42 protein-coding genes (1 of these 42 running past the window's edge) are annotated in these 57671 nt (G+C 32.1%); 21 read left to right on the top strand and 21 right to left on the bottom strand.

Annotated features, from left to right (window positions below; translation table 11 throughout):
* The 5 genes from WC223_06755 to WC223_06735 form a co-directional block, all read right to left on the bottom strand.
* Positions 1 to 12, bottom strand: partial view of a hypothetical protein gene (locus WC223_06755; GenBank protein ID MFA6923938.1) — the start only. The gene continues 912 nt to the left of window position 1, outside the view; the window shows 12 of its 924 coding nt (coding positions 1–12); its start codon is at positions 10 to 12; the stop codon falls past the left edge of the window.
* Positions 13 to 417: 405 nt separating this feature from the next.
* The gene (locus WC223_06750) at positions 418 to 1236 is read right to left on the bottom strand and encodes a DUF4249 family protein (protein MFA6923937.1); all 819 of its coding nucleotides are present in this window, start codon (positions 1234 to 1236) and stop codon (positions 418 to 420) included.
* 75 nt (positions 1237 to 1311) lie between these two features.
* The gene (locus tag WC223_06745) at positions 1312 to 4125 is read right to left on the bottom strand and encodes a TonB-dependent receptor (protein ID MFA6923936.1); all 2814 of its coding nucleotides are present in this window, start codon (positions 4123 to 4125) and stop codon (positions 1312 to 1314) included.
* A 9-nt stretch (positions 4126 to 4134) separates the two neighbouring features.
* On the bottom strand, positions 4135 to 5163 hold the full coding sequence (locus WC223_06740; protein ID MFA6923935.1) for a FecR domain-containing protein: 1029 nt from the start codon (positions 5161 to 5163) through the stop codon (positions 4135 to 4137).
* A gap of 69 nt (positions 5164 to 5232) precedes the next feature.
* Positions 5233 to 5757 carry an RNA polymerase sigma-70 factor gene (locus WC223_06735; protein MFA6923934.1) on the bottom strand — a complete coding sequence of 175 codons (525 nt, stop codon included), beginning with the start codon at positions 5755 to 5757 and terminating at the stop codon, positions 5233 to 5235.
* A 219-nt stretch (positions 5758 to 5976) separates the two neighbouring features.
* Between WC223_06735 and WC223_06730 the strand changes: the two genes are divergently transcribed.
* The 6 genes from WC223_06730 to WC223_06705 all read left to right on the top strand — a co-directional run bounded on the left by WC223_06730 (position 5977) and on the right by WC223_06705 (position 10738).
* Positions 5977 to 7401 (top strand): MFS transporter, encoded by a 1425-nt coding sequence (locus tag WC223_06730; protein ID MFA6923933.1) that lies wholly within the window; start codon positions 5977 to 5979, stop codon positions 7399 to 7401.
* A gap of 212 nt (positions 7402 to 7613) precedes the next feature.
* Positions 7614 to 8558 (top strand): transcription antitermination protein NusB, encoded by a 945-nt coding sequence (locus WC223_06725; GenBank protein MFA6923932.1) that lies wholly within the window; start codon positions 7614 to 7616, stop codon positions 8556 to 8558.
* A gap of 43 nt (positions 8559 to 8601) precedes the next feature.
* A complete protein-coding gene (locus WC223_06720) occupies positions 8602 to 9054 on the top strand; it encodes a DUF1573 domain-containing protein (GenBank protein MFA6923931.1) in 453 nt (150 codons plus the stop codon).
* Between the two features lie 35 nt (positions 9055 to 9089).
* Positions 9090 to 9413: a preprotein translocase subunit YajC gene (gene yajC, locus WC223_06715; GenBank protein ID MFA6923930.1), complete on the top strand. Its 324-nt coding sequence runs from the start codon at positions 9090 to 9092 to the stop codon at positions 9411 to 9413.
* A gap of 135 nt (positions 9414 to 9548) precedes the next feature.
* Complete coding sequence (locus tag WC223_06710) at positions 9549 to 10004, top strand: MFS transporter (protein MFA6923929.1); 456 nt, start codon at positions 9549 to 9551, stop codon at positions 10002 to 10004.
* Positions 9968 to 10738 (top strand): MFS transporter, encoded by a 771-nt coding sequence (locus tag WC223_06705; protein MFA6923928.1) that lies wholly within the window; start codon positions 9968 to 9970, stop codon positions 10736 to 10738. The genes WC223_06710 and WC223_06705 overlap by 37 nt, the downstream gene beginning before the upstream one ends.
* Here WC223_06705 and WC223_06700 read toward each other — a convergent pair.
* Entirely contained in the window at positions 10722 to 11306 is a 585-nt protein-coding gene (locus WC223_06700; protein ID MFA6923927.1) for a sigma-70 family RNA polymerase sigma factor, read from the bottom strand. The two genes, WC223_06705 and WC223_06700, sit on opposite strands and share 17 nt — an antisense overlap.
* Before the next feature lie 416 nt (positions 11307 to 11722).
* On the opposite strand from WC223_06700, the gene uvrA reads away from it, so the two are divergent.
* The 3 genes from uvrA (at position 11723) to WC223_06685 (ending at position 16143) form a co-directional block, all read left to right on the top strand.
* Positions 11723 to 14545: an excinuclease ABC subunit UvrA gene (uvrA, locus tag WC223_06695; GenBank protein ID MFA6923926.1), complete on the top strand. Its 2823-nt coding sequence runs from the start codon at positions 11723 to 11725 to the stop codon at positions 14543 to 14545.
* 56 nt (positions 14546 to 14601) lie between these two features.
* Entirely contained in the window at positions 14602 to 15594 is a 993-nt protein-coding gene (locus tag WC223_06690) for a class II fructose-bisphosphate aldolase (protein ID MFA6923925.1), read from the top strand.
* Between the two features lie 84 nt (positions 15595 to 15678).
* Positions 15679 to 16143, top strand: coding sequence for an Lrp/AsnC ligand binding domain-containing protein (locus WC223_06685; protein MFA6923924.1), 465 nt, complete (start codon positions 15679 to 15681; stop codon positions 16141 to 16143).
* Between the two features lie 86 nt (positions 16144 to 16229).
* Here the strand turns inward: WC223_06685 and WC223_06680 are convergent, their stop codons facing one another.
* The gene (locus WC223_06680; GenBank protein MFA6923923.1) at positions 16230 to 17984 is read right to left on the bottom strand and encodes a hypothetical protein; all 1755 of its coding nucleotides are present in this window, start codon (positions 17982 to 17984) and stop codon (positions 16230 to 16232) included.
* Positions 17985 to 18219: 235 nt separating this feature from the next.
* Complete coding sequence (locus WC223_06675) at positions 18220 to 18792, bottom strand: superoxide dismutase (protein ID MFA6923922.1); 573 nt, start codon at positions 18790 to 18792, stop codon at positions 18220 to 18222.
* Between the two features lie 89 nt (positions 18793 to 18881).
* On the opposite strand from WC223_06675, the gene WC223_06670 reads away from it, so the two are divergent.
* From WC223_06670 to WC223_06655, 4 genes are all read left to right on the top strand, one after another.
* Positions 18882 to 19076, top strand: coding sequence for a hypothetical protein (locus tag WC223_06670; protein MFA6923921.1), 195 nt, complete (start codon positions 18882 to 18884; stop codon positions 19074 to 19076).
* 55 nt (positions 19077 to 19131) lie between these two features.
* The gene (locus WC223_06665) at positions 19132 to 20322 is read left to right on the top strand and encodes a saccharopine dehydrogenase family protein (GenBank protein ID MFA6923920.1); all 1191 of its coding nucleotides are present in this window, start codon (positions 19132 to 19134) and stop codon (positions 20320 to 20322) included.
* 436 nt (positions 20323 to 20758) lie between these two features.
* Positions 20759 to 21679: a quinolinate synthase NadA gene (gene nadA / locus WC223_06660; GenBank protein MFA6923919.1), complete on the top strand. Its 921-nt coding sequence runs from the start codon at positions 20759 to 20761 to the stop codon at positions 21677 to 21679.
* Entirely contained in the window at positions 21676 to 23214 is a 1539-nt protein-coding gene (locus tag WC223_06655) for a hypothetical protein (GenBank protein MFA6923918.1), read from the top strand. Before nadA ends, WC223_06655 begins: the two co-directional genes overlap by 4 nt.
* Positions 23215 to 23241: 27 nt before the next feature.
* On the opposite strand, the gene WC223_06650 is transcribed toward WC223_06655, so the two are convergent.
* On the bottom strand, positions 23242 to 24678 hold the full coding sequence (locus WC223_06650; GenBank protein MFA6923917.1) for a methylenetetrahydrofolate reductase C-terminal domain-containing protein: 1437 nt from the start codon (positions 24676 to 24678) through the stop codon (positions 23242 to 23244).
* Between the two features lie 136 nt (positions 24679 to 24814).
* On the opposite strand from WC223_06650, the gene ybeY reads away from it, so the two are divergent.
* The 4 genes from ybeY (at position 24815) to lptC (ending at position 31648) form a co-directional block, all read left to right on the top strand.
* A complete protein-coding gene (gene ybeY / locus WC223_06645; protein MFA6923916.1) occupies positions 24815 to 25255 on the top strand; it encodes an rRNA maturation RNase YbeY in 441 nt (146 codons plus the stop codon).
* On the top strand, positions 25252 to 27123 hold the full coding sequence (gene mnmG / locus WC223_06640; GenBank protein ID MFA6923915.1) for a tRNA uridine-5-carboxymethylaminomethyl(34) synthesis enzyme MnmG: 1872 nt from the start codon (positions 25252 to 25254) through the stop codon (positions 27121 to 27123). Before ybeY ends, mnmG begins: the two co-directional genes overlap by 4 nt.
* A 260-nt stretch (positions 27124 to 27383) precedes the next feature.
* On the top strand, positions 27384 to 31097 hold the full coding sequence (locus WC223_06635; GenBank protein ID MFA6923914.1) for a HAMP domain-containing sensor histidine kinase: 3714 nt from the start codon (positions 27384 to 27386) through the stop codon (positions 31095 to 31097).
* Positions 31094 to 31648, top strand: a complete 555-nt coding sequence (lptC, locus tag WC223_06630; GenBank protein MFA6923913.1) for an LPS export ABC transporter periplasmic protein LptC — start codon at positions 31094 to 31096, stop codon at positions 31646 to 31648. The genes WC223_06635 and lptC overlap by 4 nt, the downstream gene beginning before the upstream one ends.
* Positions 31649 to 31682: 34 nt before the next feature.
* Here the strand turns inward: lptC and WC223_06625 are convergent, their stop codons facing one another.
* From WC223_06625 to WC223_06570, 12 genes are all read right to left on the bottom strand, one after another.
* Entirely contained in the window at positions 31683 to 33419 is a 1737-nt protein-coding gene (locus tag WC223_06625; protein ID MFA6923912.1) for a PAS domain S-box protein, read from the bottom strand.
* Positions 33420 to 33453: 34 nt separating this feature from the next.
* Positions 33454 to 35163 carry a single-stranded-DNA-specific exonuclease RecJ gene (gene recJ / locus WC223_06620; protein MFA6923911.1) on the bottom strand — a complete coding sequence of 570 codons (1710 nt, stop codon included), beginning with the start codon at positions 35161 to 35163 and terminating at the stop codon, positions 33454 to 33456.
* Positions 35164 to 35255: 92 nt separating this feature from the next.
* Positions 35256 to 35819: an aminoacyl-tRNA hydrolase gene (pth, locus tag WC223_06615; GenBank protein MFA6923910.1), complete on the bottom strand. Its 564-nt coding sequence runs from the start codon at positions 35817 to 35819 to the stop codon at positions 35256 to 35258.
* Positions 35820 to 35823: 4 nt separating this feature from the next.
* Positions 35824 to 36204 (bottom strand): HEPN domain-containing protein, encoded by a 381-nt coding sequence (locus WC223_06610; protein MFA6923909.1) that lies wholly within the window; start codon positions 36202 to 36204, stop codon positions 35824 to 35826.
* Positions 36201 to 36518 carry a nucleotidyltransferase domain-containing protein gene (locus WC223_06605; GenBank protein MFA6923908.1) on the bottom strand — a complete coding sequence of 106 codons (318 nt, stop codon included), beginning with the start codon at positions 36516 to 36518 and terminating at the stop codon, positions 36201 to 36203. Before WC223_06605 ends, WC223_06610 begins: the two co-directional genes overlap by 4 nt.
* Before the next feature lie 63 nt (positions 36519 to 36581).
* Positions 36582 to 37313 (bottom strand): DUF4197 domain-containing protein, encoded by a 732-nt coding sequence (locus tag WC223_06600; protein MFA6923907.1) that lies wholly within the window; start codon positions 37311 to 37313, stop codon positions 36582 to 36584.
* An 8-nt stretch (positions 37314 to 37321) separates the two neighbouring features.
* Positions 37322 to 38086 (bottom strand): C1 family peptidase, encoded by a 765-nt coding sequence (locus WC223_06595; protein MFA6923906.1) that lies wholly within the window; start codon positions 38084 to 38086, stop codon positions 37322 to 37324.
* A 153-nt stretch (positions 38087 to 38239) separates the two neighbouring features.
* Complete coding sequence (locus WC223_06590) at positions 38240 to 39553, bottom strand: hypothetical protein (protein ID MFA6923905.1); 1314 nt, start codon at positions 39551 to 39553, stop codon at positions 38240 to 38242.
* 24 nt (positions 39554 to 39577) lie between these two features.
* Positions 39578 to 40060 carry a T9SS type A sorting domain-containing protein gene (locus WC223_06585; protein ID MFA6923904.1) on the bottom strand — a complete coding sequence of 161 codons (483 nt, stop codon included), beginning with the start codon at positions 40058 to 40060 and terminating at the stop codon, positions 39578 to 39580.
* Positions 40061 to 40219: 159 nt separating this feature from the next.
* Positions 40220 to 41311, bottom strand: a complete 1092-nt coding sequence (locus WC223_06580; GenBank protein ID MFA6923903.1) for a hypothetical protein — start codon at positions 41309 to 41311, stop codon at positions 40220 to 40222.
* Positions 41312 to 41405: 94 nt separating this feature from the next.
* Complete coding sequence (locus WC223_06575; GenBank protein ID MFA6923902.1) at positions 41406 to 41888, bottom strand: T9SS type A sorting domain-containing protein; 483 nt, start codon at positions 41886 to 41888, stop codon at positions 41406 to 41408.
* Positions 41889 to 42175: 287 nt separating this feature from the next.
* Entirely contained in the window at positions 42176 to 43600 is a 1425-nt protein-coding gene (locus WC223_06570; GenBank protein ID MFA6923901.1) for a hypothetical protein, read from the bottom strand.
* A gap of 446 nt (positions 43601 to 44046) precedes the next feature.
* Between WC223_06570 and WC223_06565 the strand changes: the two genes are divergently transcribed.
* From WC223_06565 to WC223_06550, 4 genes are all read left to right on the top strand, one after another.
* Positions 44047 to 45246, top strand: coding sequence for an ATP-binding protein (locus tag WC223_06565; protein ID MFA6923900.1), 1200 nt, complete (start codon positions 44047 to 44049; stop codon positions 45244 to 45246).
* A gap of 273 nt (positions 45247 to 45519) precedes the next feature.
* Positions 45520 to 47361, top strand: coding sequence for a tetratricopeptide repeat protein (locus WC223_06560; GenBank protein ID MFA6923899.1), 1842 nt, complete (start codon positions 45520 to 45522; stop codon positions 47359 to 47361).
* A 548-nt stretch (positions 47362 to 47909) separates the two neighbouring features.
* Positions 47910 to 54770 carry a gliding motility-associated C-terminal domain-containing protein gene (locus WC223_06555; GenBank protein ID MFA6923898.1) on the top strand — a complete coding sequence of 2287 codons (6861 nt, stop codon included), beginning with the start codon at positions 47910 to 47912 and terminating at the stop codon, positions 54768 to 54770.
* A 278-nt stretch (positions 54771 to 55048) separates the two neighbouring features.
* Positions 55049 to 57671: hypothetical protein (locus tag WC223_06550; GenBank protein ID MFA6923897.1), on the top strand; the 2623-nt coding region annotated here is incomplete at its 3' end.

The raw sequence follows: 57671 nt of genomic DNA, 5'->3' as shown, positions 1-57671 counted from the left end.
TTTTGTTTTCATGGTTTTGATTTTTTTAAGGTTTATAATTTATTTTATTTCTTATTTTTATTGCTTTTCGATAATAATACACTTCAAATTTATTTTACCCTGATGAGCTTATTATATTTTTTAAATATTATTTTAAAAATGTTGGAAGAATTATGCAAATCATGAACATTACGTAAATTATCCAGTAGATTTTTTCTTTTATTGTTTTCATGGTTTTTGGTTTTTAAGGTTTATAATTTTGTTTTTGTTCATTAATAATACACATAAAACAAAATACACCCTGAACAAACTAAAAAATATTTTACCGCAAAGGCACAAAATCGCAAAGTTTTGAAATAAACATTTCATTTGCGACTTTGCGATTTTGTGCCTTTGCGGTTTTAAAAAAGAAAATTCAGTTTTATACTTAATTTATTTTCAAGGCAGTACAGTAATTGACACGGAAGTAACAGCACATGCAGCGAAAAATCCTGTGGCGCCTTCACTTAAGTTCGTTGGTACATTTGAATGTGCGGAATCGAATAATCCACCACTCCATGTTGTTTCCGATAGTAAAGCTCTTAAAAATTCAACATGTTCGGGTGTTAAGGAATATCGTCTTTCAATGATTTTGGTGCCGGCAGGAAATGCTATTTTTCCCTTATCAGGCGAAAACACTTCACTTACATCTATTGTAGGCAAAGTATAATACATAAGTTTTGCTTTACATTTTTCGGGAACAGAATCTTTATACTCAGGCACATTTGACCAATCTAATGATAATTCCCACATAGCCGGCTGGTTGGGATTATAGGGACTACAAACTTTTTCGATATGATAAAATTTACTGTCACCATTTTTTGCATATACTAAAGGTACAAAACCACTGCCACTTACCATATATGTTTTTGCCGTATAAATTTTGCTGTTGTAATTTATCAATAAAGTATAATGCTTTTCCAATTGTGCTTTGAAAATATTAGCTGTTTTATAAATTCCCGAATTTGCGGGTTGTTCGGTTAAATTCCAAACAGAATCTTCGCTACTTATAATTACACTTGCACCCGCAACCGGTTGAGGTGTTTTATTCAATTCAGAAACAGAGTGAGTGATTTTTATTTCATGCGATTTTTGTTCATCTGTAATTATGCCGTCAACAACAATCAAATCGGTGTGTTTTTCTTTTAATTGCCAATCGGTTTTTTTTTCACAACTAAACAAGAACAATAAAATAATTATGTAAAATATTTTTTTCATTTTTTATAATATTTTTTCATAAACCTTAAAATAGATGCAAAATTTTTCATGCTTCTTACCTCATATTTCTATTTTTTAAAATTTAAAATTATATGATATTGATGGAATAACTCCCGCCACAGAAATAGTTGTCGGGATAATTTTATAATCACCGTTAAGGTTTGTTGGTAAAACAAACTTACCGTTATCTGTCATTATTTTATTAAAGTTTACTGAAAAAGGATTTGCTCTGCCATAAGCGTTATACAATGTGAAAACAAAACTGTGTTGATATTTTCTTTCCGGTTTGTTTATATTGTATGTTATGGAAATATCCCATCTGTGATAATCGGGAAGGCGAGCATTATTTTTTGAGTCATAAACAGGAACATTGTATCCGTTATAATAATAGAAACCTGTTGGAGTTGTTATGGCACCGCCGGTAGCATATATCCATCCTGCCGAAAATATCCAGTGTTTGACATTGTAAGATAAATTTATGCAAACATCATGAGGTCTGTCATAAGAAGCCGGATATTTTTCATTATTGTTTATTCCTTTAATTTGCTTAAATGTTCGCGAATAGGTATATCCAATCCAGCCGCTGAATTTACCTTCCATCTTTCTGAACATAAATTCCGTTCCATACGACCAAGCTTTTCCGAATCGTAGTTCTCCTTCGAGCAATGGATTGAAAAGCATATTGGCGTGGTCTTTATAATCAATCTGATTATAGAATATTTTGTAAAATGGTTCTACCGAAAATACAAGTTTTGATTTTAAAAGCCCTTGAAAGTAACCAACGGAGAATTGGTCTGCTTTCTGTGGTTTTATAGTTGGTCCGCTTGGAGCCCACACTTCAAGTGATGTAAACGGACTTATTGAATTTGATAATAATTGTATGAATTGTGTTGTTCTGCTGTAGTCGGCTTTTAATGATGAACTTTTATTTATGGAATATGTAATATTTATTCTTGGTTCAAAGCTGACAAAAGTTGAATATACGGTTTTACTATCAACTTTCTGCGTATCCATAACCTCATAATTTACATTATAATGATATACGGTTGTTTCTCCAAAATCCTTCCATGTAGGAATTCTAAAGCCATATCGTATTGAAATTTTTTCATTTATTTTATGGTCGTTGCTTAAATAAAAATCAAGTTCATGCGAATTGTATTTTGGAACAGTCGGTATTTGTTCTTGAATGGCTTTATCAGACAAGCTCATATTACCGGGATTTGAAATATGAGTTCCGAAATCTATTCCGGTTTTAATTGTGTTTTTGGGATTAGGGTAATAAGTAAAATCGGTTTTAATATTGAAATTTCCTATTGACGAATTCCAGTAATCTTTAAGTCCTCTGGAAATGTATAAATAATAATTATAATTACTTGTATATAATGTTGTATTTGAAAAAAGCTTATTACTAAAAATATGATTCCATCGTGTTGTAAATAAAAAATTAGTCCAACTTATTCCATTGGTATTTATTTTAGATGTACCTATCATGCTATATTCGTCTTTGCCTCCATAAATAGTGAAAAAAAGGCGGTTGTTATCATTAATCCTGAAATTAAGTTTTGTATTAAAATCTGAAAATCCGAATTTTAAATTATTAGTGGTTTTTGTTAATGGAATTATAAGCCATTCAAGATTTGAGCGCCTTAATGAAATATAAAAAGAGCTTTTATCTTTTTTAAAAGGTCCTTCAAATGAAAGATTTGAAGTAAATAATCCTATACTTCCGCCGAAACAAAGTTTCTTCATGTTTCCGTCTTTCGATTTAATGTCAATAACAGAAGATAATCTTCCGCCGTAGTTTGCGGGAAAATCGCCTTTGTATGCTTCAATGTCTTTTATTGCATCGGGGGCAAAAGCAGAAAAGAATCCGAATAAATGTGAAGGATTGTAAATAGGAGCTTCATCAAGTAAAATATAATTCTGGTCACTGTTTCCCCCGCGAACATAAAAAAGTGAAGAACCATCGCCATAAGATTTAATTCCGGGAACTGCCTGCAACGACTTTATTATATCAACCTCGCCAACAAAACCGGGCATTTTCGTGATTGTTCTCGGAGATAATTTCATATTGCCAAACTGATTTTCTCTTATCACTTCTTCAGGTTTCTCTTCTACTTTTATTTCAACAGCTTTAATTTCAATTTTTTCAACTTCCATATCCATCGAAATTTTCTGATTTGATTTCAACTCCAAATCCTGTACAATATTTTTATAACCGATAAATGAAGTCGCAAGTTTATAATTGCCTTCAGGCAAAGTCAATGAATAAAATCCATAAGCATTTGTATTATTTCCGGTAGTTGTTCCTTTTATGTAAACTGTTGCGCCAATCAGAATTTCGCCGGTGGTTTTATCTTTTACATATCCGCTTATTGTGTATTTAGGTTTTTCTTTTGGGACTTGTTTTTCCTCTTTGTTTTGAATATCTTCTTTTTTATGTGGCTTCAGAACTATTTGTTTTTCCACAACTATGTAGTCAATTCCATTCTTTGTGAAAATTTCATCGCAAATCTCTTTTATAGTTTTGTTTTTTGCTTTTATAGTTATTTTTTTATCGAGAGGTAGTAGCGATGGACTGTACGAAAAATTTACCTTACCCAAATCGCTTATTTCATTTATAATTTCACCGAGTGTTTTATCTTTTTCTTTAATTGTTATTTTATTTTCAATATTCTGCGAAAAAGAAAAATTAAAAGAGAATAATAAAAAAAAGAATATAAAGAATACCTTGAATATCTGAAAATTTGCTTTATCCCAAACCCTAAAGGGAGGCAAATTTTCAGATGTTTCACCCTTTAGGGTTGGGGCAAAAACATCTGAAAATTCAGTTCTTAGATGCACACTAAAAAAACCATACTCAATTTTTAGGGACTTCAATGCCAGCATAAATTTTGGTTATTTGCAACCGTTGCCGTTGATTTCAATTTTGGAACCGTTGGTTTTTATTTTTATATCAAGCGTTGATTTAAGAACATTTAAAACCGACTCCAGAGATTGGTTATCGAATGAAACATTTACCGTACAATCTGATAGCTTATTGTTTTTAATTATAATATCGGAATGATAAACTTTATTTAAGGTCTTTACAAGTTCTTTTAAAGATGTATTATTAAAAATAATTTTCTTTGTTTTAAATGCCATATAATTTTCATCATTGTTCACCGATTTCGTTATTGTTTCCTCTGTTTTTGAAATTTCGGCTTTCTCGCCTGATGCAAGAATTATTTTTTCAGAAATATTATTTTTGTAATAAATTGCTACTCTGCCTTCGGTAAGAACTACTTCAACCTTGCCGTTTGCACCGTTAGTATTTACATAAAATGATGTTCCCAAAACTTCAATATTTATATCATCTGTTGAAACAATAAAAGGTTTTGTTTTGTCATGTGTAACATTAAAGTATGCTTCACCTTTAAGTTTTATAACTCTTTTATTTCCTGCGAATTTTTTAGGATATTCAATAGTGGAATTTGCATTCAGTGTTATTTCACTGCCATCGGGTAATTTGTTTTTTATGGTTTCAACCTGTGCAATGAGTGTTTCGTATTTAGGTTTGTTAAGATAATTGTAAATAAAATAAGTTGAAACACAGAGCAGCAAAATTACAGCTGCTATTCTCAAAACTTTCACGAAAATGTTCTTGCTCTGTGCTTCAACAGGTGCAAGGCGGTAAACAGGAGTTTCTTCTTTTGTTTCCTTGCTTATTTTGGATTTAACTTTTAGCCATTCATCTTCTACATCAAGCTTTGTTTCGATTTTATTCTTTTCAATAGCAAACCATGTTTTCTGATATTCCTCAAATGTTTTTTTATTATTAACATCGGAATTCAACCAGTCGGAAAGCAGAAGCATTTCTTCGGTGTTTGCTTCACCGGAGAAGTACTTTGCTAACAAATCTGTATAATATGTCTGGTTGTTTTCCATTTTTTATTTCTGTTTTTCGACTATAATACACATAAAATTATTCATACCCTTATGAAGTTTAAAAAAAAGTTAAAATTTATTCATAAACAAAATTTCCGATATAATTATTAACAAAGCATTTATATACTCTGCAAGCCGCTCTCTCATGTGCTGCAATGCTTTAGACATTTGTGTTTCAACGGTTTTAATTGAAATCTGCAATGTATCGGCAATTTGCTGGTATTTCAAATTTTCATAACGGCTTAAAATAAACACTTCTCTGCATTTTTCGGGAAGTTCACTTATAGCATCATTTATCTTATTTTTTAATTCTTTTTCACCGAGTTTGTTATCGGCTTGCTCGGCTTCAATATGAATGCTTTCTATATTCAATATTTCTTTATTAAATTTTTTGTTATCTCTCAGGTAATTTAAACAGCGGTTGCGGATGGTTGTGGTAAGGTATGTTTTAACCGGTTTCGACAAATCTATTGTATCTCTTTTTTCCCAAAGCGTAATAAACGAATCCTGAACAAGCTCCTTTGCGGTTTCGTAATCCTTAACATAAGTAACAGCAAAAAAACATAATCCTTTAAAATTGCTCCTGAAAAGCAGTTCAAAGGTTTTTTCATCAAGGGTTTTTATGCTATCTGATATTTCTTGTTCCAGAAAAATTTATCTTTTCGTTTGACTTTGCAAAGATAGTTGAAGTTTAATTATTAATAAAAATATCTTTGAAATTATAAGTTGGTAAAATTCATAAAGTTCAAATTTTGTTATCTTTGCTGAAAATAAAATCCATTTTCACAAGCCAATTAGCTATTTCAGGAAAAAATGCAAATCAAACAATCACAAAACAATACTTCAGCATTTGCAACAATTATAAGCATTTTCTTTTTCTGGGGATTTGTTGCAGCAAGCAATGATATTTTAATTCCTGTATTTAAAGAACATTTGAAATTAGAGCAATGGCAGGCACAAATGATTTCATTTGCTTTTTATGTTGCTTATACTGTTGGTTCGTTAATTTATTATTTTATTTCAAAATTTTCGGGTGGAGACATTTTAAACCGAATGGGTTATAAAAATGGAATTGCTCTCGGACTTGTCATTTCTGCCATAGGAACATGGTTGTTTTATCCAGCTGCTCAAACATCATCTTTCCTCTTAATGATTACAGGATTATTTATTGTTGGTTTGGGATTTTCTTTGCAGCAAACTGCTGCCAATCCTTTGACAATTATAATGGGTGCTCCCGAAAAAGGTTCACAAAGATTAAGCATGGCAGGAGGAATAAATAATTTGGGAACTACAATTGGTCCACTATTGGTGAGCTTTGCAATTTTCGGAAGCTTCAAAGTCGGAAGCATTTCTGTAGCAAATATGGAAAGTGTAAAAATTCCATATCTTATTCTTGGTGCAGCATTTCTTGTTTTCGCATTGATTTTTAAATTTTCAAATATTCCGAATAAAATACATTCTGTTACAGATGACGCTCAAAGCAATATTCCTGTTGTTGCCGAAAGAAAAAGCGCATTGAAATATCCGCAGCTTGTTTTGGGAATGCTCGCCATATTTGTTTATGTTGGAGTTGAAGTTTCAACAGCAGGCAATTTGCCTGAATTTATGCGTCAGCATATACATTTAACAAACGATAGAATTGCTCCTTTCGTTTCGCTTTTTTGGGCGAGTTTAATGATTGGTCGTTGGACTTCATCCGTTGGAGCTTTTGATTTTAAAATGGGAACGAAAAGAATTTTAGGGTTTCTGATGCCATACGTTGCGTTTGCAGTTTTTCTGATTGTAAATAAAATCGCAAATCACGACATTACTCCGTTTTATATTTATGCTTTTGTAATTATTTTTTTAATAGTTGCCGATATTTTAAGCAAAGGAAATCCCGCAAAACAACTTTTACTTTTTTCTCTTATTGGTATTGCGGCATTATTAATCGGAATATTGTCAAGCGGAATGGTTAGTGTTTTTGCATTCATTAGCGTTGGATTGTTTTGCAGTACTCTTTGGCCTTGTATTTTTACATTAGCAATTTCGGGACTCGGAAAACACACAAGCGAGGGCTCAAGTTTTTTAATAATGATGATTATGGGAGGTGGATTTATCAGTTTGCTCCAAGGATATTTAGCTTCCGATAATTTACTTGGAATACAATGGAGCTATATGGTTGGAGTGGCTTGTTTTGCCTACCTTGCCTTTTACGGATGGAAAGTAAAACATATTTTTAAAAAACAAGGAATATAATAAAAAAACACTGCTTCGGCATGCTGATGTTCAAATTATGATGTATGAATTGCAGGTTGCGAAAAAAATCAGAAAATTTATTTTTTAACTAATGACTATTGACTCAATGACTATTGGCTATCTGTAAACAAAAAAATCTGAAACTATAAATATTCTTTCTTTGATTTTAATAAATATAATCTATTTTTGCAGAAATTTGCTTAGTTGTTTAAATGTTAAACCGAAGGTATTTAAGAATAAAGGTATTTCTTGCATTGTATGCTTTTTTTCAATCGAAAAGCAACGATTCGGAAAAAGCTAAACACGAATTGCTCAAAAGCATTGAACAAATATTTGACCTTTACATTAATCTTTTATCGCTTTTTAAAGAACTACATAGTTGCCTCATCCGGTTCGAAGATGATGAAAAAAACAAATTCCATCCTAATAAAAATGATTTAATTTTTTATAATAAATTTTTATCGAATAAAGTATTGACAATTATCACAGAAAACGAAAGACTTGCCACTGTGGTAAAAGAAAAAAATATAAACTGGCAGGAAGAAAAAGAATTAATAAAAAAAATTATAACAGCGATAAAAAATAATGCGGAAGCATCTGCACAATTGAATAAATGCAAAACCTTTTTGGAAGATAAAGATTTTATTGCTAATGCTTATCAGGATATCATTACAGAACAGGAAAGTTTGATTTCTTATTTTGAAGATAAAAATTTATTCTGGGGAAATGATATTTATCTTGTAAATGCAATCATAACAAAATTTTTATTAAACCTGAATGAAAATAAAGAAGAAAACAATTTCATACTGCCTTTATATAAAGATGAACCCGAAGACACAAAACTCGTAGTTGATTTGTTTAAAAAGTCAATTGAGAATAAAGATAAAAATGAAAAAATAATTGCAGCTCGTGCAGCAAACTGGGAAATTGACAGGATTGCACTTATTGATATTATTTTAATGAACATGGCAATTAATGAACTAACGGATTTTCCCACGATACCGGTAAAAGTTACACTTAATGAATATATTGAAATTTCAAAAATATACAGTACCCGTAAGAGTAAAGATTTTATAAACGGAATTCTTGACAAGCTTACAGCAGATTTAAAAGAGCAGGGATTGATAAAAAAATCAGGAAGAGGATTGATTGATTGAAGAATTTTTTTTTACTTTTGCCTTAATTAAATTAATGAAAAAAATGAAAAAATTTATATCAACATTGTCAATTCTTATTTTGGTATCAATAGTTTCATGCAAACAAAAAACTTCGGAAAAAATTTCTACAGACCTTGTAAATAACCCTGCAAGCGCTACTGACCATAAAAAAGGAGAATTTGCAAAATTTGAATTTGAAGAAGATTTTTTCAATTTCGGAAATGTAACAAGAGGTGAAAAAGTTACACATGAATTCAAATTCAAAAACACTGGAAAAGTTGATTTGGTAATTACCGAAGCAAATGGAAGTTGTGGATGCACTGTTCCCGAATTTCCTAAAGGAGCAATAGCTCCAGGCAAAGAAGATAAGATAAAAGTTACTTTCAACAGTGAAGGCAAACAGGGAATACAAAATAAAACAGTTTCCATAGTTGCCAATACTCAACCAAATACTACTGTATTAAAAATAATTTGTAATGTTATTGTACCTGAATAGTAAATTTATTTTTTAACCATTTAAAAAAATTATTTATGACAAACCTTGAAATAATCTTAATGACACCCCAGAAAAGCGGTGGAAATCCTTATGCTCCAATGATTACGCTCGTTTTAATTATTGCTGTTTTTTATTTTTTCATGATTAGACCGCAAATAAAAAGAACTAAAGAGCAGAAAAAATTCAGAGAATTATTGAAAAAAGGAGATAAAGTAATAACAATCGGCGGTATTCACGGAAGAATAGTTGAAGTACAGGAAACAACTTTCACTATTGAAGTTGAAGGCGGAAATAAATTACGAATAGAAAAAACAGCCGTTGCTTCAAGCACTTCCGACCAATTAAGTGAGAATAAATAAATAAAATAGATTGTAGAATTTATAAAATTTGCCACAGATTCACAGAGTAATTTAATATTCTGAATCTGTGGCATTTTAATAAAATTAAATTAATGAAAACTTTGCGCCTCGAGTCTTTGTGAGAAAATTTTTAAAATGAAAACAAAAATAATCACCCGCGCAATTTTACTTGTTTCATTTATCAGTTTATTTACTGATATAGCAAGCGAAATGCTGTATCCGGTAATGCCTGTTTATCTTAAATCAATTGGCTTTTCTGTTTTTTTAATTGGTATACTTGAAGGTGTAGCAGAAGCAACAGCCGGATTAAGCAAAGGATATTTCGGTAATCTTTCCGATTCAATCGGAAAAAGAGCACCATTTGTTAAAATTGGTTATATTCTTAGCGCAATTTCAAAGCCAATGCTTGCAATTTTTACATTTCCGTTATGGATTTTCACGGCAAGAACAATGGACAGATTCGGCAAGGGAATACGCACAAGTGCACGCGACGCTTTATTATCCGACGAAACAACTCCTAAAACAAAGGAAAGGTTTTTGGCTTTCACAGAGGAATGGATACGATTGGTGCAGCTATTGGTCCTATATTAGCTTTAGTTTTTCTTTATTTTTATCCTAACAAGTATAAAACAATTTTTATTCTGGCAATTGTTCCGGGAATAATTTCAATAATTCTTTCGCTGCTATTAAAAGATAAAAAAAATAATCCGCTTGAAAATAAAAATAAAATTTCTTTTTTTGGTTATTTTAAATATTGGGAAAAATCATCTGTCGGCTATAAGCAGCTATTAATAGGACTTTTAGCATTTACACTTTTCAATAGTTCTGATGTCTTTTTATTGTTGGTTTTGAAAAATAAAGGCATGTCAGACACAACAATGATAGGATTTTATATATTTTACAACCTTGTATATGCTTTATTTTCATACCCTATAGGAATTTTGGCTGATAAAATAGGATTGAAAACCATAATAATAATCGGGTTGATATTATTTGCGTTCGTTTATTTATCAATAAGTTTTGCAAGTGGTTATTTAATGCTTGGCATTTTATTCGGTATATATGGTATTTATGCAAGTGCAACAGAAGGAATGTCGAAAGCACTTATTTCAAATATTTCTGCTCCATCGGAAACAGCTACGGCAATTGGTTTTTATTCAAGTTTTTCGAGTATTGCAACTTTAATAGCGAGTAGTTTGGCTGGATTTATATGGTTTAAATTCACCCCCGCATATACATTTGTATTCTCAGGAATTGGCGTTGTATTGGTAGTAATTTATTTTTTAATTATTTTCGGAAAACAGAAATCTAAACTGACAATATAACTTTCTTTTCTTCAATCATTTTCCTTAAATTTATCAGGGCATATCTCATTCTGCCGAGTGCGGTATTTATGCTCACACCTGTCTTTGTTGCTATTTCTTTAAAGTCCATATCGGCATAATGACGCATTACAAGAACTTCTTTTTGGTCTTCGGGTAAGCGAGCAACTAATTTTCTGACATCATTATGTATTTGTTCTTTGCAGAGCTTCTCTTCAATATTTTCATCATAAATTTTAAGAAATGAAAAAATATCATATTCATCGGAATTTTCAATGAACCGCATACGATTTTCTTTTCTGAAATAATCAACAATAATATTATGGGCAATTCTCATCACCCATTGCAGAAACTTGCCCTCTTCATTGTAATTACCCGAACGAAGTGTTATTATCACTTTGTAAAAAGTATCCTGAAAAATATCTTCAGCCAATGCTTTACTTTTTACCTGAATTTTAATGTAAGTAAATATTTTTCTTTTGTGGCGTTTTAAAAGAATTTCAAAAGCTGATTCACTTCCGGCTATGTACTGATTAACGAGTTCCTGGTCGCTTAATTCAACACGTATCATATAAACCTCCTTTATTAGAAAAAAATAAAAAAAGGGTATATATTTACTCGATAATCGCTCCTCCTAAATTTTTAAGGTTAGTATAAATCTATATGAAATTATAGTATTTCAATTTACAAATATAGAGTGAAAAAAGATAATTTCCAAATTTATTTTTATTAATTTCGCAATATTCATAATTAGTGGCTGCAAGAAAACCGCCGAATTATGATTTTCAATGGCTTTTTACCCTTAATCCCTAAAGGGAAGCCATTGAAAATCAGCCACCCTTTAGGGTTGGGGCAAAAGCTGATTTTCAAAAACAGGTGTTTTCTTGCTGACTCTAATTATATTTTACGAATATTCTACAAACGGCTTAGAACTTAACTTTTACTGAAATAAAATTGTTAAATTGTTGTTTTTATTATTAAACATTGATGCAGATTTCAGAGAATATTGATACAAAAAAATTTATTTTTGTAAAGGGAGCAAGAGTACACAATCTCAAAAATGTAGATGTTATCATTCCGCGTAATAAACTTATTGTCATCACTGGCTTATCGGGTTCGGGAAAATCATCGCTTGCTTTCGATACAATTTTTGCCGAAGGTCAAAGACGCTATGTTGAAAGCTTGTCTTCTTATGCACGACAGTTTGTTTGGAGAATGGATAAACCCGATGTTGATTTTATAAAAGGCATTTCGCCGGCAATTGCAATAGAACAAAAATCAAATACAAAAAATCCGAGAGCAACTGTCGGTACAACAACTGAAATATATGAATACCTTAAACTTTTATTCGCAAGAATAGGAAAAACATATTCACCCGTTTCGGAACAACAAGTGAAGCGACATTCGGTGGATGATGTTACTGAATTTATTATTTCTTTAAACGGAAATTTTAAAGTTTTTATTTATTCCCCTTTAATTATTAAAGAAAACAGAACTTTGAAACAACAGTTGCAAATTCTTTATCAACAAGGATTTTCAAAGATACGATTTGACAATGATTCTTTTTCAATAAATACTCTTATTGAAAATTATAATCATTCGTTTGAAAAAAAGAATGGCTTTATAATAATTGACAGAATTGCAATAAAGCATGATATTGCTCAAGATAGAAGCAGAATTGCCGATTCACTTCAAACGGCTTTTTACGAAGGCGAAGGAAGCTGCATGGTTGAAGTCGTTGATGAAAAAGAAATTGCTAAAGAATATTTTTTCTCAAATAAATTTGAACTCGATGGAATTTCTTTTGAAGAACCTACACCTGATTTTTTTAGTTTCAATAATCCTTTTGGTGCCTGTAAAACCTGTGAGGGATTCGGAAAGGTCATGGGAATTGATGAAGACCTCGTTATCCCGAATAAATCGCTTTCAATTTTTGAAGATGCTGTTGCTTGCTGGAAAGGTGAAAAATTAAGCGAGTTTAAAGATTTACTCGTTATGAATGCTTACAAATTCAACTTTCCCATTCATAAACCATATTATGAACTTACCGATAAACAGAAAAAAATCCTTTGGAACGGGAATGAACATTTTCATGGAATAAATGATTTTTTCAAATATATAGAAGAACAAACATATAAAATTCAATACCGCGTGTTGCTTTCACGTTTTCGTGGAAAAACCGATTGTCCCGACTGCCACGGAACACGATTGAGAAAAGATGCTAACTATGTTAAAATAGCAAATAAATCCATTTCTGAAATTATTACAATTCCTGTAAAAGACAGTCATGTTTTTTTAAATTCATTAAAATTAAATGAACATGACAGCAAAGTGGCAAAAAGAATTTTGCTGGAAATTACAAATCGTTTGGAATATATGAACGAAGTTGGTTTAGGGTATTTAACACTAAACCGACTTACTTCAAGTTTATCGGGAGGTGAATTTCAGAGAATGCGTCTTGCAACCTGCATCGGAAGTAATCTTGTGGGTTCGATGTATATTCTGGATGAACCGAGTATAGGGCTGCACAGCAGAGATACTGAGCAATTGATAAATGTTCTGCGAAAACTCCAAACTAATGGAAACACTGTTATTATTGTTGAGCATGACGAAAAAATTATTCGTTCAGCGGATTATATAATTGATATCGGGCTGTTCGCAGGCAAAAACGGTGGAGAAATTATTTTTCAGGGAGAAAATAAGGACTTAATAAAAAATAAAACAAGCATCACTTCAAAATATCTGAATAAGGAACTGCAGATAAAAACACCTAAAAAACGACGTGAATGGAAGGAGTATTTAGAAATTAAAGGAGCAAAAGAAAACAATCTTAAAAATATCAATGTAAAATTTCCCTTAAATGTTTTGACAGTAATAACAGGTGTCAGCGGCTCGGGAAAGTCATCACTCGTTAAAAATATTTTATATCCTTCGCTTTGTAAAGCTTATCAAAAGAACTCCGAAAAGCCCGGAAAATATGATAAATTAGATGGAGATATAAATTATCTAAGCAACGTGGAATTTGTTGACCAGAATCCGATTGGCAGGTCGTCGCGTTCCAATCCCGTAACTTATGTAAAAGTATTTGATGATATACGGCTTTTGTTTTCGAACCAGCAATTATCGAAATTACGCGGATATACTCCCGGGTATTTTTCCTTTAATGTTCCGGGAGGTCGCTGTGATGAATGTAGTGGCGATGGCGAAGTAGTGATAGAAATGCAGTTTATGGCTGATATACATTTAACCTGTGATGTTTGTAGAGGGAAACGATATAAAGATGAAATTCTTGAAGTAAAATATAAAGGAAATGATATTAATGATATTCTCAACATGACTGTTGACGAGGCAATAGAACTATTTGGTGCTAGCGAAGAAAATAATTTTATTGAAAAAAAAATCGTGGAAAAATTAAAACCGTTTTCTGAAATAGGCATGGGATATGTTCATCTTGGGCAGTCATCAAGCACTTTGAGCGGAGGTGAAGCACAAAGAATAAAACTTAGTTATTTTATCGGACAAAGAAATACTGCAAATAAAACACTATTTATTTTTGATGAGCCCACAACCGGCTTGCATTTTCACGATATCAACAAATTGCTTATTGCTTTTAATTCTTTATTAAGTCAAGGTCATTCAATTATTGTTATTGAGCATAATCCCGAAGTTATTAAATGCGCCGACTGGATTATAGATTTGGGACCGGAAGGCGGCGATAATGGCGGAAATATTGTTTTTGAAGGTAAACCTGAAGATTTGGTAAAATGTAAAAACTCATATACAGGGAAAAATTTAAATGAAAATTTTTAAACTATTTTTTTTACAAAATAATTTATATTGTTAATTTTACAAAAAAACTTAAAACTATGATTCATTATAAAGAAATCGGACTTGTAAACTCAAAAGAATTGTTCCAAAAAGCAATAACAGGCAAATATGCAATTCCTGCTTTTAATTTCAATAACATGGAACAGTTGCAGGCAATAATAATGGCTTGCGTAGAAACAAAATCTCCAGTTATTTTGCAAGTATCAAGCGGAGCAAGAAAATATGCAAATCAAACTTTGTTGCAATATATGGCTCAGGGAGCTGTTGAATATGGGAAAGAGCTGGGATTTTCTGTTCCTATAGTTTTACATCTTGACCATGGAGATACTTTTGAATTATGCAAATCATGTATTGAATATGGTTTTTCTTCTGTAATGATTGACGGTTCTCATCATCCTTATGAAAAAAATGTAGAATTAACCAAACAGGTTGTTGAATATGCACATAAATATGATGTAACCGTTGAAGGTGAACTTGGTGTTTTGTCAGGTATTGAAGATGATGTAGAAGCAGCAAAATCAATATACACACAACCCGAACAGGTTGAAGATTTTGTTAAAAAAACAAATGTTGATTCACTTGCAATTTCCATAGGCACATCTCACGGAGCTACTAAATTCAAGCCGGAACAATGCACACGCAATGCCGATGGCGTTCTTATACCACCGCCATTACGTTTCGACATTCTTGAAGAAGTTGAAAAAAGAATTCCCGGATTTCCGATTGTACTGCATGGAGCTTCATCAGTACCAGCTGATATTGTGAAAACAATTAACGCAAACGGGGGTAAATTAAAAGATGCTGTCGGTATTCCCGAAGAACAACTCCGAAGAGCTGCAACTTCATCGGTTTGCAAAATAAACATTGATTCCGATGGTCGTCTGGCTGTTACAGCAGCAATACGCAAAGTATTCGTTGACAGTCCCGGTGAATTTGACCCGAGAAAATATCTTGGTCCTGCTAGAGAGCAACTAAAAGAACTTTATAAGCATAAAATTACAAATGTTTTGGGAAGTGTTGGAAAAGCTTAAAAAAATTATAATAAAAAAAGTTAGTTTTCAGTTAAAATGTTATTTATATTTGTGTAGAATTTTTAATTTATAATTAAAAAACGTATGAGTGAAAAATATCAAATTGACAGCACCGATAAGAAAATTTTATCCTTATTAATGAATAATGCACGAACGCCTTTTCTTGAAGTAGCAAGAGAATGTGGCCTTTCAGGTGCTGCAATTCATCAAAGAGTTCAGAAGCTTGAAGATGCCGGATATATTTCCGGTTCACATTTTACAGTTAATCCAATAGTTGCAGGATTAACTACTTGTGCATTTATTGGAATTTTTCTTGAAAAACCAACTTTTTATAAATCTGCAGTTGAGGAATTGAAAAAAATTCCTGAAGTTACTGAGTGTCATTACACAACCGGTGATTTTTCTACATTTGTTAAAATTTATTGCAAAGACAATGCCGATTTAACAAACATTTTAATAAATAAAATTCAACCCATTCAGGGAGTTGCAAGAACCGAAACTTATGTTTCGTTAGAACAAGCAATAGACAGACATATACCCATATTTTAACCCGAACAATTCAGATACTTAAGCATAACCAAAAATAAAGGGCTACTTTTAAAAAAGCAACCCTTTAAATTTTTATTATTTATTTATTATTTCACAGCATCCTGAAATTGCGAATTGCTGAAGAATTTTAAGAATTCTCTGTCGTCTTTCGCTTGTGCTTTATATTTGCCATCTAATTGAACAGCTTTTGTAAGTCCTTCTGTTAACATACCTACATTATTTGTTCTTGCTCCAACTACTGCCATTAAATAATAAGAATATGCTGTTTTCTCCTTTATGCAGTCAATAGTAGTTGTAGCTGATGCATTATCTTTTGAAAGCAATTGTGCAAGTGCAAGATTATAGTTGCAAGTAATACCGGAGAACGAAGCTAATGCTCCTGCATAATCACCTTTTCTAAGATTAATTATTCCAATATTATATCCTGCATTTTGTCCGTTCTGCTGTGCAGTTTCAAAAAGTGTTTTTGCATTATCATAATCTTTTTTCATTGCTGCGATAACTCCCTGATTATTCAAAACCATTCCGTTATTTGGTGACAACGTGTTTGCTTTTTCAAGTAATGTTGTTGCTTCGTCAAGATTATTTGATTTTATATCAATGTATGCAGCATTGTTGTATCCTCTCCAATCTTGAGGATAAACGGTAGTTGCTGATTTGTAAATTTTTAGTTTAATATTTGCATCATTAGTTAAAGTAGCTGCATAAAGCAATTCTTCAAGTTTCAGTGAATCGGGTTTTGTTGTTGAAAGTGCTGCTATTTGTTCATCGGTTCTTGATGGTTTCAGTGAATTAACTTTTATTTCAGCTCTTCTAAGTCCTGGTAAAATATCGTCTTCTACTTCTTTATAAACAACAACCATTTTGTTTATTTCCTGTTGACGTTTTGTAACATCATTTTGAGCATTGATAACGTTAAGAATTACGCTTTTATCCTTAAAAGTGGATTTATCAAGTTCTGCAACAAATCCTTTCCAGTCCTCGCCATTGGCTTTTACATCATATTGTGTAGAATCTTTAATGGGTTTGGCTTTTTTATCTTTTGCTTTTGCTATTTTGTTGGTTTCTTCATCAATATATTTTTTCAACATATTCTGAGCTGCTTTTGCTCTGTCAGCAGAAAGATTCTGGTTGAAATTTATTTCTCCTTCAGGTGAAGCCCAAGCATTTATTTCTATACCTTTTTTCTTCCATCCATTTACTGAGAATTCTTTCAGTGCATTCAATAAATCTGCATTTTCTTTCTTTTTATTATTAGGAAGTTTCATGTCAATTTTTGACTCTGCGAAAGGAAAATATAAATTTGCAGTATTTGTTACAAGTTCTTCTTTCTGGAATTTATGGTCTGCTGCATTTGATATATAATCTTCATTAATCCTTTCAGAAGTATAAATCACCCCGTCGGCAAGTTTTCTATCTCCCAGAGGAACTTCTTTTTTTAATTTCGCTTTTGCATTAACCCTTAATTCCGATTTGTTCATTTCGGGTTTGTATGCAACAATATCGGTATAACTGAATGACCCGCCATCAGTGTATTTAATAACAGTACCGTCTCCTTTGGCTTTTTCGCCCTGAAGAGTAAGAGTTTTTAAAGCAACTTCTCCGCCGTCATACTTTATTACGGGTGTAAAATCAACAATTGCTTTTTTGTGGAAATATTTCGGTGGAATTGTGCCGTTCACTGTAACAGAAATTTTTCCTCCATTGGTTTCAAGAACTTCGGGAGTAACTTCATATTTAACAGTCGGGTACTTTTTTACCATTTTTCCAAGTCCACAACTTGCAACAATTAAAGCAACTACAATCATAGCTGCTAATGATTTTAAATTCATTTTTCTCATAGGATTATACAATTATTTATGTTATTATTTTTTTTTAACTGACACAAATATATAAAATCTTAAATAAAACAAACAAAATAATATTTTTTTTTGATTTATTTTTTCGATTTTTCGGTTGTATCTATTGAGTATTCAAACGTTGGGTTGCAATTACATTTTTTTTAACAAGATATTAACTTTTTGTACTCGTTAATAAAACATAAATGTAATGTTTTCATCAAACCGGTTTTTTAGTTTAAATCCTTTTTTCAACTGCTTTCCAATTTATTATATCAAAAAAAGAATTTGCATAATCGGGGCGGCGATTTTGATAATCCAGATAATAAGCATGTTCCCATACATCGCAGGTTAATAATGGTGTTAATCCATTTCTCAGCGGATTCCCCGCATTGCTTTCCTGAATTATTTCAAGTTTGCCATCCTGTCTTTTTACAAGCCATACCCAGCCTGAGCCAAATAACGTTGTTGCTGCATTTATAAATTTTTCCTTAAATGTATCAAACGAACCAAAATTTTTATTGATATGTTCAATAAGTTTTTCAGATGGTTTTTCAAAATCGGATGTAATACTTTCCCAATAGAAAGTGTGATTCCACACTTGTGCACCATTATTAAATATTCCTCCGTTTGCTTTTTTTATTATTTCTTCAAGCGTGGAATTTTCAAATTCGGTGCCTGCAATAAGTTTATTTAAATTATTCACATACGTTCTATGATGCTTTCCGTAATGGAAGTCAATGGTTCTGCTTGAAATAATAGGTTCAAAAACATTATTTTCAAAAGGAAGTTCCGGTAATTCGAATATCATATTTTAAAATTTTTATTATTTATTTGTTCAAATATACATATTTTTGTTTCCAATAAATAATTTTATTAAAAAACCTAAAAAATATGTTAATGAAAAAAATAATTTTAAGTTTATCTATCTTGTCAATGTTATGTGTGGTTTCATGTGGAGGTAATAAAGAAAAAACAGATGAAAAAAAAGTTCAGAAAAATGCCGATTCTTCTGCTGATGCACTCACTAACTCTTTAAACAATCAATTATCGGATACAACTAAAAATAATACGGAAAAAGAACAAAATAAATAAAATTTTTAATTTAATTATTCTATAATGTTTTGTATAAACTAAACACTGAAGCAAAATGAGTAAAGTATTGATAATAGGCGCCGGCGGCGTAGGAAAAGTTGTTGCTTACAAATGTGCATCTATTCCTGAAGTTTTTTCGGAAATTCTTCTGGCAAGCAGAACACTTTCCAAATGCCAGAATATTGCAACTGAAATCGGAGGCAATAAAATAAAAACCGCAAAAGTTGATGCCGACAATGTTCCTGAACTTGCCGCACTAATTAATAAATTTAAACCCGATATTGTAATTAATGTTGCATTACCTTATCAAGACCTTACAATAATGGATGCATGTTTGCAAACCGGTGTTAATTATCTTGACACGGCTAACTACGAACCTAAAGATGTTGCTAAATTTGAATACAAGTGGCAATGGGCTTACAACGATAAATTCAAAGAAGCAGGCTTAGTTGCAATTCTCGGATGCGGCTTCGACCCGGGAGTAACAGGAGTTTTTACTGCCTACGCAAAAAAACATCATTTTGACGAACTTCACTATCTTGATATTGTTGATTGCAATGCCGGCGACCATGGAAAATCTTTTGCAACAAATTTTAATCCCGAAATAAATATCAGAGAAATTACTCAGCGCGGTAAATACTGGGAAAAAGATAAATGGATTGAAACTGAACCTCTCGAAATTCATAAACCTATCGATTATCCTGAAATAGGTCCGAAAGAATCTTATTTGTTATTTCACGAAGAATTGGAATCAATTGTAAAAAATTTTCCTACTTTAAAAAGAGCACGTTTCTGGATGACATTTTCTCAGAATTATATTAATCATCTCAGAGTACTCGAAAATGTTGGCATAACAAGTATAAAACCTGTTATCTATAATGGAATGGAAATAGTTCCGCTTCAATTTCTTAAAGCTCTTTTGCCCGAACCTTCTTCTCTTGGCGAAAATTATAAAGGTAAAACTTCCATCGGCTGTATTATTAAAGGAATTAAAGAAGGGAAAGAAAAAAAATATTTCATCTACAACAACTGCGACCATGCAGAATGTTACAAAGAAACCAAATCACAGGCAATATCTTACACTACAGGTGTTCCTGCAATGACAGGTGCTATGATGTATCTTACCGGAAAATGGCAGGGTAAAGGTGTTTTAAATACTGAAAACTTCGACCCCGACCCATTTTTAGATGCTCTTAATAAACACGGTTTGCCATGGCACGAAAAATTCGACGTGGAATTATCTTAGCAAATCATTGGTAATAGTACTGTTTCAACAGTTACTAACACTTTATCATTTTAAAAGTTACTTTATGGTGATAACTTTTAAAAACTATTCACTTATTAACAGTTTTTAATTTCTCTTAATAAAAAATTAAAGCAAACTATTTAATCTTATCATTTTTTACATCAAATTTTTTATTGGTTTATTAACATTAAATTTATAATTTTATTTTTTATTTTATAAACAAAATTTATATAAACATAATGTTAATAAATAGTAAAAATCCTCTTTTTTCAATACTTTTGAATGTTTATAAAACATATAAATTGTTATTAAAAAATGATAAGATTAAAAAACAAATTTTATAATGATTATTTTCAAACACAATTAACAAGCATTATTATTGTTTTATTATTTACTAAATATAAAAATATAAGATTAATATTTCTTAATAACTTTTATGATTGACGAAATTAAAAGATTGCGAAAAGAAAAAAATGCAGTAATTTTGGCTCATTATTATCAGGAATCCGAAATACAGGACATAGCCGATTTTATAGGAGATAGTTTAACACTATCGCAGCAAGCTGCAAAAACAAATGCAGATATAATTGTTTTTGCAGGAGTAAATTTTATGGCGGAAGTAGCAAAAATTTTAAATCCATTTAAAAAAGTTTTGATACCTGATACAGAAGCGGGATGCTCATTATCTGATTTGTGTAAAAAAGAAGATTTTATAATTTTTTTAAATAAATATCCGGAACATAAAGTGATAAGTTATATAAATTGCAGTACCGAAATAAAAGCTTTATCAGATGTTATATGCACTTCATCAAATGCTGTTTCGATAGTTGAAAGTTTTCCTAAAAATGAAAAAATAATTTTTGCACCCGATAAAAATCTTGGCGCTTATGTAAACAATATTACCGGAAGAAATATGGTGCTTTGGGATGGCTCATGCATTGTTCATGAAATTTATTCATTAGAAAAAATAATGAAACTTAAAATAGAAAATCCAGATGCTAAATTGATAGCTCATCCCGAATGTAGAGAACCTCTTTTAAAAATAGCCGATTTTATTGGCTCTACAACTTCTTTATTGAATTATACAATAAAAAATGATAGTAAGAAGTTTATAGTAGCAACCGAAACAGGAATTATACATCAGATGAAAAAAGAATCACCTGATAAAATATTTATATCTGCACCGGTTGATGACAGCGAATGTGCTTGCGGCGAATGTAAATTTATGAGATTAAATACACTTGAAAAATTATATTTATGTTTACAAAACGAAAAACCTGAGATAATTATTGATGAAGAATTAAGAATTAAAGCAGAAATACCGATTCGCAGAATGCTTAAAATATCCGGTAAATGATAAGAAAATTAATTTTAATATTATTAATATTAAAAGCTTTGATAATTACCGCTCAGAATGATACAAGCGGATTAAAAGTATTTTATTATCCGAGCGGGAAAAAATCAAGTGAAGGATTTTTGGTTGGAGGAAAGCCAGATGGATATTGGAAAACATATTATGAAAATAGTGTTATAAAATCTGAAGGAAATAGAAAAGATTTTCAACTTGACGGATTATGGAAATTTTATGACGAAAAAGGAAATATATCATTAAGTTTAAATTACAAAGAAGATAAGAAAAACGGTTTCAAAACAACTTATTTTGAAAATCAAAAAACAGAAGAAAATTATGTGAACGACAAAAAAAGTGGAGTAACAAATTATTATGTAAACCAACGACTCTTAAAAACAATAAATTTTATTGATGGTGTTGAAAATGGAATATCAAAGGAATTTGATGAATCGGGAAATGTAAAAACCATAACAGAATATAGCGGAGGTTTCATTGTTAGTCAGGAAGAAATAAACAGAAGAGACGATAAAGGAATGAAAACAGATAAATGGCAGTTCTATTACGATAATGGTAATGTTAAAATAGAATGTTTTTATAAAAATGATTTAAAGAACGGCATATATAAAGAGTTTGCGGAAAACGGAAATTTACTGAAAATAGAAAAATATCAAAATGACAGTTTGCTGATTAATGTTACAGAAGTAGCAAAAACAGAAATAAAAAAAGAATATTATTCAAACGGGCATGTAAAAAAAATGATTACTTATAGATATAATACTCCCGAAGGAATAAGCCGCGAATATTCAGAAGACGGAAAAATAATCGGCTCAAAAATTTATAAAGACGGAAAGATAATTGGCAGTGGTATTGTTGAAGAAGACGGCTTAAAACAAGGATATTGGTACGAATATTACGAAACAGGCGAAGTAAAAGGAGAAGGCGAATACGATATGGGTAAAAAATCAGGAGTATGGAAATTTTACTTTAGAAACGGAAAACCGGAGCAAACAGGAGAATATACGTCTATCGGAAAACTTACAGGCAAATGGAATTGGTATTATCCAAGCGGAAATCTCTTACGAGAAGAAATTTTTGAAAACGGAAAAGAAGAAGGATTAATGAAAGAATACAGCGACTCAGGTAAAGTAATTGCCGAAGGAAGTTACAGTGACGGCAAAAAAGATGGAATGTGGAGTTATGATATAGGCGATTATATCGAAACAGGTGTTTACAAAGAAGGATTAAAGTTTGGCGAATGGAAAGGTACATTTAAAAGCAACGGAACTATAGCTTTTACAGGCAGCTTCATTGACGGCTTTCCCGATGGGGAACATTATTATTATTACGATAATGGAACAATAAAAGAAAGAGGAAATTTCAGTATGGGTAAAAAAAACGGAGATTGGGTAAAATATTATGACGACGGAACTATTGTTCTTAAAATAACTTATGAAAACGGTGTGGAAGTAAAATATAACGGAGTTAAAATTACTCCTGAATTTGATAAAAAAAATTTTCAGACAATTGAAAATAAGGATTAACTTTCATTACTAATTTTAATTTTTCATTCAACTCAATCCAGCTTCAGTCAATATTTTTGGAACCATTGTTTCCCAGCCGATTGCCATAATATGAAAACCATCAACTATTTTTCTTGCTTTTATTTCTTTCATAAGCTCTACGGTTATTGCAATGCCTTCTTCTTCTCCTTTATCGCCGGCATTTTCCATACGTTTCAGATATTTTTCGGGAATTGTAACTCCGGGAACATTGTTATGAAGATACATTGCCATCTTATAGCTTCTCAAAGGAGTTATTCCAGCGAGTATATAAACTTTATTTCTAATTCCTCTTTTTGTTAATTCATTTACCCATGTTTCAAGACCATCTGGGTTGTAAATAATATTTGTCTGGAAAAACTGAGCACCCGCATCAATCTTTTTATGTTCTCTGATTGCCTGAAATTTCGGCTCAGAAGCAAAAGGTGATGCTGCTGCTCCAAGAAAGAATTTTGGCGGAAATTTTATTTGTTTTCCGTGCAAATAAATTCCCTCATCCCGCATTCTTCTGAGTATCCAGAGCATCTGTATCGAATCCAAATCAACAATATTCATGTTTCCTTTTGGGGCTGCACCTTGTTTCGCACTATCGCCGGTTAAACATAAAATATTTTTTATACCTAAAGCGTTTGCACCAATAGCAAGCGACTGAAACGAACTTCTTGTTGCATCGCGGGCGGCGATTTGCAGTACCGGCTCTGCACCGCAATCAATGGCAATTTTGCAGCACGCAATGCTCGACATGCTTGGTGTTGCAGATGAAGAATCGGTGAAATTAACTGATGTTACGAATGGCTTTAAAAGCTGAATCTCTTTTGTAAGTTTATTTGTTGAAATGCTTATTGGAGGAGTTACTTCTGATGTAACTACAAACTTTCCTGCTTTTAATTGTTGTTCCAATTCCGAAGCCGACTCATCATATTTCGGAGCATGATATTCCGAGTCGCCTTTCCACCATTCGGGTTGACGTATAGTCCTGAAAACAGCATCCCACATATTTTTTTTCTTTTCAATATCTTTGGAAAAAAATACAGATGAAATAAATTTACTTGTCCCAAATTGCTTGATTTTTGAAAAAACTTCACCCCATGTTTCCGTCCCAACTTTTTCCCAATCAAGAGGGGGAAGAACTTCCAGCAGCTTATCCTCACGGTTCATTTTAAATGCTCTCTCATAAATTTTATACCAGATACATGGACGTGTTTCGTCAACATAACAGGATTTTGCAGAAGATCCGCCGCAAGGACCATTTCTCATACCTTTTGGACATTCCATTGGGCAGATAAAAGCTGTTTCTTGCAACAAGCAATTGCCGCACATTCTGCAGCCGAAAAGAACTCCTTTTATTTTTCTTTCGGTAAAAGCAAGAAATCTTCTTCCTTTGGTTTCTTTTTTAAAAGGATAAAATGGTGGCTGCCAACGACGCCCGGGTGTAAATAATGACATTTCTGTAAATTTGTTTTATTTATAAATTAAGCAAATATAATTTTTATTTTTTAAATATAATTAACTCTTATAATTATGTACTTTTTGAATATAAACAAAAACGTAATAATTAAACTTAAAATTGTAATTTTGCAAAATGGAATTGAGCTTAAATTTTTATAATGAGGATAGTAATTTTAGAATAAAAGACAGAAATGTCCTTAAAGAATATTTTGAAAAAATATTTTCAAAAGAAAAACCTGTTAATGGAAATGTGAATTTTATTTTCTGTTCCGATAAATACTTAATGAACCTGAATACAAGATTTCTTAAACACAAGACCCTTACCGATATTATTACTTTTGAAAATTATTGTGGAAAGAATAATCTCGTAGCAGATATATATATTAGTATTGAAAGAGTAAAGGAAAATGCAAAAAAATATAAAGTATTTTTTGAAAAAGAATTATATAGAGTAATGATACACGGAATTCTTCATATTGTTGGATACAAAGACAAAACAAGAAAAGACAAAACAATAATGACAAGAAAAGAAAATATCTATTTAAAAATGTTTCACGTGAAACGAAAAAAATGAAATATGATTTTGATGTAATAGTAGTTGGTGGAGGACACGCCGGATGCGAAGCTGCGGCTGCTGCTGCAAATCTTGGCTCAAATACACTTTTAATTTCAATGAATCTTACAAATCTTGCCCAAATGTCGTGTAATCCGGCAATGGGTGGAATTGCAAAGGGACAAATAGTGAGAGAAATTGATGCTCTTGGCGGATATTCGGGAATTGTAACCGACAGAACAATGATACAATTCAGAATGTTAAATAAATCAAAAGGACCGGCAATGTGGAGCCCGAGAGCACAAAGCGACAGAGTATTATTTTCGATAGAATGGCGGAAAATTCTTGAAAATATTTCTACCCTTTTTATGAGACAGGATACTGCAACAAATTTATTAATAAAAAACGATAAAGTAATTGGAATAAAAACACTCACAGGTAAAGAAATTTTAGCTAAAACAATCATACTTACAACAGGAACATTTTTAAACGGAAAAATATTTGTTGGAGAAAATAATTTTTCGGGTGGAAGAATAGGAGAAATAAGTTCTATTGGGTTGACACAACAACTTAATAAAATAGGACTGAAAAGTGACAGAATGAAAACAGGAACATCACCAAGAATTGATGGGCGCTCTATTGATTTTGAAAAAATGATTGAACAAAAAGGTGATGAAAACCCAAAGAAATTTTCTTTTATAGAAACACCCGAACTTAAAAAACAAAGAAGTTGTTATCTGGTTTATACAAATGATGAAGTACATGATATTTTACGGAAAGGTTTTGATAAATCACCTTTGTTTTCAGGTAGAATAAAAGGAAAAGGACCAAGATATTGTCCGTCAATTGAAGATAAAATTGAAAGATTTTCTGATAAAAACAGGCACCAGTTATTTGTCGAACCCGAAGGATGGACAACAAATGAATATTATTTAAACGGGTTTTCATCTTCCCTTCCTGAAGAAATACAATATGAAGCGTTAAAAAAAATAAAAGGATTTAGTAATGTTAGTATATTTCGCCCGGGATATGCTATAGAATATGACTTTTTCCCTCCAACCCAACTGGATTTAACTCTCGAAACAAAAAAAATAGAAAATCTTTATTTTGCAGGGCAAATTAACGGAACAACAGGATATGAAGAAGCAGCTTGCCAGGGGTTAATGGCTGGAATAAATGCACATAGAAAAATAAAGAACCTATCTCCTTTTATTTTAAAAAGAGCTGATGCATACATAGGGGTTTTGATAGATGATTTAGTTACAAAAGGAACGGATGAACCATACCGAATGTTTACTTCGAGAGCCGAATACAGAATATTGCTTCGTCAGGATAACGCTGATATAAGATTAACACCAATGGGTTATGAAATAGGTTTAATAGAAGAAAAAAGAAAAAAAGCTCTTGAACGAAAAACTAAAGAAATAAATTCTGTAATTGAGTATCTTGGAAAAACAAGCATTGAGCCAGTTCAAATTAACAAGATATTAACAAAACTTAAAACACAAAATATTCAACAAAAAACAAAAATCAGAAATTTGATTTCACGTCCCCAAATTTCGATTTTTGACTTAATTAATAATGTAAAATCCATTAAGGATTTTTTTAATAAAATTAAATCAGAAAAAAATGAAATTGCTGAAGAAGCCGAAATATTAATAAAATATGAAGGATATATTGAAAAGGAAAAGGAAATTGTAAATAAACTAAGCAAATTTGAAAATATAGAATTAAGAAAAGATTTTGATTATGCTTCAATAAAATCTATATCGTCTGAAGCAAGAGAGAAATTAATTAAAATAAAACCAAGAACAATTGGACAAGCATCAAGAATTAGCGGGGTTTCACCTGCTGATATTTCGGTGTTGATGATTTATTTTGGAAAATAAAAAGTAACTGTTTCACGTGAAACAATCATTCAAAATATTGAATATCAATAATATATGTAAAAAATAAAAATTAATTCAACATTTAGCTGTTTATAGTTAAATTTTATACCAATTTATTATAAAAAAACCAATTTTAAGAGATTTAATAAAAAAAACATAAAAAATGAATATTATATCATAAAATCAAAAATCGTTTGTTAAATCGCTTTATTTTATATTGTATTTTTGAATAAATATTACAAAGTGTTACACAATAAAATATGAAGATAAATAAGAAAAATAAAACAATTTTGTTGTTAATAATTGCTGTAATATTCTATGTATTGGGTATTTCATATAAGAATGCAAATATTTTCCTTGTCAGTAATGAAAAGAAAACAAATTTATTTCAAAAAACACTAACCTACAAGGAAAATGAACTGGATACTATTTTGAAAAACCTGCTGGTCAAGGTAAAAGAAAAAGAAGAAAGCTATTTTTTATTAAATATCAGGCATTACAACGATTTTTATGAAAAAAAGGGTTATTCCTTTTTTATTTATGAAAATAAAAATCTTAAATACTGGTCAGATAATAATGTTCCTGTAAGCGATTATAGTTTGAATAAATTAACCAACAGTCAAATACTGCGTTTGAAAAACGGATGGTACAGAATTATTAATAAAAGCGATGGAAAATATACGATAGTAGGATTGATTTTATTGAACCGCGAATACCAGTATAACAACAAATATCTTTTAAATAAATTTCAAAAAGAATTTACAGTCAAACAAAATACCACAATCAGTAAAAGCCAAACAGGAAATTATAATATATTTTCAGCGGATAAAAAATTTCTTTTTTCATTAATATATAAAAATGATGAAAGTACTGATAATGCTGATAAAAGCATTGATGTAATATTTTATATAATAAGTTTGATTTTTATTGTTTTTTTTCTTTTATCACTGTGTAATATCGTAGTTGCTCGTTATAAAAATCAAATTTTTTATTTAGCTTTTGCTGCGATTATTGTTAGTTTAAGATTTTTTTCAATCTATTATAAAACTCCGTCATCTCTTTATGAGCTCGAATTGTTTAGTCCTAAATTTTATGCAATGTCATTTTGGTTTCCTTCTTTTGGCGACCTGTTTTTAAATGTAGTGCTTTTATTTTTTATGGTTATAGTATTTTCTGAAAAATATAATTTAATAAAAATTTTCAGAAAATATAAAATGTGGAATAAGCGTGTTATAGCTACTTTAGGGATTTTTATTTTATTTGAACTCTCAGATTTTGTAGTTGATATTTTCAAAAGCATAGTTATAAATTCAAATATTTCTTATAATGTAAATAATATTTTTGAACTTGATATATTAAGCTTTACCGGCTTTTTAATCATTGGAATATTATTTTTATCTCTTTTTCTTTTGATTGAAAAAACAGTTTCCTTTCTGGTATTTTTTAATAAAAAATTAAGTTTTCATCTTCCGAATTTCATTGCGGGAGTATTGTTGTTTATGATTTGTGATACCGATTATACTCAATCAGGTATTTTGGTTATTTCATGGACTTTGATAGTTATTATATTATTATTATTTGTAAAAATAAAAACAAAAAATATTTTATCATTTTATAATGTGATGCTTTATTTACTATTGTATTCAATGGTTGCAACGTTTTTGCTCAATGATTTTAATGTAGCAAAAGAAAGTGAAAAAAGAAAATCACTTGCTATAAAACTTTCTACAGAACAAGACCCCATTGCAGAATATATATTTACGGAAATTGAACAGGAAATTAAAAAAGATACAATTTTAAAAAAGTTTATTTCGGGAAAAACATTTAACGAAGATTCAATAGAAAAAAGAATAAAAGAAAAATATTTCTCGGGTTACTGGGAAAAATATGATGTGCAAGTAACTACCTGTCGTTCTTCAGATAAATTGCTGATGGTACCTGATGGTATTGAAAAGAATTGTTTTACTTTATTTAATGAGAAAATATTATCAATTGGAAAACCCACTATAAGCTGCGATTTATACCATTTAAATAAAGGCACCGGAAAAATAAGTTATTTATCAGAACTTTCAATTCCCGATAAAAATAATAATCTGATAAATTCAACAAAATTTTTTGTAGAACTTGATTCAAAATTTGTTCCTCAAGGCATTGGCTATCCTGAGCTTCTTCTTGATAAAAAAGTGAAAAGTTTCATTGACCCCACAGATTATTCATATTCTATTTACAACAATAAACAGCTTGTAACCCAGTTTGGCAAATACTTGTACAGTTTTTATTCCGATATTTACGGAAAACAAAATGATGAATTTACTTTTTTTGATAAAGACGGGTTTAATCATTTGTTTTATAAAGTTGATGATAAAACATCTTTAATAATCAGTAAAAAAAGTGATAATCTTCTTAATATTATTACACCTTTTTCTTATTTGTTCGGATTTTTCAGCATAATAGCCATTTTATTTCTTTTTTTAAGAAAATTACCGAATTTATATGAAACAGTTCGAGCAAATTTTAAATTCAGAATTCAAATAACAACAATTCTGATAGTTCTTGTATCACTTGTTATTATTGGTATAAGCTCAACATACTATATTCTCAATCTGTTCGAAAATAAAAATTATGAAAACATAAAAGAAAAAATTCATTCAATTTCAATTGAAATGGAACACAGGGTTTCAGATGTTTCATCAATTTCACCAAATATGAGTGATTACATTTCTGAACTTCTTATAAAATTTTCTAATGTTTATTTTATTGACATTAATTTATATGACCCAAAGGGAAATCTCATTGCATCAACACGTCCTAAAATTTTTAACGAAGGATTGATAAGCAACAAAATAAATCCTGTAGCTTTAAGCGAGTTGAGTTTAAACCAGAAAACATTATTTATTAATAATGAAAATATAGGAAGTATGAAATATATATCTGCTTATATTCCTTTTAAGAACGATAATAATAAAACAATAGCATATATAAACTTACCGTATTTTTCAAAACAAAATGAAGCCAGAAAGGAACTATCAACTTTTATAGTTGCACTTATAAATATATATGTATTACTTTTCACCTTGGCAATAGTGGTTTCTTTATTTGTATCAAATTATATAACTTTGCCATTGCAGTTTATTAGAATAAAAATGAGCAGAACCAAACTTGGCAGAAAAAATGAAAATATTGAATGGAAAAGCGAAGATGAAATAGGAAGTTTAATTAAGGAATACAACCGCATGATAAAAGAACTTGCAAAAAGTGCAGAAATGCTCGCAAAATCGGAAAGAGAAAGTGCATGGAGAGAAATGGCAAAGCAGGTTGCACACGAAATAAAAAATCCTCTTACTCCCATGAAACTTAGTGTTCAATATTTGGAAAAAGCATGGAAAGATAAAGCACAGAACTTTGATGAACGCCTGCAAAAATTTACCCGCACAATGATAGAACAGATAGATACTTTATCTGCTATTTCAACTGAATTTTCCGATTTTGCGAAAATGCCTCATACAAATAATGAAAAAATTGAACTTTCTGAAATAATTAATAATAGTATTGATTTATATAAAAACATTGAAAATTTAGAAATACATTTTTCAAAACAGGAAGAAAAAGAATATTTTATAAATGGCGACCGCAGCCAGTTGCAGAGAATTTTGACAAACCTGCTCAATAATGCAATGCAGGCAATACCATTCAATAGAAAAGGAATTTTAAATATTGAATTATACGAAAAAAATAAAATAGTAATTATTAAAATTACCGACAATGGAATAGGAATTTCCTCTGATCAGATAAGTAAAATTTTTTCTCCTGATTTTACTACAAAAACAGGAGGAATGGGATTGGGTCTTGCAATAGTTAAAAGTATTGTTGAAAATCTGAACGGGAAAATATGGTTTGAAACAAAAGAAAATAAAGGAACATCTTTTTATATGGAATTTAATAATTTGAATAATAATATATCGAAAATTATATGACAGCGCTGCTTAAGAAATATAAAACCATTATATTAGTTATTGTTTTGGGATTGCTTTTTTCCTGCGAGAACGATATTAGCACTGTTAACATTATTACGAACAAAGACAAGTCGCCGACTGAAACATCGAGAAATGTTGAAATAATTTACAGCGAAGATGCTGATGTGCTTGTTAAAGCTAATGCTCCTTTGTTGAAAAGATATATAAATGATAAAACACCATATATGGAAATGCCCGAAGGCGTTAAGGTTTTATTTTATGATTCACTTAAAAGTGTTGAATCAAGCTTAAAATCCAATTACGCAATATATCGTGAAAAGGAAAAAATCATGGAGGCAAGAAATAATGTTGAAGTTATCAACAGAAAAGGAGAAAAACTTAATACTGAACATTTAATCTGGAATGAACAAAAAGAAAAAATATATTCCGATGTATTCGTGAAAATTACTACAAACGATGAAATTTTATTTGGCGAGGGACTTGAGTCAGACCAGTATTTTGATAAATGGAAAATCAAAAAACCTAAAGGAACAATTTCTGTAAAAAAATAAAATTAATCAGTAATTGTTGATTTATAGAAGTGGTTTAAATATCTTTTAACTTTTTTGTTTTAGTAATAAGATAAGATGGTTTGCCTTCGAAATCATTAGCAAGGGAAATTCTTGATTTCAATGAACTTTTATTTCCATCTTTTGTGAAGTAATTATATGTAAAATCTTTTGTTCCTCCGTTTTCCATAATAAAAGATATATCTTCAATTACCTGCTCCTTAATGTTTTCGGGAAATAATTGGAATATAGAAGTATCAAGTATTTTTTCTTTGGAATTTATTTTAAATAAGTTTAAAGTATTATCATTACATTCCAATATAAAGCCATCAACAGAAGATATGATAATGGATTCCTGAAGAGAATCAAGCATAATTTTTATTAAATCACGTTGTTTTTTTGTGAAATTATCTGCCTTTTTGTTTATTGAAATATCTCTTGCTATTCCTGTAAGTCCTATAACTTCGCCTTTTTCATTAATAATAGGTGTTTTATATACTTCGTACCATGGTTGATTTTTTATAAAAGGAAGTTTTTCATCAAAATAGCTTTGTTGTTTTGAGGCAAATATTTCCTTATCGCTTTTCATGTTAAATTCTGCGAAATCCTTAGGCCAAATATCGTAATCATCTTTTCCAATAATATCTTCAATTTTATATCCTGTTAGATTAGCGTAGGGCTTATTTACGGTTATGAATTTACTGTCTTTATCTTTAAGCCATGCAACAAAAGGAATATGGTCAACAAAAGCGTGCAACCTGATTTTAGTTTCCGACAATTCGGTTTTTTGTCCTATAAGCAAATTCTGTTGTTCAAAAAATGCTGTAATTAACCGTGCTAATATTCCAAATTCACTTTTTTCTTTTTTTATTAAATTTTTTATTATTGTTGTATCTTTTGTTTGAAGCGATTTTATTAATAAAGAAATAGGTCTTTTTATTGAAAATATTGAAAATACTGATATAACAGCAATTACAAAAACCAGAAATATAACTGCAACGTAAAGTGTGTTGTTTGTAAGGGCAATCAAATTACGTAAAGCAGCTGACTGAGTATTTACATCAAGTTTTATTATTGGTTTGTTATCATAACCATAAAGAATTTTTGAAAAATGAATTATATCATTATCATCACTATTATTTTCAAAAATGTCATTTATTATGGGAATTATAGAAATTTTTGTTTGTGTCATTTTTGAAATTTCGTCCATATAGCTTTTCGTCCATAATTTTGCTACAAAAAAGTATCCTTTTGGGTAAGTAAATCTGTTATAGTCATAAGATGGATGAATAGAAGCTGCACGTAATTCAAGTATTCCTAAAGGAGAACGCAAAAAGAAATTTGCATATTTCCCGTTGCTGAAAATCTTCTTAACCAATGATTCATCGAAAGGATATATTGGCTCATTTTTTACATTATTTACAGTGTATATTAACTTATATTTTGAATCATAAATCCATACAAAGTTTGCATTATAAGTACCAAGAGCAGTTGCAATTGTTTCGTCAGCCCATTTTTTTGCAGATTCAGTATTCGGGTCTTTCACGAATTTTACCATTTCATCCCAATATGTATAATCAAAAGCAAATGTTTCAAGAGGTTGTCCTTTCAATTGAACAATCTTTTCAAACATGTCTTTTTTCTGCGCTTCAGTATCTTTTTTTATTATTTTTAATTTTGATAATTCAAATTTATAAAGAATAAGCAGAGCGACTAAAAGCATCGCAAGCCGGACAGAAATCAGAAAAATTAATCTTATGTGTATTTTTTTCATTAAGAATTGCTATAAAACCGCTAATATATTAAAATTAAATTTTACAAAAAAAATCTTTTATATTTAACTGAACTTTTATTTCCCCGTTCCATTCGTTTTCTTCTATTGAATAACAAATTGCAAATGGTGAATTTTGATTTACTTTATCAAGAACTTCTGCTTTGTTGAAAGCAATTGCATCAAACATTTTGTTTTTATTGCTGTTTTGGCATAAGTTTAATTTAAGATGTTTTTCTCCAACTATTTTGGCAAATCCTTTATCAAAAACATTTTCGGTTTTAAAAAGAGGGTTCATATTTTCCGGACCGAATGGAGCAAACTGTTTTATAACTTTACAAAAATTAAGGGTAATATCGTTGAAATTAATTTCAGAATCAATATCTATTTCGGGAATTAATAATTCATCATCAATTGTTTCACATACGATTTTTTCAAATTTTTCTGTAAATAATCCTATATTTTCTTTTTTCATGGTAATGCCTGCAGCATATTTGTGTCCACCGAAGCGTTCAAGTAAATCACTGCAAGCACACAATGCTTCATACAAATCGAAATTTTTTATAGAACGAGCCGAGCCAGTTGCAAATCCTTCAGACTCTGTTAAAATTATTGTCGGTTTGTAATAATTTTCAATCACTCTTGATGCAACAATGCCTATAACTCCCTTATGCCAGTCGGGATTAAACAAAACAGTAGATTTTCTTTTTTGCAACTCCTCACTGTTTCCAATTATTTGCAATGCCTCCTGTGTTATTTGCTTATCAAGGTCTTTGCGTGTGTTGTTGTCGTAATTTATTTCTTTTGCGAAAGCAATTGATTTTTCTGCGTCATCAGAAATTAATAATTCTACTGCATTTCTTCCGGTATTAATTCTTCCTGCTGCATTAATTCTGGGTCCAATAACAAAAACAACATCATTCACAGAAGCTCTTTTCTTAAATCCGCTGACATCAAGCAACGACTTGATACCCGGACGGGGACAATTATTTATTGATTGCAATCCGTAATAAGTTAAAATTCTGTTTTCTCCTGTAATCGGAACTATGTCTGAACAAACGCTTATTGCAACCAAATCAAGATAGTCATATAATTTGCTGATAGGAATGTTTTTTTTCAGGCAATATCCGAAAAGCATTTTAAAGCCAACTCCACAGCCACTGAGTTCTTTGTAAGGGTATGTGCAGTTATTTCTTTTCGGGTCTAAAATTGCAGTGGCAACAGGTAGTTCTTCTCCTTGAATATGATGGTCGCAAACGATAAAATCAATACCTGAATCTTTTGCATATTTAATTTGTTCAATTGCTTTAATTCCGCAATCGAGAGATATTATCAAGGAAAAATTATTTTCTTTTGCAAAATCAATTGCTTTGAATGAAACACCATATCCTTCTGAATTTCGGTCGGGAATATAGAAATCGATATTTTTATTATATTCTTTTAAGAATGAATAAATCAAAGCAACAGCCGTAGTTCCGTCAACATCATAATCACCATAAATTAAAATTTTTTCATTTTTTTCAATTGCTTTATCGAGGCGTGCAACTGCAATATCCATATCTTTCATCAGAAAGGGATTGTACAAATCATCAAGCGAAGGGCGAAAAAATGACTTTGCTTTTTCAAAAGTATCAATGCCTCTCTGTACGAGAATTTTTGCAATAACCGGATTTATATTACATTTTTGAGATAGGTTTTTTACAGTTTCTTCATCTGCTTGTTTTTTAAGCGTCCAGCGTTTTTGCATAAAAATTTAGGAATTAAGATTTGGGATTTAGAATTTTAAAAAAAATAATTATTTATTTTTTCAACTTCAAACACTTTATATATTTCAATCATCTATTCGTTGAAATCGGTCATAGTTTTTGCTGAACCAAAGGCAACAAAACTTTTAATCATTTCAGCAGCAATTTCTATTTTGGGAGTTAATATTTGTTTTTCTTCATGTGTCCATTTGCCAAGAACATAATCAGATTGGTATCCTTTTGGAAAATTATTGCCGATGCCGAATCGTAATCGTGAAAATTCAGAAGTGCCGAGTGTTTCTATAATGCTTGTTAATCCGTTATGACTGCCGTCGCCGCCTTTTGTTTTCATTCGCAGCGAACCTAAAGGCAAAGCAATATCATCACAAATAACAAGAAGATTTTCTAATAAAATATTTTCTTTTTGCAGCCAGTATCTCACTGCATTGCCGCTTAAATTCATGAATGTAGCTGGTTTAATAAAAAACAAAATTTTACCTTTATATTTGAATTCTGTAACATCAGCGTATCTTTTTGAAGAAAATGAAAATTTTTCTTTTTTTGCAAAAGCATCCAATATCATGAACCCGATATTATGGCGGGTGTTTTCGTATTCTTCGCATATGTTTCCTAAGCCGGTAATTAGAAACTTACTCATGTATTTATATTTTCAATCTTACTAATATTCTTATTTCAAGAGCAATTTCTTTGTATTCCATTGTTTCTTTGTCGGAAGGAATATAAATATCTCCGGGGTATCTCACATTTACACCAAAATCACTTAAATTTTTTGGTTCTATTGTACTAAAATCTTTATCAATTTGGGAACATTCTTCGAGTAAAAGTTCAATATTATGTGTTTTTGTAAATTCTTTTTCTTTATAAATTAGAAATATTTTAAGGTATTTTTCCGCCAATTGCTGGCAATGAAAACATACTGCTGACTTAGCCACAATACCTTCTTCGGTAAGTTTGTTTATTACATCTAAGTCATCTTCTGCTTTTGTTATCCACTCCCTAAGATATTCTTCTTTTTTGCTCATAACAATATTCCTTCGTTTAAGGCATATTTTACAATATGTCCAATTAAATTTTTCTTAAATTTAATTTCATCTTTGCTCTCGATTATCAGGTCGGCATCTAATTTGTTTTTTGCAAATAATTTTCGCAATGTAGATTTATATAATAATTTATCTTGAACTGAAATATTATTAGGAGTTATTATTAATAAATCATAATCGCTGTCTTTTGTTTCATTTGAATTTACTCTTGAACCAAACAGATAAACCTGACAATTTGGGATTAATTGAGTTGCAGTATCTTTAATAAGTTTGTATGTGCTATTATTGGTAATCATTTTTTAGTTTTGTACGAAAATAATATAATCTGATTAAAAAAACAAATGCCGTTTGACATTATACTATTTTTTATCCAGCGAACCAAAAACTCTTTTCAGAATATCTGAAATCCTTGCAGCAGGGTCTTTTCTGATTTTTAATTCTTCGCCTTCGAGCATTTTGAATAATCCGTCAAGGGCTTTCACTGTAACATAATCATCAAGGTTAGGATTTATTTTTTGCACCATGGGGAGCTTGTTATATTTTGTCATCAAAGGGTTCCAGTATTTTGTGATTTCAACTTTTTGCAATGCATTATGAATAACCGGTTTGAATTTTATTTTTAAATCGTTTGTAGTTTTGTCTTTTAAGTATTGCGTTGCAGCGTTATCTTTACCTTTCAGAATATTCATGCCATCGGTAATTGTAAGCTGTGTTATTGCATTTAAAAATATTGGTGCTGCTTGTTTTGCAGCTTCTTCGGCAGCTCTGTTTAGAGTTAATACGCACTTGTCAACTTGTTGTCCCATACCCATTCCTCTAAGTGTTTTTTCCATTTTCACAGCGTCGGGCGGTAAAATAATTTTAATTGCCTGATTTTTGAAATAACCATCAACTGCTGAAACTTTTTTTGTTGAATTATTTGTTCCTACATTTAATGCTTCCTTTAAACCCTTAACAACTTCGGTATTTGTTAAAGGTTTATTGTCTGTAATAGTTTTTTTTGTTTTATTAATAACGTCTTGTAATTTATTCTGAGAATAAATTAAACCGAAGCATATTAATATTGCTGTTATTAAAAATATTTTTTTCATTTTTATTATTAATCTTCAACCAATCTGATTGTCCAGAAATCATCTGAAAGTTTATCGTTGTTTAAATATTCATAAGGCATAGTGAAATATCCATTTTTTCCCCATTTGTTGCCCCAACTGTTTCGGATTATAAATCGTTTCTGGCTATCATCGTAACCAACAGCAACAACAGCATGTCCACCCAAAAGTTTTTCATTCTTTTTAGGAATATTTAATTTACCGGTTTTAGCTACTTCGCTTCCTTCAAAGCTTTCGTAAACCGAAAATCCGAAAACAAACGGATATCCTTCTGCCAGACATCCTTTAAATTGATTTAAGTCTCTTATAACCCGCTGATACTGCAATGCCTGATGTTTTAATGCTTCCTTATAGCAGTTTGCAGATGGCTTTTGTGTAAATTTATTTATGTTGTAAGGCCAAATTTTTTCCGGACATACACCTTGATTGTTTATACTTTTAATTCCATCACGAATCATCGCTCCGCTATCGCTGTTAACATTATTTTCCATCACTCTTTCGTTGTAGTAAATGAAAAGCCGTGAAGGCATGAAATCTTTCTGTCTTTGTTTTATTAATTCAAATTCGAAAGCACCGCCAATGGCGTTTGCTGTGCAGCTTCCCAATTGTCCCTGGTCATAAACAGGTGGAAATAATTTTTGTAAATCAATTTTTGCAGGAAGCTTCCTAATTATAGGCTTCGGAGCAAGATAACTAAAATCTCTATGGTCAGGTAAATCGTGCATCCAACCATACTTTTTAAAATTTTGTTTCATCTGTTTAAATTTTAGTAATTAATAGAATTTTAAATTCTTTTAATTTATTGCTTCTGTTATTTTACTTTTTTAGTTACTCACTCTCACAAAAACCAATTGCATCCGTCAGCCGACGGATTTGTTTGCATGGATATTTCATAGAAAATTATTTTTTTAATGTAAATTTACCCAAATTGATGGGTTTAAAACTGTTGAAATTTCAATGGCTCTGTCGTATGAATTATCAGAACACATCATCATAAAATCAGCTTCATACCAATTAGTTATTGTGTTTGAAGGATTATCGGTTGCTCCATCAATCGCTAATGTCACGGGAGACCATATATGATAATTTACTCCCGATGTTACAGCAACAGGTGTTGAAAAAACAAATGTATTCCATGCGCTCGGTGTAACTGTTTTCGGCAATGATGTTCCGAGATTTGTTGGATTTCCGCTGCATTGAGTATTTTTATCATCATAAATGCTCAATGTAGTTGATACGCTGGATTGTAAAGACGAAATCCAGATTCTGATAGAAGTTACATAAGTATTTGAAGGAGGTATAAAAACATGATGACCTATATCTTCTCCTAAGGCATTACCATAAGACGTATTATAATCAGTATTTCCATATTTAGTAGTATCTGGTATTCCTAACACATAGCCCTGAAATTTATTTGTTGTTGTATTGTAAATAATCATTCCTGCCACCGGTGAGAGAGCGTCTCTTTGAGTGGTTGTCATTCTCGGAACCAAGAGAGCGCCTGTAGTTGAATTTACTTCTAATGCTGCACTTGCAGCGGGCATTGCCGTTCCGATAGCCAAATGTTTTGAAGTTTTGTCATAAGTCAATTCGGCAGATGCTCCGGCGTTTCCGTCATCATTAAAAATAAGTTGCTTATCTGCACCTGCTATGGGTCCTGTTGGGCCTGTAATTCCAGTTGCTCCTGCTGAACCATTATTACCTGTTGGTCCCGTTACACCTGCTGAACCTGTTGCTCCGGTAGAACCTATAGCTCCTTGACCGCCTATGGGTCCTTGGGGTCCTTGACCTCCTGTTGGTCCTGTGGAACCAGCTGTACCAGAATTTTCAGCATATAAAGCATACGGAACACTTAGTAATTGTGATGTTCCCATCAGGGCAAAAGTATTTCCTCCAGCTGGGTCAATTTCAATTTGTATATAATATTTATCTGTACCCCAGCTGATATTTGAAAAATTTCCGCTTACAAGAGTTCCTTTTCCGATTTCAATATTTGCCAATCCAAAATTGTTTGTAGTGTCAATTTGTCTTTCAGTATAAACAGAAATTCCGACTGTGCTATTTTGCAAAATGCTAATTCTGAAATTTACCTTTTGATTTGTGAGCGGGTTGCCGCTTGCGTCCCTTACAACAGTTTGATATTTGAATGCCTGTGGTGCCTGTGCAAATGATAATTCAACAATTATAAAGCACATTACACTAAATACTAAAACTTTTTTCATATACATTTAAGTTTAAAATTTTTATCAATAATTCCTGACAATCTTTAATGTTTTTATTATTTCTCCTTTTGAGTTGTTTATTCTCAAAAGGTAATTGCCGGAAGTAAAAGGGTTCATATTAATACTTTCACTGTTTCCCGTAAAACTGTTGCTTACTAATAATTTTCCTTGCATATCGAATAACTGAGTGGTGTATTTATTATCTAAACCTAAATTAATAATTACATTCAGCACGTCTTTTGTTGGATTCGGGAAAACACTAATTTGATATGTGTTTTTATTTTCTTCCTGAATGGTTGCAATATCATATTTTTGCTGAAATCCCTGAGTTAAAATATTATTTGTTCCGGTAAAAGTTTCGGTAACCGGTTCGCCGAGTGTCCAGCTTAATGTTGCATTTGTGCCTATAAAATATTCGCCTGATGAAGCAATAACTTCAGGACTTACGCTTTGACTGTATGCATATCCGCATGCCAATATTCCTATAATAAAAAATAATTTTTTCATTTTTTTGTAATTAATTGTTTTATCAATAAAATCAGTCCCGCAATAAATGTTTTTAGATTTTTTCAACTTGTATAATTTTTGCAAAGATAGTGTGAAAATACAAATAGCTGCTTAGAATTATTTTGCCAAACAGCTATTTCATTAGTATATTTTAAAGTTTTACGGTTTGAAAACTATAAACGAAAACGCATCATCAACCAATGTTCCTGCTGCATCGTATATTTTTACGATTAAAACAGTACCGCCACCGGAACTTGTCCATGAAGTAATTCTGGCGTTGCCATAGGTTGTAGTAACACTAATTGCAGCTTTAGCATAATTTGTAATTAAGCCATTTGTCCATGTAATTTCATAATATCCTGTTCCAGCTTTTGAAACAGTAAAATTATTTGTACTTCCATCAGCATTTTTTACTCCCGCAGAGGTTATATTTCCATAAGCTACAGCTACAACATTTGCTGTATCGGTTTCTGCCGAACGTATAACCTTGCTGTTTGCAAAAGATAAATCGAGCCAGCCATTATCTTTCAAGCTCATTTTATTAACATTACTTGTCCTGAAAATAATATTACCGGCTAATCTATTTCCAATATAGAAATCATTATTAATTGCCTGAAGAAATGTTTTATATGTAGCTCCATCAATAAAATTAAACATTGGATTTGTGTGGTCTAATATCATGTGTCCTCCGGCAATATGTAATTTTGCTCCAGGAGATGTTGTCCCTATACCAATGGATGTACCATTATTATATAATAAACTATTTGCAGCCCAGTTTGTGCCATCATGTCTTAATGTTTGACCGGATGTTCCTGCCGGTCCAGATGTTTCACTTGTTTTAGCATACAAAGCATAAGGAACGCTTAATAGTTGCGTGGTTCCCATAAAAGCGAAAGTTGTTCCACCTGCAACATCAATTTCTACTTTTACAAAATAGGAATCATTTCCCCAGTTAATAGTATAAAATGTTCCACTTACTACGCTTCCTCTTCCAATTTCTAAATTTGCTAAACCAAAACTGTTTGTGGTGTCAATTTGTGTTTCAACATACACTGCCGTCCCCGTGGCGCTTCCTTGCAGAATGCTTATTTGAAAATTTACTTTCTGGTTAATAATCGGATTACCTGCTATATTTCTCACTACAGCTTGATATTTGAATGCCTGTGGAAACGGGTCTATTCTTGTTTCTTTCTGTGCAAAAACGAGTGCGGTACTCGTAAAAATTGATAATAATAATAAAACTTTTTTCATTTGTTTAATTTTTAAAGGTTAATAATTTTAAATATTTGTTTGTGATTATAAATATAAATAATATGTTTATGAGAAAAATACAGAATGATATTAATTAATAATTCCTGACAATTTTAAATGTTTTAATAGTTTCTCCTTTTGAGTTATTTATTTTTAAAAAATAGCTGCCTACAGAAAAAGAAGCCATATTAATATTTTCTGTATTTCCTGTAAAACTGTTACTCGTTAATAATTGCCCCTGCATATCGAATAACTGCGAGGTGTATTGGTTATCAAAACCTAAATTAATATTAACATTCAACACATCTTTTACAGGATTTGGAAAAACACTTATCTGATATAAATTTTCCTTTTCCTCTATAATAGCTCCAATATCGTATTTTTGCTGAAATCCTTGAGTTAAAATATTATTTGTTCCGGTAAAAGTTTCGGTAACCGGTTCGCCGAGTGTCCAGCTTAGTGTTGCATTTGTGCCTATAAAATATTCGCCTGATGAGGCGATAACTTCAGGGCTTACGCTTTGACTGTATGCATATCCGCATATCAACATTCCGATAAGTAAAACTATTTTTTTCATCTGTTTAAATTTTGTAAGTAATTAATATTTCTGCTGTTAATTTGCTGTTCTGTTTTTTTTGCTTTTTTAGTTACTCGCTCCCGCAAAAGTCCATCCCCTCAACCCGCTCGTGAATATCCATGCATTTCTTCGTTGAAAATAGCACTGAATTTTTAATCATTATACGGTTTGTGCAACTTTTTTTGCTTGCATGGATATTTCATAATGTTATGTGTTTAATTTTTAAAGTGCTAAAATATTAATTTCCTTAACATCTGCAAAATATTTTATAAAAAAAGTGCGTAATTTTATTTTTTTTCTTTTTTTATTGCATCGAATTTATCGGGGTTTTCTTTTATATAACTTTTCTCCGAAGATTTTTTCCCGTTTTTGAAAGTCATTTGATATTGCAGGTTTCCACTTTCATCCCAGAAATACCAAGTTCCTTCTTTAAGATTATTGTTGTAAGAACCTTCCTGCGATTTCTGTCCGGTTTTATGATATAATGTGAACTTGCCTGTTGGTCGGTCTTTTATGTATGTCTGCTCCATAATTTTAACGCCATATTCATCAAAGTACGTCCACATTCCTTCTTTTTTATCATTTTTATAAGTTCCTGTTTCTTTTTGTTTTCCTGTTTCATACCACGATTCCCATGAGCCACTAAATTTTCCTTCTTTAAAAATTCCTTCATGTTCTTTATTCCCGTTCTCATACCAAAAAATATCTTTGCCGTTTTTTACATTATTTTTATAACTTGAAACATATTTTTTTTCTCCCTTTTCATACCATCCTTGCCATTCTGCGTCCATCAAGCCATTGATAAAATTCCCTTCATCTTTTATTTTTCCGTTTTCGTACCATGATGTCCATTTTCCGTTTTCTTTATCGTTTGTAAAAGAACCTTCGCGTTGTTTTGCTCCATTCTCATACCAGGCGGTCCAAATGTCTTGCTTCAAGCCATCGGCAAAATTTCCTGTTTTCCATTTTTCTCCTGTTTTATACCAGTAATTCCATGTTCCGGTAAGTTTTCCGTTTTTAAAATTGCCTTTACTTCCTATCTTTCCGTTTTTATGATAAAATATCCATGCGCTGTCCTGTTTCCCTTCAATTGATTTTCCTTCCATTTCTTTATTTCCATTATCGTACCACCAGTTTGCATAACCATCAACTCCATCATTTTTATAAACTCCCTCAAATTCTTTTTGTCCATTTTCAAACCATGAAATACATTTTCCATCCTTTTCCCCATCTTTAAAATTTGCTTCTTCCTTTATTTTTCCCGATTCATACCATGTTGTTGCTCTTCCTGTTTGCTTATCATTAATATAAAATTCTTCTTTTTTTATTTTTCCGCTTGGATACCAGTAGCTCCATTTCCCATCACGTTTGCCGTTGATTACATTGCCTTCTTTTTCCTTTTGCCCGTTTTCATACCACACTGTACTTATTCCACTGTCGTAATGAACTTCACTTTCCGGTTTGCCGCTTTTATAATAATACAGCCACTTTCCGGTTTTTTCTCCTTTGACAAATTCACCTTCATACCAAAGCTGTCCGTTTTCATGCCAATACTTCCATTTGCCGTCATGCTTGCCATCAATAATTGTTCCTTCACTTTTTTTATTTTTATTTTTCCAATACTCTGTTTTGAATTTTGTAGTATCCTGACTGAAAACATTTAAACTTATTGTCAGAATAAATAATAAAATCAGGTGTTTTGGTATTTTCATTTTTTTTGTTTATTACAATATTTATCGCAAAAGTAATTAAAATTAAATATAATTTTTATTTCGATTCTAATTTGTTTTAACGTCAATTGGATTTATTATTTAATCCAAGTTATTCAATAATATAATACCGATGATATGATGACTAATGGCTTTGAACTGTTTGTTGTTTGTGATTTGTAGCTGTCTCGCCTAATAAAATCTTTCCATTTCAATTTTTTACAAAATTTTAGACGACCTCAAAAGTCAACGTGCTTTGATTTCATGAAACTCACTTTATAGAGCATCAACCTGCAACCTGCATAACTGCGAAATAAAAAAACAAATTTAAAATAACCTCTTACTATACTAAATAAAAAAGGTATATTTGTACAATTTATTCATTATACTAAACAGAAAAAGCAAATAAGCAGCAACTAAATTTCAAATACTTATTAAAATGTAAATACATGAATATAATTCGCGAAAAATACCTGAAAAAAATAAGACCTTATTATAATAAGCAACTAATAAAAGCAATTACAGGTCAGCGACGGGTAGGAAAAAGTTTTATGCTTCAACAGATAAGAAATGAACTTTTAAGTTTGCACCCTAAAGCTAATATATTATACATTGATAAGGAAAAATATGAATTTGAATTCATTACCAATCATAAAGAACTTATTGCATGGGTCAAACAAAACAGCGTTAAGCATGCGAACTATTTGTTTATTGACGAAGTACAGGAAATTGAAGAATTTGAAAAAGCGTTACGCAGCCTTTTATCCGATGGCATGTATGATATTTATTGCAGCGGCAGCAACTCAAATGTTTTCTCGGGCGAACTTGCCACTTTTTTAAGCGGAAGGCAAATAGAAGTTCGCATACATAGCTTGTCTTATCAGGAATTTATTCATTTTCATAAACTCAAAGACGACAAAAATGCTCTTTCCCTTTTTATGAAGTACGGTGGCTTGCCTTATCTGATAAACTTACCAAAAAATGATGAAATTGTATATGATTATCTCAAGAACATCTATGCTACTATTTTATACAGAGATGTTATAAGCCGGCATCAGATAAGAGATAATGCGTTTCTTGAAAATCTCCTGCTGTTTTTAGCTGATAATACAGGGTGCATTGTTTCAGCAAACAAAATAGCCGATTACTTAAAATCTCAAAGAAACAGCAAAACTGTTTCCGTAGTTATCAATTACCTTCATTATCTGGAACAGGCATATTTTGTTAATGGTGTAAAAAGAAAAGAAATAAGTGGGAAAAAAATTTTTGAAACCGGCGAAAAGTATTATTTTGAAGATATAGGACTAAGAAATGCAATTGGAGGTTTTAAACCCGATGATATTGCGAAGGTGCTTGAAAACATAGTTTATAATCATCTTTCTTATCTTGGTTATAAAGTTTTTGTTGGAAAAGAAGGCGAAAAAGAAATTGATTTTATTGCAGAAAAAAATGGCGAAACGGTTTATTTTCAGGTTGCATATTTACTGAAAAATAACGATGTTGTTAATAGAGAGTTTGGAAATTTACAACAGTTAAAAGATAATTATCCTAAATACGTCATTACTATGGACGACTTACCTTTGATTACATCATTCAGGGGTATTAAACAGATACATTTATTAAAATTTTTAAACAGTAACGAATTTTGAAATAATTATTTTATCTTTGCGCCTTAGGGTCTTTGCGGTTATAAATAAAACTTTTGAAACAACCTCTATCGGTTCGGCATTACCCACTTTGAGCTACGAGTTAGTTATTCAGTTGTCAGAAAAAACATAATCGCTGATTTATTATGAAGGATTATGATAAACGCAGATAAGAAATTAACCTTCTTTCTTATATCCCTTCCTATTGTTAATTGTTCTCTGTTAATTGTCAATTGTATAAATTTTCCTATTTTTACATTTCCAAATCATTCCGCAATGAAAAAAATTATTTTCATAATTTTTATTCTTACATCATACATCATACATCATACTTCTTTTTCTTTCGCAGCCGATAAGGAATCCCTCACAAAAGAACAATCACACGCAATTGACAGCTTAAATTATTTATTAAAAAAAACAAAAAATGACGAAACGAAAGTTGAAATTTATAATAAACTATCAAAAATATATGGTTCCAATTTTCCTAAAAAAGCATACGAATACGCTAATGAGGCATTGTTGCTGTCGGGAAAAATAAATAATGAACAGTTGTATTCCAATTCACTTCACTTGATTGGCGCTACGTGTTTTCAATTAAATAATTACGATAAAGCTGTTTATTACTATCAATTATCTTTAAAAATTAAAGAAAAATTAAAGGATAAGAATGGAATAGCAAGTTTACTGAATAATATGGGAGTTGTTAATTTAAACTGGGGTAATTATACAAAGGCGATTGAATATTATCAAAAATCTTTGAGAATTCACGAAAGTTCAGGGAGCAAACTTTCTGTTGCACAAACATTAAATAATATTGGAATTGTTTATAGAAATTGGAAAAAATATGAAATTGCAATTGAATACTTTCAAAGATCCTTAAAAATAAAAGAATCAATAGGCGATTCTCTTGGAATTGCTAAGACAATGAATAATATAGGAACTATTTATTATATATTGGGCAATTATGAAAAAGCTATTGAATGTCATCAGAAATCTCTTAAAATAAAAGAAAGAGCAGGATATAAAGATGGAATAGCTATATCATTGGGCAATATCGGAGAAATTTATTTTGAATGGGAAAAATATAAAAAAGCAATTGAATATTATCAGAAATCCCTTAAAATATCAAAAGAATTAGGTTCGAAATTCGAAATTGCAGCTACACTTAACAGAATAGGGATTGTTTATAATAAAAATAAGAAATATGATAAAGCATTGGAATATTATACGAAAAGCATTGAGGTTGCCAAATCAATAAATTTTAAAGAAACTGTTATTGATAACTACAAGAACTTTTACGAAGTATATACATCTATGGGCAATTATAAAAAAGCACTTGAGTACCACGAAAAATACATGATTTTAAAAGATTCGGTTTTTACAAAAGAAAGTAATAATAAAATTGATGAGTTTCAGGTTAAATACGAAACCGAAAAGAAAGACAAAGAACTTATACTGAATAATAAAAAGATTGAAATATTACAACGTGATAAAAAAATTAGTTTGTTAAAAATTTATTCACTTGTTGGAATTTTATTACTAATTCTAATAATTGGTGTATTAATTTATAACTGGCAACGGATTAAAACGCTCAAAGAACGTGAAATTGCCGAAAAAAACCGGCAAATTCAGGAAGCACAGAAGGTGATGATGGAAGCAGAAAAAAATCAACTGCAAAAAGAATTAGATTATAAAAACAAAGAATTCATGAATCTGGGCACGCAAATTATTCAGAAAAATGAATTGATGAATGATATAAAAGAAAATTTAAGGAAATTCTCAAAAGACAAAAGTCCCGAAACATTAGTATCCCGCATATATGGTATGACAAAATTATTAAATCAAAAGTTGTATTTAGACCGTGACCGAGAGGAATTTGAAAAACACATAGAACTAATGAACCAGAATTTTTATATGAAATTAGAAAAGCTGTATCCAAATCTTAATGATACTCAAAAAAGGTTAGCTTGCTTACTTAAATTAAATATGTCTTCAAAAGAAATAGCTTCTTTGCTTGGTATTACTCCAAGAAGCGTGGATGTTTACAAAACCCGTCTGAAAAAAATGCTCGGAGTTGAACAGGATACTTCCATTGCCGAATTTCTTACTAACATATAGACACCTCTCAAAAACTCAATATTCAGATGTTTTTTACTCTAATCCTAACTGACGGATGGCTGATTTTCAATGGCTTTCCTTCAGGGATTAAGGGCAAAAAGCCATTGAAAATCATTTTTCGGCAGTTTTCTTGCAAGCAATAATTAATTTTCCTGAAAAGCCCTTCTGGTAAAGCTTAGCATGTAAATAGCATGCTTAATATTAACATTTTTGTAAACATCAAAAATTAGGATTCGCCTTTTTCCTTGTGTAAATTTGTATAATTGATTAACTCAAAAAACATCAAAGTTTATCTTTAAATATACATATTATAAATGAATAACAAAAAAGCTATGAGTAAAGAAAGATTGTTGATAGTTGTTGGTTGTCAGTGTTAATTTTTTTTCTGACAACCAGCAACTAACAACTGACAACTATTTACAATTATACAGTATAACAATCTGTCAATTTAACGATAAAACAACAAAATTAAATGTTCAATGGCTGAAATAAATGTTCGAAAATTTTGCGGTTTCATAAAAATTAACTATCTTTAAAAATTATTTTACATGACAAAAATAACAATACTATCATTAGCCGTACTACTTATAGCATGGGTAGTTAAATTAATAATTAAAGCATTCCGAAATGCAAGAGAAATTGATTATAGTAATGTGAATTTCTATCCCGATAGCGAAGCTCGTCGGGATGCAATTTATCCATTTGAACAGGAAAAAATGAATAACAAACACGAAGTAAAAAATACAAATTATGAAAATCCCAACTTCATACATCGTACCTTATACTTCATTTTATTTCTTTTATTTGCAATCCATCTGCAAGCCCAAACATCTCTGCAACCCGATAATACCGTCACCATAAAGCCCATAATAAAAGAAAGTATTGCCGATAATGAAAATATATCGACTTCTGTAAAGCAGACAGTTCCTATTGTACCAAATTATTCTTCCGTAATTTCTGTTGAAAACAAAAAAAATACTTCTGAAATATTGGCAAAAGCTCAACAATGGCTGTCAAATCAAAACAATAAAGGTTTTATTGAAAACAAAGGGCAGATGATAGATATGGATGGCAATCTTGCTTCACATGTTCTTTTCAGAGCAGAATCTCCCGGAATAATTTTCTGGATTACAGATAAAGGAATAACAATAGAAACCATGAAAATAAGAAAAGAAGAAATACCTGTAAGTAAACTTGATAAGTCAAAAGACGAAGAAATTAAAATGAGGGGTAAGCAGAAAACAAAAAAATTTATTGACTGGGAACGAATTGATGTTGAGCTTAATGGAGCAAGGATTCAAAAAAACAATATAATAAAAGAAATGATGCTTCAAGGTCATTTTAATTATTTTCTGCCAAATTGTCCTGATGGTATTAATGAAGTAAAAGAGTATGAAAAAATTACTATAAAAAATGTTTACAGAGGTATTGACTGGGTATTTTATAGAAAAGAGGATGGTACTCTGAAATATGATTTTATTGTTAATCCAGATGCCGATTACCGGCAAATAGAATTGCTTTACAAAAGCAAAACGCCTGTTAAAATAAATGAATCCGGGCAATTGGAATTATATACTATATATGGCAATATAAAAGAAAATACTCCTGTGAGTTTTTATGATGGCAAAGAAATAAAAACGAATTTTACGCAAAACAATACAAAATCTTTAAAAATAAATGAAGAAGAGGGTTTTGAAACATCTGTTAAGTTTAACATTTCTTCTCTTAATGGAGTAAGTCGTAAAAGCCAGCTTGTTATCGACCCTCAGATTGTATGGCATACTTTGTATGGAAGTAATAATTTTGATGGATTTACCTCTATTAAAGAAGATAACGCAGGAAATATATTTATAGGTGGATATTTTGGTGAACCCGCAATGCCACCTCTTTATAATTCAGGTGATGGTGCTTATTTTCAGGGAACCGGTGCTGGTGGTCATTCCGATGCTTTGATATTGAAATTTTCTCCTTCTGGTATTTTATTATGGGGTACGGCCTATGGCGGAGATGGATATGACCAGATATTAGATTTTGCTGTTGATGCTGCAGGAAATTTATTTGCAACAGGATGTACAGGTTCAACAGATTTTCCGATTTTTGATGCTAGTGGCGGTGCTTATTTTCAGAATACTTTTGCCGGTGGACAATGGGATGCATTTATCTTGAAGTTTAGCAATAAGGGTGTTCGGCTTTGGGCAACTTATTATGGTGGAAACGGAAATATGATTGATGGGGACGATATGGGTAAATCTATTGCAATTGACAGCCATCAGAATATTTTTATTACGGGATACACCAGGTCATCTGCTTTTCCTGTTCAGAGTTATGGCAGTGCATATTACCAGGCAGCAAAAGCCGCAATCTATGGTGATGCTTTTATCCTTAAATTTAATAATTCGGGCGTTCGGCTTTGGGCTACTTATTATGGAGGAGGAGGGACTAATGCAGGACATGTAGCAAACTCTATCACTGTTGATAATTCCGACAACTTTATTATTACGGGTTGTGCTGGTAACGCCAGTATCCCAACTTATAATCCCGGAGAAGGTGCATATTATAAATCAGGAAATGCAGGAATGGGTGATGTTTTTATTTGTAAAATGTCTAATACGGGGACAATGCTTTGGGCAACCAATTATGGAGGTTCTGATTATGACGATGCTTATGGAGTAATTACCGATAATTCCGGGAATATTTTTGTTTGTGGACATACAAGGTCAAAAAAATTTCCTTTGTTAAATCCTGGTAATGGAGCATTTTTTCAGGGCTCTCATGGTGGAGGTTTTGACGATGCTTTTATTTTAAAATTCAAAAGTAACGGCGTTCGGCTTTGGGCTACTTATTACGGTGGTAATAGTCCTGACGGTTATGCTCTTGGTGCCCATCCTATGGCTATTGATAATTGCGATAACCTATATGTTGGTTTTTTAACTATGTCTTCAAATATAACAACTATGACGAATGTTTGTAGCGGATATCAGGATAATTCATATAATGGTAGCGCTCATACCGGACTTCAGGGAGCAGGGTTTGGGGATATATTTCTCACAAAATTCACAAATACATGTGTTTTAAATTGGGCAACATTTTGGGGTGGAAATGGAACAGAAAATCGTATTAACTTACTTGTTAACCGCAAAAATTATTTACTTGCTGTAGGGGAATGTATGATGGAAGGTGAGGGAACTTATGGAGCAACTTATCCCACTCTTGTTAATCCGGGCGGAGGAGCATATTTTGATAATTCATATAATGGGTGGGACGATTCGTTCATCGTAAAATTTGGTTCTGTTTATACTAAAAATCAGGTTGATGCTACTACATGTGCATGCAATGGCACAGCAACAGTTACTATCAGTGGTGCTTGTCCCAACTATAGTTATGTTTGGAGCAATGGGCAGCAAACACTAAATACTTCTTCTACATCAAATACAGCTACTGCACTATGCCCTGGCAATTATTCAGTTACCGTTTCAAGTTATTGTATGCCCGATACTGTTTTATACTATACACTTACCGGAGGAACAGGAAGCATGTCGTTAACCGCCACAGGCAACACAATATGCTCAGGAGTATCTGCAACAATAACAGCAAGCGGAGCCAATTTTTATACGTGGAGTAATAATTCAAACAGTTCAACACAAGCAGTATCACCAACCATTACCACAACATACATTGTAACCGGCTCAGATGGGGCAGGATGTACTGGAACTGCTTCGTGCATTGTAACGGTAAGCAATAACCTCACTTTAACAACAACAGGAAGTACAATTTGCAACGGAAAAACAGCAACAATAACAGTAAGCGGAGGCAACACATATACGTGGAACAATAATTCAAGCGTTTCATCGCAAACAGTTTCGCCTACTATAACTACAACATATTACGTAACAGGAAAAAATGTTTCGGGATGCACTGGAACGGCACAAGCGGTAGTATTAGTCAACCCTCTGCCATACATAACAACAATGGGAAATTTAATATGTGCTGGTAACTCAGCAAATATGATTGCAGGAGGAGCTACGACTTATACTTGGAGTACTAATCAAATGGGTTCAACCATTGCAGTAACTCCAACAATAACTACAACGTATATGGTAACAGGTATAAATGGAAATAACTGCACAAACACAGCCCAAGCAGTTGTAATTGTAAACCCAAAACCAAATATCACAGCAAACCCTGCAACAATATGCAATGGAGCAAGTGTGAATATAACAGCAAGCAACGGAACAACATATACATGGAATACGGGCTATATAGGTAATCCGTTAAATGTCATGCCCGCAGCAACAATCACATATACGGTGACAGGAACCGATGGCAATGGCTGCACAAATACCGTACAGGCGATAGTAACCGTGAATAACAAGCCGAATGTAACAGCAACCGGAGGAACAATATGTACAGGAGGGAATATAAATATTTCGGCAAACAATGCAACAACATACACATGGAATACGGGCTCAACAAATAATCCATACAATGTAAATCCGACATCAACAACGATTTATTCGGTAACCGGCACAGATGCCAATAGCTGCACAAATACATCACAGGCAACAGTAGCCGTGAATAACAAGCCAAACGTAACAGCAACCGGAGGTTCTACTTGCCCTGGGTCGCCAATAAATGTAGTTGGAGGCAATGGTACGAATTACACATGGAGCACGGGGTTTATCGACAACCCTTTAATTGTAACGCCAACAGCAGCAGCTACATATACAGTTACGGGAGTGGATGTTAATGGCTGTACGAATACTGCACAAGCCACGGTTTCATTGAACCCCACTATTTCAATCAACACAACGAATCCTGCTATTTGCTTTGGAGCAACAACAGTTGTTTCTGCATTTAATGGAGTATCATATACATGGAACATTTCTCTGACGGGCTCAGATATAACAGTTGCTCCAACCTTAACAACAACATACACAGTAACAGGAGTAAATGCATCGGGATGTTCAGGAACCGGACAGGCAACAGTAACCGTAAACCCAAAACCAATCATAGCAGCAAATGGAACAATAATCTGCAACGGAGCAAACGCAAACATTACAGCAATCAATGGAACAACATATACATGGAATACGGGATTTATAGGTAACCCGTTAAATGTTACCCCATCAAATACAACAACGTACACAGTAACCGGCACAGATGCAAACCAATGCACGAACATAGCAACAGCAGCAGTAACAGTGAACCCGAAGCCAGATATTGCGGCAAACGGAACGACAATCTGCAATGGAGCAAGTGTAAATATTACAGCAAGCAATGGAACAACATATACATGGAATACGGGCTTTATAGGTAACCCGTTAAATGTTACACCGGCAAATACGACGACATACAGTGTAACGGGTACAGATGGAAGTGATTGCACAAATACAACGCAGGCAATAGTAACAGTAAATCCGAAACCGACAGTAACCGCAAACAGTCCGATAATATGCGACGGAGCAACAACAACACTGACGGGCTCAGGAGCGACGACATACACATGGAGTCCGGGAGGAGCGGGCACATCAATAGTAGTAACGCCAACCATAACAACAACATATACGGTAACCGGAACAGATGGGGCTGGATGTACAAACACAGCAGTAGCAACAGTAGCGGTAAATGTAAAACCAAACATCACAGCAGCAGGAGGAACAATCTGCAATGGAGGAAATGTAAATATTTCGGCAAGCAATGCAAACACATATACATGGGATACGGGCTCAAATAATAATCCATACAACGTGAGTCCAACGGCAACGACAATTTATAATGTAACAGGTACAGATGGGGAGGGATGTACAAATACAGCACAAACAACAGTAACAGTGAACCAAAAACCAAACATCACAGCAAACGGGACAACAATATGTAACGGAGCAAGTGTAAATATTACGGCAAGCAATGGAACAACATATACATGGAATACGGGCTTTATAGGCAATCCATTAAATGTTACCCCTGCAAATACGACGACATACAGTGTAACGGGTACAGATGGAAGTGATTGCACAAACACAACGCAGGCAATAGTAACAGTAAATGCAAAACCGAATGTAACCGCAAACAGTCCGATAATATGCGACGGAGCAACAACAACACTGACGGGCTCAGGAGCAACAACATACACATGGAGTCCCGGTGGAGCAAGCACATCAATAGTAGTAACGCCAGTTGCAACAACAACATATCAAGTAACCGGCACAGATGGCAATGGATGCACAAATATAGCAACAGCAACAGTAACCGTAAACCCAAAACCAAACATCACAGTAGCAGGAGGAACAATCTGCAATGGAGGAAATGTAAATATTTCGGCAAGCAATGCAAACACATACACATGGAATACGGGCTCAAACAACAATCCGTACAATGTGAGTCCGACGACAACGACAATTTATAATGTAACGGGTACAGATGGGGAGGGATGTACAAATACAGCACAAACAACAGTAACAGTAAACCCAAAACCAAACATCACAGCAAACGGGACAACAATATGTAATGGAGCAAACGCAAACATTACAGCAATCAATGGAGCGACATACATATGGAATACGGGCTTTATAGGCAATCCATTAAATGTTACACCGACAACAACAACGACATACAGTGTAACCGGTACGGATGGCAATGGCTGTACCAACACTGGCTCGGCGATTATAACTGTTTATCCAAATCCAGTTATTAGTGAAATTGTAAATGATGAAATTTGCCTGAACAACAGTGGCTCAGTAAAGATAGATACAAGCGGAGGAGCATCATATACTTATAGCTGGAACAATGGAAAAACGACAAATCCATTAGACAGCTTATCACAAGGCACATATACAGTTACGGTAACAGATTCACATAACTGCAAGTCCGAAAAAACAATAACAGTAAACAACATAGGAATATATCCGAATGGCGAAGCAGCCGTTGATTCAATAAAAGGATTAATAACACATGTATTCAAATATGCATGGAATGGTAATAGCGGAAATACATACGATTGGGATTTTGGAGACAGCACGCACAGCACATTGGAAAATCCCACACATATATATGAAAAAACAGGAAAGTATCATATTAAAATAAAAGTTACAACACAGCAAGGGTGCGAAAGCGAATACGACTTGTATGTTGAAGTAATAAATCCATCGGATATCGAAGTATTCAATATTACAACACCCAATTCAGATGGGCTTAATGATATATTTAAAGTTAAATACAAAGGAGAATTTTCGACATTCAGCATGATGATTTTCAATCGCTGGGGAGTAAAACTATTTGAAACATCGGATATTAACAGCGGCTGGGACGCAAGAAATCATTCCGATGGAACATACTATTACATAATAAAAGCAAAAGCTACAGATAATAAGGAATATGATTTTCACGGAAATGTTACTGTAATCAGATAAGAAAGTTTAAAGTTTAATCTCTGAAGTTTCAGGAATTGTCAAATTGCTAAATTGTTTAATTGTTGGGTTTGACAATTAAACAATTTAACGATAAAACAACAAACCACAAATTTTTTAAAAGGTAATTTACTTTTATTTAACTATTCCATACGTTTATTTATTTATACCATACGTACAATTAACCGCCGTTTTTGAAAGCAACCTTTATTATACTTTTAATGTCTTATTCATAAATATATAAGAAGTAATAACTTTAAAAAATATTTATATTTTGTATTATGAAGAAAAATTATTTTTTTACGGGATTAGTAGCATTATCATTAGCATTGCTATCATTTATTGCAAACGGGCAATCACAAAATAAGGGATGGACCATTGGCGCAGACCCATTCAAATCCAATGTTTTTGTAGAAAACCTCGGACAGTTTGACACGTGGATAAATGCAACTTCAAGTGCTTCTGATATAAAATACGTTGTTTGCAACAGCGACCTGGTTTTTTTTAAATCACGGGAAATTACTTTTAAATTTATTAAAACTAACAGTTTTAGTGACGAAGAACGCATAGAACGTAAAAAAAATAAACTCCCTAAACCAGTTCAGAAAACAATTCTTGTTACCATGAAATGGCTTGATTGTAATACGAGTGCCGTATTAGAAACAGAAACACAGGCAGAAGGTTATTATACTTATGGTGAGCCCGGATTCGAACAAATAAAGGCAAAAGGATACAAAAAACTTACTTACAAAAATCTTTACCCGGGAATAGATGTTGAATACATCGTACCGGAAAAAGGAGGGATAAAATATTCATTAATAGTTCAGCCGGGAGCGGACTTAAGTTCAGTGAAAATGAGCTATACCGGTGATATTGAAAAGATAAAAATTGATAATAATGGAAATATCATAATAAAAACAGAAGCAGGTGATATTACAGACCATGCGCCACAAAGTTTTTATAAAGCAAGCAAAACAGCAGTATCCTCATCTTTTGAACTAAAAGAAAATACAGTTTCCTTTAAACTCGAAGCTAAAAGCTCAAAGCTCGAAGCTATTGTTGTAGACCCATGGACAACCACTCCCTTCAGCGGAACCACCAAAGCATTAGATGTTGACTATGATAATTTCGGAAATGTTTATATTTCTGGAGGTGATTTCCCTGCTTCAAAAAGCAGAATTGCCAAATACTCTCCTGCCGGCGTTTTGATTTATTCCTATACATGCCCTAACGGATGGGAAAATCCGGGAACTTATTATTATTATTCTGAACCCGCTGTCTTAAGACACTCCGGAACTGTTGTGAAAGGTGAAGGAGGCATTAATTCTTTGGCAGGTATACCGTTAAAGATACTTAAATTAAACAGTGCGGGTGTAATGTCAGGACCTTACAATACGGTTTTGGCTGCACAACAGCAGGAAATATGGTGCATGTTTTATAATAATTGTACAAACCGGCTATACGCATTTGGTGGAGGTGTTCCATCAAACAATAATTTACAGATAGTTGATACCACAGTTGCAAGTCTTGGGGTGAAAAATGTAAACAGTAATACAACATACAACTCTAATGATGTTGTGGACGTAGTTCAGGATGATAATGGGGATGCCTATATATTATTTGCATGTTTATATGCTGTGGGGAAACACCCGGATAAATATTTAATGAAATGCCCGGGACCTAATTATAATCCGCCTGAAACATGGGCAGTACCTACAGGATATGCTTTCAATGAATGTAAGAACATGGGTTATATTTTTGAGTTAAGCGACCCTGTCAATACGCTAAACTCAAATGCATTTAATGCTCTGGCAGTAAACAAAAATTATTTGTTTAGTTATGATGGCAAAACACTGAAAGCATGGGATAAAACTAATGGCACAAATATTGGCAGCATTGTGGTTGATGCTTCTTACCTCGAAAGAAGACGGGGAGGGATAGATGTGGACAGATGCAACAATGTTTATGTAGCCGGGGATAATAAAGTGCATGTTTTTAGTTTTGATGGAAGTACTTTTACTCCCTTATCGCCCATAACAACAAATATTACAGGCGTAGTATATGATTTAATGTTAGACCCTATACGTAAAAATTTAATGGTTTGCGGTAAAAATTTTCTTACAGTAAACAATGTGGACATACAAATATGTAATAGCGATACTTTATCTTTTGTTACATCATGCAGTGTAGGCAATGTTGATGTATGTGTTTCCATGGAGGGAATCCCTCCGTTCACATATAAATGGAGCACAGGCGCTACCACCAGTTGCGTTAATGTTTCTCCGGGCACATATATTGTAACTGTTACGGATAATTCCTGCACACAAAATATTAAAGTTGATACAGTCAATGTTGCATCTGGCGGAACACCACCGACAATAACAGTTGCAGCTAACCCAAGCAGTATTTGTGCGGGAAATAACACAACACTGACAGCAAGCGGAGGAGCAACATACACATGGAACAACAGCTCAACAAACAATCCTTTAAGCGTTTATCCAACAACTAATACAACATATACAGTAACCGGCACAAATACAGGCGGCTGCACAAATACTGCTACAATAGCAGTAACAGTTAATCCTTGCTTTGTGGTAGTTGTAAACTCCGGCACAATATGCAGAGGAAACTGCATGACATTAACCGCCACGGTGAGTGGAGGAACAGCTCCGCCCACGTATACATGGAATACGACACCTGCACAAAACGGAAGCAGCATCAGCGTTTGCCCCACGGCAACAACTGTATATACAGTTACAGCGAAAGATGCACTTGGTCAAACAGCAACAAATACGGGTACAGTAGCCGTAACCCCCTTACCTGCAATAACAGTAAATAATCCATCAATCTGTCCTGGAGGAACAGCAACGTTGACAGCAAGCGGAGGAGAAACATACACATGGA

It is taken from the genome of Bacteroidales bacterium (assembly GCA_041671145.1).
In the GTDB taxonomy this organism is placed as follows: Bacteria; Bacteroidota; Bacteroidia; order Bacteroidales; family JAHJDW01; genus JAQUPB01.
This window is presented reverse-complemented; position numbering and strand designations above follow the sequence as displayed.

Excerpts from the sequence above, each read along its gene's own strand:
- WC223_06670 (MFA6923921.1), top strand. The coding sequence starts at position 18,882 with ATGAAAAAAATAATTTTAAGTTTATCTATCTTGTCAATGTTATGTGTG.
- WC223_06635 (MFA6923914.1), top strand. The coding sequence starts at position 27,384 with ATGAAGATAAATAAGAAAAATAAAACAATTTTGTTGTTAATAATTGCT.
- ybeY (MFA6923916.1), top strand. The coding sequence starts at position 24,815 with ATGGAATTGAGCTTAAATTTTTATAATGAGGATAGTAATTTTAGAATA.
- nadA (MFA6923919.1), top strand. The coding sequence starts at position 20,759 with ATGATTGACGAAATTAAAAGATTGCGAAAAGAAAAAAATGCAGTAATT.
- WC223_06730 (MFA6923933.1), top strand. The coding sequence starts at position 5,977 with ATGCAAATCAAACAATCACAAAACAATACTTCAGCATTTGCAACAATT.
- recJ (MFA6923911.1), bottom strand. The coding sequence starts at position 35,163 with ATGCAAAAACGCTGGACGCTTAAAAAACAAGCAGATGAAGAAACTGTA.
- lptC (MFA6923913.1), top strand. The coding sequence starts at position 31,094 with ATGACAGCGCTGCTTAAGAAATATAAAACCATTATATTAGTTATTGTT.
- WC223_06725 (MFA6923932.1), top strand. The coding sequence starts at position 7,614 with ATGTTAAACCGAAGGTATTTAAGAATAAAGGTATTTCTTGCATTGTAT.
- WC223_06680 (MFA6923923.1), bottom strand. The coding sequence starts at position 17,984 with ATGAGAAAAATGAATTTAAAATCATTAGCAGCTATGATTGTAGTTGCT.
- WC223_06675 (MFA6923922.1), bottom strand. The coding sequence starts at position 18,792 with ATGATATTCGAATTACCGGAACTTCCTTTTGAAAATAATGTTTTTGAA.
- WC223_06750 (MFA6923937.1), bottom strand. The coding sequence starts at position 1,236 with ATGAAAAAAATATTTTACATAATTATTTTATTGTTCTTGTTTAGTTGT.
- pth (MFA6923910.1), bottom strand. The coding sequence starts at position 35,819 with ATGAGTAAGTTTCTAATTACCGGCTTAGGAAACATATGCGAAGAATAC.
- WC223_06655 (MFA6923918.1), top strand. The coding sequence starts at position 21,676 with ATGATAAGAAAATTAATTTTAATATTATTAATATTAAAAGCTTTGATA.
- WC223_06665 (MFA6923920.1), top strand. The coding sequence starts at position 19,132 with ATGAGTAAAGTATTGATAATAGGCGCCGGCGGCGTAGGAAAAGTTGTT.
- WC223_06570 (MFA6923901.1), bottom strand. The coding sequence starts at position 43,600 with ATGAAAATACCAAAACACCTGATTTTATTATTTATTCTGACAATAAGT.
- WC223_06565 (MFA6923900.1), top strand. The coding sequence starts at position 44,047 with ATGAATATAATTCGCGAAAAATACCTGAAAAAAATAAGACCTTATTAT.
- WC223_06595 (MFA6923906.1), bottom strand. The coding sequence starts at position 38,086 with ATGAAACAAAATTTTAAAAAGTATGGTTGGATGCACGATTTACCTGAC.
- WC223_06685 (MFA6923924.1), top strand. The coding sequence starts at position 15,679 with ATGAGTGAAAAATATCAAATTGACAGCACCGATAAGAAAATTTTATCC.
- WC223_06575 (MFA6923902.1), bottom strand. The coding sequence starts at position 41,888 with ATGAAAAAAATAGTTTTACTTATCGGAATGTTGATATGCGGATATGCA.
- WC223_06700 (MFA6923927.1), bottom strand. The coding sequence starts at position 11,306 with ATGATACGTGTTGAATTAAGCGACCAGGAACTCGTTAATCAGTACATA.
- WC223_06580 (MFA6923903.1), bottom strand. The coding sequence starts at position 41,311 with ATGAAAAAAGTTTTATTATTATTATCAATTTTTACGAGTACCGCACTC.
- WC223_06720 (MFA6923931.1), top strand. The coding sequence starts at position 8,602 with ATGAAAAAATTTATATCAACATTGTCAATTCTTATTTTGGTATCAATA.
- mnmG (MFA6923915.1), top strand. The coding sequence starts at position 25,252 with ATGAAATATGATTTTGATGTAATAGTAGTTGGTGGAGGACACGCCGGA.
- WC223_06605 (MFA6923908.1), bottom strand. The coding sequence starts at position 36,518 with ATGATTACCAATAATAGCACATACAAACTTATTAAAGATACTGCAACT.
- WC223_06650 (MFA6923917.1), bottom strand. The coding sequence starts at position 24,678 with ATGTCATTATTTACACCCGGGCGTCGTTGGCAGCCACCATTTTATCCT.
- WC223_06710 (MFA6923929.1), top strand. The coding sequence starts at position 9,549 with ATGAAAACAAAAATAATCACCCGCGCAATTTTACTTGTTTCATTTATC.
- WC223_06610 (MFA6923909.1), bottom strand. The coding sequence starts at position 36,204 with ATGAGCAAAAAAGAAGAATATCTTAGGGAGTGGATAACAAAAGCAGAA.
- WC223_06740 (MFA6923935.1), bottom strand. The coding sequence starts at position 5,163 with ATGGAAAACAACCAGACATATTATACAGATTTGTTAGCAAAGTACTTC.
- WC223_06555 (MFA6923898.1), top strand. The coding sequence starts at position 47,910 with ATGACAAAAATAACAATACTATCATTAGCCGTACTACTTATAGCATGG.
- WC223_06745 (MFA6923936.1), bottom strand. The coding sequence starts at position 4,125 with ATGCTGGCATTGAAGTCCCTAAAAATTGAGTATGGTTTTTTTAGTGTG.
- WC223_06590 (MFA6923905.1), bottom strand. The coding sequence starts at position 39,553 with ATGAAAAAAGTTTTAGTATTTAGTGTAATGTGCTTTATAATTGTTGAA.
- WC223_06705 (MFA6923928.1), top strand. The coding sequence starts at position 9,968 with ATGGATACGATTGGTGCAGCTATTGGTCCTATATTAGCTTTAGTTTTT.
- WC223_06625 (MFA6923912.1), bottom strand. The coding sequence starts at position 33,419 with ATGAAAAAAATACACATAAGATTAATTTTTCTGATTTCTGTCCGGCTT.
- yajC (MFA6923930.1), top strand. The coding sequence starts at position 9,090 with ATGACAAACCTTGAAATAATCTTAATGACACCCCAGAAAAGCGGTGGA.
- WC223_06585 (MFA6923904.1), bottom strand. The coding sequence starts at position 40,060 with ATGAAAAAATTATTTTTTATTATAGGAATATTGGCATGCGGATATGCA.
- WC223_06690 (MFA6923925.1), top strand. The coding sequence starts at position 14,602 with ATGATTCATTATAAAGAAATCGGACTTGTAAACTCAAAAGAATTGTTC.
- WC223_06600 (MFA6923907.1), bottom strand. The coding sequence starts at position 37,313 with ATGAAAAAAATATTTTTAATAACAGCAATATTAATATGCTTCGGTTTA.
- WC223_06560 (MFA6923899.1), top strand. The coding sequence starts at position 45,520 with ATGAAAAAAATTATTTTCATAATTTTTATTCTTACATCATACATCATA.
- uvrA (MFA6923926.1), top strand. The coding sequence starts at position 11,723 with ATGCAGATTTCAGAGAATATTGATACAAAAAAATTTATTTTTGTAAAG.